The sequence below is a fragment of the Corynebacterium sp. HMSC14H10 genome, from assembly GCF_001807105.1.
GTDB classification, from domain to species: Bacteria; Actinomycetota; Actinomycetes; order Mycobacteriales; family Mycobacteriaceae; genus Corynebacterium; species Corynebacterium jeikeium_D.
In genome coordinates this window covers 1-57,671 of sequence record NZ_KV787441.1, presented here as the reverse complement: position 1 = coordinate 57,671, position 57,671 = coordinate 1, and the positions used below count along the sequence as shown (strand labels likewise).

General features: G+C 59.7%; 47 protein-coding genes and 1 tRNA gene (1 of these 48 running past the window's edge). 30 read left to right on the top strand and 18 right to left on the bottom strand.

Annotated features, from left to right (window positions below; all coding sequences use genetic code 11):
- Positions 1–602, top strand: the final stretch of a protein-coding gene (topA, locus tag HMPREF3135_RS08275; protein WP_070432004.1) for a type I DNA topoisomerase. It extends 2,359 nt beyond the left edge of the window; 602 of the gene's 2,961 nt are visible here — the last part of the coding sequence; the start codon falls outside the window, past its left edge; it ends in the stop codon at positions 600–602.
- 64 nt (positions 603–666) lie between these two features.
- Here the strand turns inward: topA and HMPREF3135_RS08270 are convergent, their stop codons facing one another.
- Entirely contained in the window at positions 667–1,989 is a 1,323-nt protein-coding gene (locus HMPREF3135_RS08270) for a DUF418 domain-containing protein (RefSeq protein ID WP_330914484.1), read from the bottom strand.
- Between the two features lie 215 nt (positions 1,990–2,204).
- Here HMPREF3135_RS08270 and HMPREF3135_RS08265 point away from each other — a divergent pair, with 215 nt between their 5' ends.
- Together HMPREF3135_RS08265 and HMPREF3135_RS08260 are read left to right on the top strand one after the other, a co-directional pair.
- Positions 2,205–2,795, top strand: a complete 591-nt coding sequence (locus HMPREF3135_RS08265; RefSeq protein WP_070432002.1) for a DUF2975 domain-containing protein — start codon at positions 2,205–2,207, stop codon at positions 2,793–2,795.
- Positions 2,796–2,999, top strand: a complete 204-nt coding sequence (locus HMPREF3135_RS08260) for a helix-turn-helix domain-containing protein (RefSeq protein ID WP_005511351.1) — start codon at positions 2,796–2,798, stop codon at positions 2,997–2,999.
- 91 nt (positions 3,000–3,090) lie between these two features.
- Here the strand turns inward: HMPREF3135_RS08260 and HMPREF3135_RS08255 are convergent, their stop codons facing one another.
- Entirely contained in the window at positions 3,091–4,617 is a 1,527-nt protein-coding gene (locus HMPREF3135_RS08255; protein WP_038627473.1) for an adenylate/guanylate cyclase domain-containing protein, read from the bottom strand.
- 82 nt (positions 4,618–4,699) lie between these two features.
- Between HMPREF3135_RS08255 and HMPREF3135_RS08250 the strand changes: the two genes are divergently transcribed.
- From HMPREF3135_RS08250 to HMPREF3135_RS08235, 4 genes are all read left to right on the top strand, one after another.
- The gene (locus tag HMPREF3135_RS08250; protein WP_038627475.1) at positions 4,700–6,073 is read left to right on the top strand and encodes a DNA polymerase III subunit delta'; all 1,374 of its coding nucleotides are present in this window, start codon (positions 4,700–4,702) and stop codon (positions 6,071–6,073) included.
- 134 nt (positions 6,074–6,207) lie between these two features.
- Positions 6,208–6,283: transfer RNA gene (locus tag HMPREF3135_RS08245), tRNA-Thr, on the top strand.
- Between the two features lie 341 nt (positions 6,284–6,624).
- Positions 6,625–7,500 (top strand): alpha/beta hydrolase, encoded by an 876-nt coding sequence (locus HMPREF3135_RS08240; RefSeq protein ID WP_070439117.1) that lies wholly within the window; start codon positions 6,625–6,627, stop codon positions 7,498–7,500.
- 385 nt (positions 7,501–7,885) lie between these two features.
- The gene (locus tag HMPREF3135_RS08235) at positions 7,886–8,857 is read left to right on the top strand and encodes an N-acetylmuramoyl-L-alanine amidase (RefSeq protein ID WP_052155573.1); all 972 of its coding nucleotides are present in this window, start codon (positions 7,886–7,888) and stop codon (positions 8,855–8,857) included.
- Positions 8,858–8,873: 16 nt separating this feature from the next.
- Here HMPREF3135_RS08235 and HMPREF3135_RS08230 read toward each other — a convergent pair whose 3' ends face one another.
- Positions 8,874–10,925 carry an acyl-CoA dehydrogenase family protein gene (locus tag HMPREF3135_RS08230; protein ID WP_070439114.1) on the bottom strand — a complete coding sequence of 684 codons (2,052 nt, stop codon included), beginning with the start codon at positions 10,923–10,925 and terminating at the stop codon, positions 8,874–8,876.
- A 214-nt stretch (positions 10,926–11,139) separates the two neighbouring features.
- Complete coding sequence (locus tag HMPREF3135_RS08225) at positions 11,140–12,483, bottom strand: MFS transporter (protein ID WP_038627490.1); 1,344 nt, start codon at positions 12,481–12,483, stop codon at positions 11,140–11,142.
- Positions 12,484–13,234: 751 nt separating this feature from the next.
- Here HMPREF3135_RS08225 and HMPREF3135_RS08220 point away from each other — a divergent pair.
- Both HMPREF3135_RS08220 and HMPREF3135_RS08215 read left to right on the top strand, forming a co-directional pair.
- Entirely contained in the window at positions 13,235–14,524 is a 1,290-nt protein-coding gene (locus HMPREF3135_RS08220; RefSeq protein ID WP_070431999.1) for an MFS transporter, read from the top strand.
- 129 nt (positions 14,525–14,653) lie between these two features.
- The gene (locus HMPREF3135_RS08215) at positions 14,654–15,619 is read left to right on the top strand and encodes a GDP-mannose 4,6-dehydratase (RefSeq protein ID WP_038629306.1); all 966 of its coding nucleotides are present in this window, start codon (positions 14,654–14,656) and stop codon (positions 15,617–15,619) included.
- A 61-nt stretch (positions 15,620–15,680) separates the two neighbouring features.
- Here the strand turns inward: HMPREF3135_RS08215 and HMPREF3135_RS08210 are convergent, their stop codons facing one another.
- The 7 genes from HMPREF3135_RS08210 to HMPREF3135_RS08180 form a co-directional block, all read right to left on the bottom strand.
- The gene (locus tag HMPREF3135_RS08210) at positions 15,681–16,676 is read right to left on the bottom strand and encodes a DsbA family protein (RefSeq protein WP_049180738.1); all 996 of its coding nucleotides are present in this window, start codon (positions 16,674–16,676) and stop codon (positions 15,681–15,683) included.
- A gap of 49 nt (positions 16,677–16,725) precedes the next feature.
- Positions 16,726–17,148 (bottom strand): DUF2304 domain-containing protein, encoded by a 423-nt coding sequence (locus HMPREF3135_RS08205; RefSeq protein ID WP_038627495.1) that lies wholly within the window; start codon positions 17,146–17,148, stop codon positions 16,726–16,728.
- Positions 17,145–17,837: a glycosyltransferase family 2 protein gene (locus HMPREF3135_RS08200; protein WP_038629309.1), complete on the bottom strand. Its 693-nt coding sequence runs from the start codon at positions 17,835–17,837 to the stop codon at positions 17,145–17,147. The genes HMPREF3135_RS08205 and HMPREF3135_RS08200 overlap by 4 nt, the downstream gene beginning before the upstream one ends.
- Positions 17,838–17,860: 23 nt before the next feature.
- The gene (locus HMPREF3135_RS08195) at positions 17,861–18,682 is read right to left on the bottom strand and encodes a glycosyltransferase (protein WP_070439111.1); all 822 of its coding nucleotides are present in this window, start codon (positions 18,680–18,682) and stop codon (positions 17,861–17,863) included.
- Between the two features lie 78 nt (positions 18,683–18,760).
- Complete coding sequence (locus HMPREF3135_RS08190) at positions 18,761–20,122, bottom strand: polysaccharide biosynthesis protein (protein WP_070439108.1); 1,362 nt, start codon at positions 20,120–20,122, stop codon at positions 18,761–18,763.
- 18 nt (positions 20,123–20,140) lie between these two features.
- Entirely contained in the window at positions 20,141–21,601 is a 1,461-nt protein-coding gene (locus HMPREF3135_RS08185) for a M1 family metallopeptidase (protein WP_070439105.1), read from the bottom strand.
- Positions 21,602–21,611: 10 nt separating this feature from the next.
- Positions 21,612–23,762, bottom strand: a complete 2,151-nt coding sequence (locus HMPREF3135_RS08180) for a prolyl oligopeptidase family serine peptidase (protein WP_083280641.1) — start codon at positions 23,760–23,762, stop codon at positions 21,612–21,614.
- Positions 23,763–23,844: 82 nt separating this feature from the next.
- On the opposite strand from HMPREF3135_RS08180, the gene lpdA reads away from it, so the two are divergent.
- Complete coding sequence (gene lpdA / locus HMPREF3135_RS08175; RefSeq protein WP_049189521.1) at positions 23,845–25,260, top strand: dihydrolipoyl dehydrogenase; 1,416 nt, start codon at positions 23,845–23,847, stop codon at positions 25,258–25,260.
- A 242-nt stretch (positions 25,261–25,502) separates the two neighbouring features.
- Here lpdA and ramB read toward each other — a convergent pair whose 3' ends face one another.
- Complete coding sequence (ramB, locus tag HMPREF3135_RS08170; protein ID WP_038629316.1) at positions 25,503–26,927, bottom strand: acetate metabolism transcriptional regulator RamB; 1,425 nt, start codon at positions 26,925–26,927, stop codon at positions 25,503–25,505.
- A gap of 214 nt (positions 26,928–27,141) precedes the next feature.
- Complete coding sequence (aceA, locus tag HMPREF3135_RS08165) at positions 27,142–28,434, bottom strand: isocitrate lyase (RefSeq protein WP_016421960.1); 1,293 nt, start codon at positions 28,432–28,434, stop codon at positions 27,142–27,144.
- A 1,015-nt stretch (positions 28,435–29,449) separates the two neighbouring features.
- On the opposite strand from aceA, the gene HMPREF3135_RS08160 reads away from it, so the two are divergent.
- The 9 genes from HMPREF3135_RS08160 (at position 29,450) to HMPREF3135_RS08120 (ending at position 41,682) form a co-directional block, all read left to right on the top strand.
- Positions 29,450–31,660 carry a malate synthase G gene (locus HMPREF3135_RS08160; RefSeq protein WP_049192971.1) on the top strand — a complete coding sequence of 737 codons (2,211 nt, stop codon included), beginning with the start codon at positions 29,450–29,452 and terminating at the stop codon, positions 31,658–31,660.
- A gap of 258 nt (positions 31,661–31,918) precedes the next feature.
- Entirely contained in the window at positions 31,919–32,692 is a 774-nt protein-coding gene (locus tag HMPREF3135_RS08155; RefSeq protein WP_193390808.1) for an HAD family hydrolase, read from the top strand.
- A gap of 15 nt (positions 32,693–32,707) precedes the next feature.
- Entirely contained in the window at positions 32,708–35,323 is a 2,616-nt protein-coding gene (locus HMPREF3135_RS08150) for a glycoside hydrolase family 65 protein (protein WP_070439102.1), read from the top strand.
- Between the two features lie 416 nt (positions 35,324–35,739).
- Entirely contained in the window at positions 35,740–36,480 is a 741-nt protein-coding gene (locus HMPREF3135_RS08145; RefSeq protein WP_049189509.1) for a succinate dehydrogenase cytochrome b subunit, read from the top strand.
- A gap of 19 nt (positions 36,481–36,499) precedes the next feature.
- Positions 36,500–38,518: a fumarate reductase/succinate dehydrogenase flavoprotein subunit gene (locus HMPREF3135_RS08140; RefSeq protein WP_070439099.1), complete on the top strand. Its 2,019-nt coding sequence runs from the start codon at positions 36,500–36,502 to the stop codon at positions 38,516–38,518.
- Positions 38,518–39,267 carry a succinate dehydrogenase/fumarate reductase iron-sulfur subunit gene (locus HMPREF3135_RS08135; protein ID WP_016421966.1) on the top strand — a complete coding sequence of 250 codons (750 nt, stop codon included), beginning with the start codon at positions 38,518–38,520 and terminating at the stop codon, positions 39,265–39,267. The genes HMPREF3135_RS08140 and HMPREF3135_RS08135 overlap by 1 nt, the downstream gene beginning before the upstream one ends.
- Before the next feature lie 40 nt (positions 39,268–39,307).
- Positions 39,308–39,706, top strand: coding sequence for a hypothetical protein (locus HMPREF3135_RS08130; RefSeq protein ID WP_070439096.1), 399 nt, complete (start codon positions 39,308–39,310; stop codon positions 39,704–39,706).
- Positions 39,707–39,896: 190 nt separating this feature from the next.
- Entirely contained in the window at positions 39,897–41,246 is a 1,350-nt protein-coding gene (locus HMPREF3135_RS08125; protein WP_070439094.1) for a DUF445 domain-containing protein, read from the top strand.
- A 130-nt stretch (positions 41,247–41,376) separates the two neighbouring features.
- Positions 41,377–41,682, top strand: a complete 306-nt coding sequence (locus tag HMPREF3135_RS08120) for a DUF2516 family protein (RefSeq protein WP_048732527.1) — start codon at positions 41,377–41,379, stop codon at positions 41,680–41,682.
- Positions 41,683–41,846: 164 nt separating this feature from the next.
- Here HMPREF3135_RS08120 and purU read toward each other — a convergent pair whose 3' ends face one another.
- The 3 genes from purU to HMPREF3135_RS08105 form a co-directional block, all read right to left on the bottom strand.
- Positions 41,847–42,752, bottom strand: a complete 906-nt coding sequence (purU, locus tag HMPREF3135_RS08115) for a formyltetrahydrofolate deformylase (RefSeq protein ID WP_016421970.1) — start codon at positions 42,750–42,752, stop codon at positions 41,847–41,849.
- A 17-nt stretch (positions 42,753–42,769) separates the two neighbouring features.
- The gene (locus HMPREF3135_RS08110; RefSeq protein WP_070439091.1) at positions 42,770–43,540 is read right to left on the bottom strand and encodes an LmeA family phospholipid-binding protein; all 771 of its coding nucleotides are present in this window, start codon (positions 43,538–43,540) and stop codon (positions 42,770–42,772) included.
- A 97-nt stretch (positions 43,541–43,637) separates the two neighbouring features.
- A complete protein-coding gene (locus HMPREF3135_RS08105; RefSeq protein ID WP_069359365.1) occupies positions 43,638–44,135 on the bottom strand; it encodes a DUF2505 domain-containing protein in 498 nt (165 codons plus the stop codon).
- 85 nt (positions 44,136–44,220) lie between these two features.
- Here HMPREF3135_RS08105 and HMPREF3135_RS08100 point away from each other — a divergent pair, with 85 nt between their 5' ends.
- Positions 44,221–45,396, top strand: a complete 1,176-nt coding sequence (locus HMPREF3135_RS08100) for a UDP-N-acetylmuramate dehydrogenase (protein ID WP_070439152.1) — start codon at positions 44,221–44,223, stop codon at positions 45,394–45,396.
- A 313-nt stretch (positions 45,397–45,709) separates the two neighbouring features.
- Here HMPREF3135_RS08100 and HMPREF3135_RS08095 read toward each other — a convergent pair whose 3' ends face one another.
- Positions 45,710–47,545: a long-chain-fatty-acid--CoA ligase gene (locus HMPREF3135_RS08095; protein ID WP_083280638.1), complete on the bottom strand. Its 1,836-nt coding sequence runs from the start codon at positions 47,543–47,545 to the stop codon at positions 45,710–45,712.
- A gap of 258 nt (positions 47,546–47,803) precedes the next feature.
- Between HMPREF3135_RS08095 and mshA the strand changes: the two genes are divergently transcribed.
- The 5 genes from mshA (at position 47,804) to HMPREF3135_RS08070 (ending at position 52,566) form a co-directional block, all read left to right on the top strand.
- Complete coding sequence (gene mshA / locus HMPREF3135_RS08090; RefSeq protein ID WP_172620248.1) at positions 47,804–49,066, top strand: D-inositol-3-phosphate glycosyltransferase; 1,263 nt, start codon at positions 47,804–47,806, stop codon at positions 49,064–49,066.
- A 59-nt stretch (positions 49,067–49,125) separates the two neighbouring features.
- Entirely contained in the window at positions 49,126–49,611 is a 486-nt protein-coding gene (locus HMPREF3135_RS08085) for a type III secretion system chaperone family protein (RefSeq protein WP_048732346.1), read from the top strand.
- 71 nt (positions 49,612–49,682) lie between these two features.
- Entirely contained in the window at positions 49,683–50,429 is a 747-nt protein-coding gene (locus HMPREF3135_RS08080) for a phosphoglyceromutase (RefSeq protein ID WP_016421977.1), read from the top strand.
- Between the two features lie 130 nt (positions 50,430–50,559).
- Entirely contained in the window at positions 50,560–51,867 is a 1,308-nt protein-coding gene (locus tag HMPREF3135_RS08075; protein WP_016421978.1) for a sensor histidine kinase, read from the top strand.
- 3 nt (positions 51,868–51,870) lie between these two features.
- Entirely contained in the window at positions 51,871–52,566 is a 696-nt protein-coding gene (locus HMPREF3135_RS08070) for a response regulator transcription factor (RefSeq protein WP_016421979.1), read from the top strand.
- Between the two features lie 51 nt (positions 52,567–52,617).
- Here the strand turns inward: HMPREF3135_RS08070 and HMPREF3135_RS08065 are convergent, their stop codons facing one another.
- Entirely contained in the window at positions 52,618–53,550 is a 933-nt protein-coding gene (locus HMPREF3135_RS08065; protein ID WP_070439088.1) for a DUF3109 family protein, read from the bottom strand.
- Between the two features lie 34 nt (positions 53,551–53,584).
- Here HMPREF3135_RS08065 and HMPREF3135_RS08060 point away from each other — a divergent pair, with 34 nt between their 5' ends.
- The 5 genes from HMPREF3135_RS08060 to HMPREF3135_RS11180 all read left to right on the top strand — a co-directional run bounded on the left by HMPREF3135_RS08060 (position 53,585) and on the right by HMPREF3135_RS11180 (position 57,557).
- Positions 53,585–54,523 (top strand): Ppx/GppA family phosphatase, encoded by a 939-nt coding sequence (locus HMPREF3135_RS08060; protein WP_161798518.1) that lies wholly within the window; start codon positions 53,585–53,587, stop codon positions 54,521–54,523.
- 1 nt (position 54,524) lies between these two features.
- Positions 54,525–55,847, top strand: a complete 1,323-nt coding sequence (locus HMPREF3135_RS08055) for a hypothetical protein (RefSeq protein WP_070439085.1) — start codon at positions 54,525–54,527, stop codon at positions 55,845–55,847.
- Between the two features lie 102 nt (positions 55,848–55,949).
- On the top strand, positions 55,950–56,759 hold the full coding sequence (gene proC, locus HMPREF3135_RS08050) for a pyrroline-5-carboxylate reductase (protein WP_070439082.1): 810 nt from the start codon (positions 55,950–55,952) through the stop codon (positions 56,757–56,759).
- A gap of 263 nt (positions 56,760–57,022) precedes the next feature.
- Positions 57,023–57,214 (top strand): helix-turn-helix domain-containing protein, encoded by a 192-nt coding sequence (locus HMPREF3135_RS08045; protein WP_005509751.1) that lies wholly within the window; start codon positions 57,023–57,025, stop codon positions 57,212–57,214.
- A gap of 241 nt (positions 57,215–57,455) precedes the next feature.
- Positions 57,456–57,557 carry a 30S ribosomal protein bS22 gene (locus HMPREF3135_RS11180; protein WP_003855542.1) on the top strand — a complete coding sequence of 34 codons (102 nt, stop codon included), beginning with the start codon at positions 57,456–57,458 and terminating at the stop codon, positions 57,555–57,557.
- Positions 57,558–57,671: the final 114 nt, after the last annotated feature.

The following is a 57,671-nucleotide window of genomic DNA, read 5'->3' as shown; positions in this document are numbered from 1 at the left end:
AAACTCTGAAGCCGAAGACGGCCTCGCTGTTTTCCTCCATGGAGCCGTCGACTGTCACGTTGGAAGAGGCTCTGAAGCTGATGAGCCTGCCGCGCGAGGTCGGTGTCGACCCGGTCGATAACGAGGTTATTACTGCTCAGAATGGCCGTTACGGTCCGTACCTGAAGAAGGGCACGGACTCGCGTTCACTGGCTAACGAAGAGCAGATTTTCACCGTGACATTGGACGAGGCTCGTCGTATCTACGCTGAGCCGAAGCGCCGCGGTCGTGCTGCTGCGAAGCTGCCACTGAAGCAGCTGGGCGACAACGATGTCTCCGGCCGCCCGATGTCGGTGAAGGATGGCCGCTTCGGTCCGTACGTCACCGATGGTGTCACCAATGCTTCGTTGCGCAAGGGTGATACGCCTGAGACGCTGACCGATGCCCGCGCCTGCGAGCTGCTGTCTGAGCGTCGTGCGAAGGAAGCTGCCGATGGTGGTACCAAGAAGGCCGCGAAAAAGTCGACTCGCAAGAGCACGAAGAAGGCTGCCAAGAAGACCACTAGGAAGGCGGTCAAGCGCACCACCAAGCGAGTGGTGAAGGCGACCCGCCGGGGCAAGTAACGCATTGACCGTTAGCTGCGGCAGGGGCTAAATGGGTGCAGAGCACTTAAGCTGCCGCCGCGCCTTAAGCGCCCGCCGCGCCCGCCACACCTGGCGTGCCCGCCGCACCCGGCGCCTCCTGCGGAGTTGGTTTGGGGCCACCGACCCCGGTCAGCTCCGCCCGCATCGTCGGCCCGTACGACAGCCGGCGATGCACCTTCTCAAACGGCCCCTGCATGCCGCGACGCTCCATCGCCCACGCGGCCAACAGTGTCACCAACCAGACACCCACAGCGATGAGTGTTTGCACGAACGCGCCCATGTTGCGCGGGATGTTCAGAGTAAACGGGTAAACCAGCACAAAGAAGATCACCGACTGCATCAGGTAGCCCGTCATCGAACGCTTGCCGAGCGCCACAATCGGTACCAGCCAACCAGGCACAGCGGTGCCCTCGTTCAGGCGTCGCTGGAGCGGCTGCAGCGCCAACGCCAGCCCGGCTAGGATGCCAGGACCGGCGAACACTCCGGCAAAGTTATTAATTACCAAGAAGGCCATGTGCTGTCCGGCTGGAAGAACTCCAATCGCTGCCAACCCCATAGGGATTCCGACACCGAAGGCGACAATCACGGCCACCACGAGCCACCGAATAAGCAGGGGGCGGTGCGCGTCAACGTCGTCAAGCACGCCCTTGCGAGCCCATACGAAGCCGATCATCATCACCGGCAGGTAGAGGAACAGCTGCAGCGGCAGGGTAGTGATGCTCATTGTCAGGACCTGGAGGTTCGCGGCGAGCATATCCAGGTAACTCGTTTCAATTGCACCGCCGTTGACGAACTCGCTCATGTCGGAGCCGACGAACTCGGCGTCGGGCATCGCAATTACGAATCCCAAAAACAGCAGGCTCAGTGCAGCGTTGATCGTCAGCGCAATCCACGCGAGAATCGTCAGCACCTTGTTGCTAAGTCCCATAAGCAGCCCCAGGATGATGCCGCAGATGCCGTAGAGAAACATGATGTCGCCAAAGAACAGAAGCAGCATGTGCGCGATGCCGAACAGCCCCAGGAACGCATATCGCTTTACGACGACCACCCGCGCCCGCGACCGTGGAAAGTTCCTCCTGGCCAAACTGCGGACAATGAGTCCGACACCGAAGCCGAGCAGCGTTGCGAACATCGGCAGCCCGCGGCTATGTGCGGTCACAGCGGTAAACAGCACGGTGGCCTTGTCGGCGATGCTGTCGTTTATGACGCCTCCGAAGAATGCTGCGGGCAGTTCGGGATCTGCCACCAGCCAGGCGGTGGCAATGTTCGCGATAGCGATGCCGAGGAGCGCGAACCCACGCGCAGCGTCGGGAACGAGCATGCGAGGTCTGGGGTTGGTGCTAGAACTGGGGCGGTTGTCAGTCATTCCTCCAACGTAAAGGCAACGTGGGGTGGCTCGCAGCCGGTGGATGGATATGTGCGAGTTTTCTTGGGGCGTGCGCGTTGCTGGCGGTTTCGCGAAACCGTTGCAGCATATCGATTGGCGATATAGTATCGAAAATCGATATATCGAATTACGATATATTCACAGCGACCATGCCAATCGCGCCTCGCTGAGGTGCAGTAAGGGAGTCAAACTTCATGACAACGCCGAATCCCAAGAAGCTCAACGACCCATATCTCGACCCAGCTAAAGAGCGTCGAGATGTCATTGCTGGTGCGTTCGTCGGCGTGATTGCGCTGGTGTTTATCCTCATCCAGCTGCGCAATCCAGTCCTTCACCAGCAATTTCCCAGTGACCTGACCTTGCTCCTGCCCGATGTTGTGGAAAGCAGCAGGGGCGTTCCCGCAGAGGTGATGAGCGGTGGTGCGCTCGCCTTCTTTATTGCGGCAACTGCCGTGCGTTGTGGCATCGTCGCAGCAATCGCCGTGCTGATCGTGATGTTTTCGCGGTCGTACTTGAAAGGCGACTTTTTCACGCTCCGCACAGCGCGACGTGTGACGGCCATCGGCTGGTTGGCGGTGGTCTACCCGGTGTCAGAGTTTCTGCAGCTCATGGGCGAAAACTGGGTGGCAAGTGATCTATATTTGACCGATTGGTTCCTGCGTGATCACTCCGGTTTCAACCAGCACGTGGGAATTTGGTTCGTTCTCGTGATGGTCATCTCCACTCTCGGAGTTATGTTGTTCCGAGCCGCGCGAATGCAGGAAGACCAGGAAGGGCTCATTTAAATGGCGAAGGTTGTGTGCCACTTGGATGAGCTACTGGAAAGCCGCGGTATGACGCTCGCAGCCCTTTCCGAACAGGTCGGGGTCACACCGGTCAACCTCTCAGTGCTCAAAAACAACAGGGCGAAAGCCGTGCGCTTCACGACGCTCACTATGTTGTGTGAAGCCCTGGACTGCCAGCCAGGGGATTTATTCTCGGTGGAGTAAGTGCGCTCGCCGTCTGAGAAGTCTAGGGATGCTAGGCGTCCAACGAGCACAGCATGAGCACAGCGAGACCAACGAGTCCGGCGTCCCCCCCCTAAGCCTCGTCGGCAAGCGTTGGACGCACCGGGCGCGCAAGCTGCGTCATGTGCGTGCGGCCGCGCAACTCCACGGACTTCAGGGTGGTCCAGCGAGCCTGCTCGTCCTCGTTGGCCAGGCGGATAGTGGAAGCCGTGGCGAGCACGCGGCCTGGGGTATCCTTAGCCAACTCAGTCAGACGGGCAGCCTGGTTAACCGCGTCACCAATAACCGTGTATTCAAAACGGTCGCGGGCACCGATGTGGCCGGCGACGACGTGGCCGGCGGAGACGCCGATTCCGGCAGTGAGTTGGAGGTCGAGCAGTTCCTCGCGCAGTTCACGGGCTGCGGTGAGGGCGTGACCGGCCGTGTCGTCGAGGGGTAGGGGAGCGCCGAAGACAGCAAGAGCCGCGTCACCCTGGAACTTGTTGATAATGCCCTTATTGCGGTGCACACAGTCAACAACGTGGTCGAAGAAGGCATTGAGTTCGCGGACAACGACCTCTGGCGAGTTCTTCTCCGCGAAGTTGGTCGAGCCAATTACATCCACAAACAGCACCGCGACCAGGCGATTCTCGCCGCCCAAAGTTGGCTTTTCTTCCAGAGCCTTGCGGGCGACCTCAGATCCGACGTAACGGCCAAAGAGGTCACGCACCCGCTGGCGCTCCTGCAAGCCACGCATCATTTCATTGAAGCCCGCTTGGAGGACACCCATCTCGGAGCCGTCGTAAATAGGCACGCGCGTATCCACCTGGCCCTGGCGGACCTTGTTAATTGCACCCGTGAGATCCCGAATCGGGTCAACGATGGACATGCTGGCCAGCATCGTGCCGAAATAGCCGGTGATCAGAGCCAAAACTGCCAACGCGGTAATCGTAGGCAGGAGGTCCGCCGCATCATCTGTAAACATGCCACGGCGCTGACCGAGCAGCACAAGTAAAATCGCTACCACGGGAACACCGCTGGTCAACACCCATGTCTGGCGCAGGCGGTGACCAATCGGTGGCTCCAGCGAGGAATCCGGAGCCCGACGCGCCAGCGCCTCCACGGCGACCGGACGCACCATGCGCTCTGCAATCAGATAGGTCAACAGTGCCACCATGGCGCCACCGAGTACCGAGGTGAGCAGCACCATCATGCCAATCTTGCTGTCATAGGCGAACGCGACTCCGCTGAAGACAATTACGCCCAAAGACCAGATGACGGTACCCAAAAGTGCCTGATAGACGGGCACACGCATGACCAGATAGCGCACCCGCCGCGGATCGTGCATATCCGGATGACGCTGCCATTTCACCAGCGGTTTGAACAGGATCCAGGTAGTGCCGATGCCCGCGATAATTGCCAGAACCAGGTACCCAGCCAGGGCATAAATGACACCATTAGCCAACCGTGGCAAGTGAGTTTCTTGGTTCAGTGGCAACAGCATGCCGAGGAACAAGCCGACAATCATGGCTCCGACAAGGTTGCAGACGAAGATAAATGAGGCATAAGCAGGCCACATTGTCCCACTTAGCCATTTCAGATTTCGCCAGAGCCGTTGCATGACTACTACCTTAGTGGCAACCCCGGTTTGCAGGGAGTAGTTACCTCACAAGAGTCTTGTGGGGCGCGCTAGAGTTGTGGCCATGACAGAGCCCATGACAGAGCGCAGCGTGTTTTCTCGTATGCCCGAAACCGGTGGGGTTCGCCAGCGGCTGCAGGCTGCTGTGCGCGCTGCGCATTATCGCTTTGCCAATGGTCAACCGCTGGCAGGCGATGGGGCGGAGGTTTCGCCGGAAGGTGGGGACGCGGGGTCGTCGTTAAGCGATGTGCCACGCGACTCGGACATGACGCACGCCTGGCTGTTCACTGGCCCTGCGGGGTCGGGGCGGTCGGTGACGGCGACGGCGTTTGCGGCGGCACTGCTGTGCACGCGACATGACAACCCCGGATGTGGCGAATGTGAGGGCTGTCGGACTGCGCTGGCGGGAACGCATGGCGATATCAAGATCGTGCGCCCGGAGGGCACCATCATTTCCGTGGCGACGGTGAGGGACGAGCTGCGGCCCTGGGCCTACAAGATGCCCACGACGGCGGATTGCCGCGTGCTGATCATCGAAGACGCCGACCGCCTCAACGAGTCCGCCTCAAATGCGCTGCTTAAGGTGGTGGAAGAGCCGCCGCTGCGCACCGTTATCATCATGTGCGCACCAACGACGAACGCGGAGGATTTCTCCGTTACGCTCCGTTCGCGCTGCCGCCATGTCTATGTGCCGACGCCGCATATCGACGATGTCACAAACCTCCTGCGCGCCGAGCGGCCAGAGCTTACCGACGAGCAAGCGGTCTGGGCCGCGACGGTGTCCAACGGCCACATTGGGCGTGCGCGTGGCTTTGTCTCCGATGAGGGCTCGCGTGCCTGGCGGGGCAAGGCTCTGGATTTCGTGGAGGCCGTGTTCGACCCGGCGAAGTCGTATTTGGCGGCGCGAGAGCTAGCCAACGAAGTGGCTGGCGAGGTGAAGCGGCGGATGGAGCCACTGGAGGCTGAGGAGCTGGAGAACCTCGAGCGTTCGCTGGGCGTCGGGGCGTCTGGAAAGGGTGCGCAGGCGGCACTGCGCGGCTCTAAAGGTGTGATTAAGGACCTGGAGGATAATCAGAAGCGTCGGCGTAGGCGTGCGGAGTCGGATCTGATTGACCTATCGTTGACCGACATTATGGGGCTTTACCGTGATGCTTTGGTGCTGGCGTTTGGGGCTGAACGTGCTGGTGGGACTGCTTCGGGGGATTTGAGCTCTGCCGCTGATTCCGAGTTTGGGGATGGTTCCGTCTACCTCATAAATCCAGACCGTCGTCGGACAGCCACGGAGCTAGCCCGACGCCTTCCGCCGGAGGCAATATTGGCCTCCATCGATGCCGTAACCGAGGTGCGCGGCATGCTCGTGACGGCAGTGAAGCTGGCGGTCTTGATGGATGAATTGATGGCTAAATTGCAGATCGCAGGGCAGGTTGGTCGCAGGTAATCCGGGAGAGACGCCTAATTCAGCGGACTGCAGACCCCATTTTGGTAGCGATGGGGGCAGTGCAGTAGTATTACCGCTTGTACATTTTGTGCAGGGTCATTTCTGCTTGCTTGAAAGCTCAGCGCAATGTGCGTGCCGCCTTAGCTCAGTCGGTAGAGCGTCTCACTCGTAATGAGAAGGTCGCGAGTTCGATTCTCGCAGGCGGCTCCATTAAGCCCCAGCTAGAACAGTGTTCCAGCTGGGGTATTTTCCTATCGTCACTGGTTAAGTCGTCCCAGATTATCCGTGCTATTCCGAGTGTAGACAGGGCACAGGCTGAGAACACCGAAGAGGTGAATCGGGAGCAGAAGTTAGAATGGTCCCTCGTGGATAAGGGGCAAGAAGAGATCATTGAGCGGCTCCTAGAGAAGAGTAAGGAAGCTTTTGCTCTTGCAGTGGAGCTGTACAACAGGCCAACGTTCTTATAGGTGGTGCCAGGTCATGCGCTGTGTACAGGAAAAGTAGTGCTAGCGCTAGTGACCTTCACTCTCGTGGGCAACACAATATAGAGCATGAAAAAGCTTGTGGTTGGCATGATTGCCGTGGCCGTGATCGTGGTGGCGTTAGTCGGGTTTGTGGGATTCATGCAGTGGGTCGATGCAGACAGCGTGACCGGTGATGATGGCGTGGCTGCCGGGTATAGCGCTGAAACGGGTGGCCCACTGGAAGCGTCGTTCGCGGGCAAGGGGCCGCACTCAGTCGACGTGAAGCGCGACGGCGACGTGACCATCGCGGCACCGACGGGCGCAGGACCGTTTCCGGCGGAGGTCATGGCTAATGGCACGAACACGCCGTTGAGCAGCTACCTGCCCGTGGCGGAACACCTGGCTAGTTGGGGTTTCGTGGTTGTCGGCGATGAGACTCTCCAAACTGGAACAGGGGAGAATGTCGTGAACTTGATCGAGCACTTGCCGGAACTGGATTCCCGTGTGGACCGATCACGGGTCGGCATTTTCGGACACTCACAGGGTGGTGCGGGTGCCATCAACGCTGCGGCCCACGCGGAGGTAGCAGCCGTGTATGCGGCGAGCCCGGCCTCCCACAAAGTGGCAAAGTCCAATGACTGGGACTACACCACCGCGAACGTAGAGGCACCTTTGTTCTTGATGACCAGCGATGGTCGTTCGGACCGCTGGCTTGTCAGCCCGTGGTCAGACCTAGAGGAGAGCTTTCAATCAGCTGGTGGTCCGGCGGTCATTGCACGCCGCCTGGGCGCGGATCACAAGGACGTCTTAGAGTTCGGGGACGGTTACGCCACCGCGTGGTTCCGCTGCATCCTTGCTGATGATGCTGAGGCACGAGACGCGTTCGTTGGTGCTTCACCAGCGGGCGTCGGTGAGCTGGCGAGCAACGCGCTCTGGGACCGAGTGGCCACCCGCGGCTGGTAACTCGCGGGGTCCTTCACCATCCCGTGCGGTGTACCGAACACCCTAAAAGTAACCTGTGCTCACACACTCCTTTCGGCGGAGGCGTGATTCACAAAAATCAGCAGCCCTGATAAATTTCAAGTGAATTGTCAACCGGGCTGCGCCACGCCAGCCTGTACAAGCAGAATCGAATGAGTCATTCAGACAGAGGCGAAAGGCCACGTCGAGGGCCTCTACATCGATACCCCTCGGTGATAACTCCTGAAAAAACCTGCATACGCCCCGACGTGCGGTGATTCCCCTGGACTCGAAGGGGGAAGATATTTCGGAGACAGAGAATCTCAATCGGGTGTTTGCTACTGTTACTCAGCACATGGCAGGTACGCGGATACTAGGAGAACGCACGATGCGGCAGCCCGGACACCAGCGACTAGCAGTTCAACAATCAGCAGGGCGACTGGCTGTGGCTTTGGTGGCTGCGGCAACTTTGCCAGCCGGTCTTGTGGCCTGCACCATCGACACGGAGGCTTCCGAGAGAGGAAGCGCTCAGCAAGCTGCGTCGACTGAAACGCAAACCTCCTTGGCAGCTGAAGAAGAGGCCATGCAGATGCCGAACCCCACTCCGCCGAATGAGGAGTCCGCAATGCCTGATTCTGCTAGCCCCGACGCAGTCGCTCCGGGCGATGCACAACAACAGCAAGCTAATCGCGCTACTTCGCGTGCCGACGGCTCTAGCGCTGTAGCCGGCAAGGTCATCTACCTCGATCCAGGCCACGCGGGCACCCCACCACCTGCCGACCTGATGGTCACAGACGGCCGCGGCGGTCAAAAGCCGTGTAATACCTCCGGCACCGCCTCTAACGACGGCTTCCCGGAGCACGAGTTCAATTGGCTGATGGCGCAGGAGATCAAGCAGCTGCTCGAACAGCGCGGTGCTCAGGTGCTACTTAGCCGCAAGGATGACACCGGTCGTGCAGATTGCATCGATGCCCGTGCGGAGAAGGAAAATGCCTCCAACGCCGATGCTGTGGTGAGCCTCCACGCAGATGGTGCTGGAGAGGGCAACCGCGGATTCCATGTGTCTGCGATCTCTCAGCCGCTCGCCAATAATGACGAGCAGGGATCTACCGCGCTGGCGACCGCCCTGCGCGATGCCTTTGTTGCCGCTGGTTTTGCTCCATCCAACTATCTCGGCAGCGAAGGGCTGAATCCGCGTGCAGATCTCACCGGACTCAACCTATCGACAAAGCCAAAGGCACTGGTCGAATACGGCAACATGCGCGATAGCAGCGACATTGCCCTCTTAACCTCCAGCGAAGGCCGTCAGCGCTTGGCAGAGGCCACTGTGGCTGGGCTGGAAGGTTTCTTGGCGCAGTAGCCAGCTCACCAACCCGCTAACTAGCAGGGTTGGCTTTAGCCTTCGGCGTCATCGCGTCGTAAGGCTCCATCATGGGGATATCCAGCATGGTGCTGGGGACTCCAAAGGCGTCGACAAGTACCTCAGACCAGGGGCCAAGGGAATCAACCAGATCGGCCAAGCCCGCCCGCGCGCCTTTGGTGCGAGTACCGGTGAGCAGTGACTGCTCCAAGAACCAGCCGGCGTTATCGCAGACGACCGACAGGAAGAACACATCGCGAACCTGCTCGAGCACTTCTTGAGAGCGCTCGTCTGTGAGTGTGGATTCGGCTTCGAAGAATGCTTCCAAGAGCATGCGATCTATATGCGCCCACGCGCAGGAAATCATGTGGTCCTGGACCTTGTCCACCAGCTTCGCGGCCTTTTCAACAGGCAGTTTCCGCGCTGGGCGCAGCCTGCGAGCAAGGGACTTGAGAAGTCGATTCTCGCGCTCGATGAGCAGTTGCATCTGGCTGGCGGGGTCAAAGAGCGAGGACTCATCAGCGTCAGTCAGCGCATCCAAGAGGTTCTGAACGACGGCGTCCGCACCGGTGCGACGGCGCAAAATGCCACTGAAATTGTCGAGGCCGAAGCGCACCATTTCCAGGTTGGAAAAACTCTGTACCTCCCGGGCAAAACCACCCAAGAGTTCCTTGGTGACCAGCTGCAACATCACCACGTTGTCGCCCTCAAAGGTAGTGAATACGTCGGAGTCCTCTTTGAGAATGGTCAACAGGTTCTCTGCCATGTAGCCAGCTCCACCGGTGGCCTCACGCATCTCCTGGATGGCATCGGTGGCATGCGCGGTGTTCGCGACCTTCAATGCAGCGGCATGCGCCTCCGCTTCACGCAGATCGCGAGCCTGCTCCAGGGTTAGATTCGCACGGTCCAGCCCTTCCGCTTCGAGATCGTGAATCCGCTTGATCAGCAGATTAGTGGCAAATTGCAGACCGTACGAACGCGCAATGCGGGGGAGTAGTCGGATTCGGTGCTGGCGGTGCTCAATGAGTTTCTTTTCCGGCAGCGAATCGTCGGGAGCAAATTGGCGCCGCAAGTGTGCGTACTTGGTGCCGATGGTCAGTGCGGTGCGGGTTGCCGCACCAGCGGCCGCACCGACTGTCACGCGGCCGCGCACGAGGGCACCGAGCATCGTGAAAAACCGTGCATTGGGGCTGTCAATATCGCTGCTGTACTCGCCAGCAGCTGACACATCTGCAAAACGGTTGAGCAGGTTCTCCCGCGGCACGCGGTAATGGTCGAACATGAGAGTGCCGTTGTCCACGCCCAAAAGGCCACCCTTGGTGCCGTGGTCGCCAATCGCAACTCCGTCGACAGGCGAACCGTCGTCATTGCGGATCCGGGCAACAATGCAGTGCACGCCATGGGATTCTTCCTGCCCTGGTGTGTAGAGCTGGCAAAAGACCGCAGCCCAGCGCCCATCGCGCGCGGCGTTGCCCAAAAACCATTTCTCAGAGGAAGCTGTCGGCGAATTGAGGATGAATTCTTCCGTCTCAGGGTCGTAGTGCGCCGTGGTTTCGAGTGATTGCACGTCCGAGCCGTGGCCGCGCTCGGTCATCGCAAAGCAGCCGAGAGCCCGCAGCTCAATGAGGTCACGCACCAACTCGCCATGGCGCTCAGTCCCCAGGTTGCTGACAGCGCCGCCGAAAAGGCCCCACTGCACTCCGGACTTCACCATCAACGACAAGTCGGTGTGGCCGAGCATTTCAATCCCGGAGAGGGTCCCACCGGTATCTCCTGTGCCGCCCTGGTCAGTGCGGAAAGCACCATAGGGCATGCCGGTCTTAAGCACCTTGGACAACGCCTCGGTGGTGTGCTGCCTGGCCTCATCCACGGTCAGCCCAGAGGTGGGCCGCAGGGAGGGGTCTTCTAAAAGGGCGCGGACATCAGCGCGCGCCTCGGGGAAATAGCCGTCCAGAACCTTTTGCAGTGCGCCTGCCACTTCTGGTTCAGGTTGGGAGGGGAGTGTCTTCGGAGCGTCGGTCGAGCGCCGGCGGGGGATTCGCGTGGAGCTGGAAGAAGTCTGTGCCATAACCCAACGTTAATGGGATATCTGGGGCTTGTCAGTCGCTTTCGACTGAGAAACTCATGAGGAAATCGGGACCGAGAAAAGAGAAAACAGGTTACCGGGAGAAAAAGAAGGTGGAAACGCAAGAGCCGTCGTCAAGCAAATGCTGTGTTGTGCAATGCTTGACGACGGCTTACGTAATCAACCCTCGGTGGGGCAGATCCCTTAGCTGTGGGAACTAGACGCGCGACTTAACTTCGTCGAGGTTAGTTTCCGGGTGCTCGATCAGGTCTCGGTCTTCGAGACCCTTCGGAAGCAGGAACAGGGCAATCAGTGCCGGGATAGCCATGGCCATCAGGTAGACGGAGATGTAGAACGGGTTGCCGGTGGCATCCATGATCATCTGGGCAATCATCGGAGCGAATGCGCCACCCAGGACCGCGCCGATGGCGTAAGCGATGGAAGCGCCGGAGTAGCGGACCTCAGCCGGGAACATCTCGGAGTACATGGCCGGCTGCGGACCGAAGGTCAGGGCCAGCGGCAGGGTGAGAACTGCGACGGTCATGATGTACAGGAACGGACCCTTATCCAGGAGGTTCCACATAACGGCCTCCCAAATCATAATCACGACGTAGCCGATGATGAAGGTCTTAGCGCGGCCGATGCGGTCGGACCAAGCGCCAGCAATGAACATGAAGATGGTCCAGCAGATACCTGCGACGAGAGTACCGGTCCATGCAACGGTTGCCGGGTAGCCCAGTGTCTTCTGTGCGTAAGCGCCGAAGAATGCAATCACGAGGTAACCGGTAGCCTGCTGGGCAGCGAAGATCAGGGCACCCTGGATGACCTTGCCCCAGTGGTTGCGGAAGAGCTCTGGCAGCGGAGCGGAGCGCTCGGCGGACTCAGCCTGCATAGCCTGGAAGACCGGGGACTCGTCGACGCTGCGGCGAATCATGTAACCAATCAGAACCAGGATGAAGGACAGCAGGAACGGCACACGCCAGCCCCACTCCATGTAGGCTTCCTCGCCGACGATTGCCATAACAATCAGCATGGTGCCGGTAGCCAGGGTCAGACCCAGCGGAACACCGGCCTGCGGGAATGCGCCGTAGAGACCGCGCTTTTCCTTCGGAGCGTACTCCACGGACATCAGGGCTGCGCCGCCCCATTCACCGCCGGCGGAAATACCCTGGAAGACTCGGAGCAGAACCAGCAGGATAGGTGCTGCGATGCCGATTGACTCATAGGTCGGCAGCAGGCCGATGCAGAAAGTAGCTGCACCCATACCGATGAGGGTGAAGACCAGAATCATCTTGCGGCCGTATCGGTCACCGATATGGCCGGCGACGATAGCGCCAAGCGGGCGGAAGAGGAAGGAAATACCCAGGGTTGCCCAAGCGAGGACCTGGGCCACCTGTGGATTCGACTGTGCAGCAGGCTCGATGAAGTGCGGAGCAAGCACGATAGCTGCGGCCTGAGCGTAAATCAGGAAGTCATAAAACTCGATGGTCGTACCCACGAGAGTTCCCGTGAGCACCTGACGGCGCTGCTTGGGATCATTCGCGATGATCGAAGTAGTCATAAAAAACAAGACTTTCTTTACATACCCGTCCGCACGGCCATCGAGGACCTTGGTGATCTCAGCGGTCGCGAAGAAATCGCCCCAGGTTTTTCTCAGCCAGCGCTTGGGGAAAGGACAGAATGTTTGACGGTGTCGAATTCTTACACAGCCAGACCGGTAGCGACCAGCGTTTGAACTTCAGCGAGCGGTGACAAAAAGTGAACAACGGGGGTAATGGGGGTCGGTGAATGGCGGTAGATTTCCTTTGTTTGTGACCGATTTATTTATACGCATGCCTGAAATAGGCGGATTCGGGGGTGTGCAAAGGGGGTGTGTTGGGCACTACTTAACGACGGGCTGTTTCTGGCTCAATTTGCGCGACCTAGTGGGCGTCTAGGCGTGAGGTTGTCTTAAATAGGGGAAATCTGCGTTTTATAGCTGTTCGACTACCCCCACATTGAACTAATTTGTAATTATATATTCAGAAGTTGTGTGAATGGTGTGGCAAAAGTGGCTCAAGGTACGGAAAAAGCAACAGAACAATAACGATGTAGTGTCGAAAAGGGCACTGCCCCCGGATGGGGCAGGGAAGCAAGGTCGGCAACATACCACCCCGAGACGGGGGTGTGAGCCCCAGGTTTCAGGGGCATTTTGGGGCGGTGGTAGTGCCAAGCGCTGAAGCTCCCTCGGCACACCTCTTGTGGTTAGTTCCGGTGGCTTAAATTTCCACCATTGTGCGTAAGGCGCTGGGGACCGTCGTAAAGTAAACGACATGTCTTCTCACGCAGGAACTAACGGCAATGAAAATGAGGTACCTCACGGCAGGGCAAAATCCAATAAGGGCACGCCGTTGTGGTTGCTCGCCGCAATTGCAGTTTTCGCCGTCGCGTGGGGTGGCAACGAATTCACGCCGCTGATGGTGATGTACCGCGAAAATGCCGACCTGGCGCCAGTATTCATCGACCTCCTATTGCTGGTCTACGCCCTCGGCATCGCGCCGGCACTGCTGATTTCTGGCCCAATCTCGGACCATATCGGCCGTAAGCCGGTGATGCTCGCCGCGCCGGTTCTCTCGATTCTGGGGTCGACTCTTATTGCGTTGGGCGAGACTACCGCCCCGCTTATCCTCACTGGTCGCTTTATCTCTGGCTTGGCAGTCGGCATTGTCATGGCCGTGGGCGGCTCGTGGGTAAAGGAGCTCTCCGATCCGCGCTTTGACCCCAAGGCCAAGTCAACCTCGGGCGCGAAGCGTCAGTCCATGGCTCTGACCTTGGGCTTTGGTCTGGGTGCGGGAATTGCCGGCACGCTAGCGCAGTTCGCACCGCTGCCGGGGCAGCTGGCTTATATCATCCACATCCTGATTTCTATCCCGACAATCTTCGGTCTATTGACTGTGCCGGAGACCCGCCAGTCGCCGCACCTGGGCGGCAGCAACGCTCCACGCGAGACGGTCTTGGAGTCCCTGCGTACCCCTTCGGTAACTAACCGTCGCTTCCTGCTCGTCGCCGCGATGGGAGCTCCGTGGGTCTTCGGTGCAGCCGGTGTTGCCTACGCAATCATTCCGTCGTTGCTGCAGGACCACGTCTCCCAGCCAGTGTTCTACTCCGCGATGGTCACACTGTTCGCGCTACTCTGCGGTTTTGGTATTCAGCAGATTGGTCCACGCTTTGTGACCGAGCACAACGCCCGCGGTTCGCTAATCGCAATTGGCATCGTGGTTATCGGCATGGGAATGGCCGCATGGATGTCCACCAACCCCACCGCAGTGACGGCGTTCATTGCAGCGCTGGTGTTGGGCGCCGGCTACGGTCTGTCCATGTTTACCGGCCTCAACGAGGTACAGCGCATCGCTGGCCCACGCGATATGGCTGGTCTGACCGGTATCTTCTACTGCCTGACCTACATTGGCTTCGCATTCCCGGCAATTCTGACCAAGCTCTCCGAGTCCATCTCCTGGATGACCTACCCGGTCATGCTCGGTGGCGGTATGGTCATCGCCATCCTGATGGGCTTGGTTATTTTCTTCAATTCCACTGTCAACCTGCCACAGCGCGCTGAGTAATCTCGCATTCCTCGGGAGACTAATCAACCCCGTCAATGTGAGGTTGGCACACGTATAAGCGGTTTTCCTTACTAAGCGCCTATAGTTCTTCCTATGGAGAAGCACAAGAACGAATCACCGGCCACCGCGATGACAGAATCGTCGGCAAGCGCGAAACCGCGCGCGCTGGTGACGGGTGGTGCGGGATTTATCGGTTCGACGCTGGTTGACCGGCTACTGGCTGAAGGGTACGCGGTCACGGCGCTGGACGATCTCTCCCACGGAAAGCTGGAAAACCTCCAGCAGGCATCGCTTAACGACGATTTTGAGTTCATAACCGCCGATGTGCTGGAGGTGGACTGGGACGAGCTGCTCGAGCAAAGCGGCCCGGAGGTTATTTTCCACCTCGCAGCGCAGATTGATGTGCGGATTTCCGTGGCCGACCCGGTGCGAGATGCGACGCTGAACATCATTGGCACAATCAAACTTGCCGATGCGGCCCGAAAGCACGGTGTCCGCAAGGTTGTGTTTACATCGTCGGGCGGTTCCATCTACGGCACGCCGGAGGAGCTTCCGGTGACGGAAAATGTGCCGGTCAATCCGATGAGCCCCTATGCCGCCTCAAAGGCAACGGGCGAACTGTACTTGAATATGTTCCGCAATCTTTACGGGCTCGAATGCTCGCACATCGCGCCGGCGAATGTGTACGGCCCGCGGCAGGATCCGCACGGCGAGGCCGGTGTGGTGGCTATTTTCGCTCAGCGACTGCTGGCGGGAGAGCCAACCAAGGTATTCGGTGACGGAGGAAATACCCGCGACTATGTCTATGTCGACGATGTGGTGGATGCTTTCTACCGCGCATCCGGCGAGGTCGGTGGTGGAATGCGCTTTAATATTGGCACCGGCGTAGAAACCTCGGATCGGCAGCTGCACTCGTTGGTGGCGCAGGCTGCGGATGCCGAGGATAATCCAGAGTTTGCACCGCCGCGCACTGGTGATGTGGCGCGGTCGGCGTTGGATCCCACGCGGGCGCGTGAGGTACTCGGCTGGGAGCCAGCTATGAGTATTCAGGAGGGCGTTGCCCGTACTGTGGAGTACTTCCGGAATCAGGGCTAGCGCAACTTGCGCGGGTGGCTTCGTGCACTCGCCCGCGTAAGTTAGCAGCGAGTCAGCCAGGTTACTTGCCAGCTTCCTCCGTGCGCTTGGCGTGGATGAGAGCCAGCTCGATATTGTCCTCGAACACATCGACAGGCTGTGCGCCCGAGACGAACTGAGTACCAACGAGGAAGCCTGGAGTACCGGAAATGCCCAGCATGGAACCGAACTGGGTGGCATTCTCGACCGCCTCGGTCCACTTGCCGTCCTTAAGCTCCTTTTCAAAGCGCTTCACGTCCGGCACACCGGCCTCACGAGCGACGGCAATCAGTTCCTTTTCAGTGAACTCCGGGTGGCCCTGGCCCTTCTCGCCGGCCTTCTTAAACAGCGCACGGGAGAATTCCCAGAACTTGCCCTGAGCTGCTGCGGCACGGCCGGCCTCAGCGTCCTTGATGGCCTTCTCGCCATTGATGGCCATGTCGTTCCACTCCAGGCGGACCAGTCCCTCATTGACGTACTTTTCCACGAGGGCAGGCTCGGTTTCGTTTGTGAACTTCGCGCAGAACGGGCATTCGAAGTCCGAGTAGATCGAGATTACGACCGGCGCATCCACTGCACCGAGAGCAAAAGGATCATTTTCATTGCGGCGGTGGACATTGTCCATATCCTCCGGGGACTTTAGCTGCGCTCCCGCCTTTGGGCCGTAGATGCTGGCGTCGAAAGAGCCATTCGGGCCAGGTACAGGCGCAATTTCCCCCTTGCCTGGTGCAACGCCCGCCATGTTGACGGTGCTCACGCCGTTGAAGCTAGCCGAACGCGAGCCAGCGAAGAAGCCCGCTGCGCCGACAACGATCAATGCTACGACAGCTAGCGCCCATGCGGCGTTCGGAATCGAGTACCACGACTTGGTTTTTCCATCACTGTCGGCAGACCAGGACTCCAAGTCCTGCTCAGTGGGTACCGGCTGAGAAGCCTGCTGGGGTTCCTGCTGTGTCCCCTGCGGCGCTGCGTCTGCCGAGGGCTGCTGCGAATCGCTGCTGTTGTCAGCGGCGATGTTGTCCTTATTTTCTTCGCTCATGGCTTCTATGGAACCACAGCCTCAGATTCACATGCGCTTAGCGTGCCGATTAGTCGGACGGAGCGTTGTTCTCGACGTTTGTCGCGCTGTCTTTTTGGCTGCTGTTCTGGCTGCCCGAAATCACAATTTCTTCTTCCGGACGCACAGCGGTCTTCAAGGCCACTGCACGAGCCAGTCGTGCGTAGCGCAGCTCCTGTTCGCGGAAGCGGATGTAGGACGACACCGTGGTAAACACGAACGCCAACACCAGTACGTAGAGCAGCAAATCGGTGCCTCGGTTCACACCAATCCAGTTGGCCACCACGGTCAGATCGTCGGGACGCACGATTGCCCACAGGCACGCGATGACGAAAACGACGAATCCCAGTTTCACGCCCGCCTTGGCGCGCGCTTTACGACGGTTAGCGACGAAGTAAGCCACCAGGCCCACCATCGCCAGCAGCAAAATAATTTGAACGATGGATGCGGTCATGGCAGCCTCTTCGAAATCAGGGAGTCGGCAAGGATATTGACACCGTTGAACAAGGATTGCCCTTTGGACATGGAGTATTCCGTGTAGAGGATATCCACCGGCTGCTCAGCGGTACGCCAGCCTCTGCTGTCCATGACCTCGACAAATTCGGAGGCATGGCTCATGCCGTTCATGCGCAGGTTCAGTTGCTCTGCCACCGTGCGGTTGAAGGCGCGCAGGCCGTTGTGGGCGTCGGTAAGCCCGAGTCGGCGCGTGCGTGGTGACAACATGACTACCGTCTTGAGGACAATTCGCTTAATCAGCGGCACCTGGTCATCCTCGGCGCGAGGGCGGCCGAAACGGGTTCCCACAATGATGTCGATTGGTTCGGTGCGTAGTCGCTGCACCATAGCGACGACGTCCTTGACCTGGTGCTGGCCATCGGCGTCGAAGGTGACAAAGTACTTCGATCCAGCCTGCGCGCGAGCGTATTCCACGCCGGTCTGGATAGCGGCACCTTGACCCAAATTGACAGGGTGGTTGACCAGGTGAGCGCCGGCCCTGTGGATCTCCAGGCTGGAGTTATCCGAAGAGCCGTCGTTGACCGCGACAATGTTGGGGAAGGTCTCGCGAGCGTGCTCGAGAACCTCACGAATAACCTGGCCCTCGTTGTAGCACGGCACAATCAGCCAGGTGTCCGAGAAATCCATGTTGTCAGTCATCGCTCCGAAGCCTACCGCACAAACAATCGTCGATATGCGCGTGACATGAGCTGAGTTGGCAAAAGTCGGAAAAGTGTCCGCACCGCCAAGTTAAACACCGCCCGCGGCCGGGAAATCAGTCCCTCAGCTACCAGCGTGCGCTGGAGCTGGCGTTCACCGCGGATGATGCCGCGCGAGGTCCGCCGCTCGAACATGCCGTCGGCGCGGAAGTACACCAGCGGCTCGGGCAGATTCTCAAACTTCGCGCCGGCGGCCATGAGGCGCACCCAGAGGTCATAGTCTTCCATCAGACGGATGTCGCGATACCCGCCGACCTCACGCACCTTCGCCGTGCGCAGCATCGAGGAGGGGTTATTTACAGGCGAATTGATCTTGATATAACGCGCAATTTCGGCGTGCGTCTGCGGCAGAGTCCGCACGCGCACCACATTGTTCGGCGTGCCCTCGAACTCCGCCATTGCACTGCCCAATACATCCAACTCCGGGTCAGCGGTCAGCGCGTCCCACTGCTTTTCAAATCGGTCCGCACGCGCAATATCGTCTGCATCCAGCCGCGCCACCCATGGTGTTTCCACCAGCTGAAGACCCGCCTGCGAAGCCACTCCCGAGCCACCATTTTCCGCACACCGCAGCACTGTCATCTCCGAATGCGCCTGTTCATGCTTGACGACGACCCGGTCGAGTTCCTGCCCAATCGGGCCATCGATGACCACAATGACGTGCGCGGCCGGACGCGTCTGGTTCCACAGCGACTGCAGCGCAGCATCGAGCTGGTCGGGGACGACGCGGTGGTAGACGGTCATGAGAACCGTGAGGTTAGTGATGGTGGACATGTGAGTCTCGAACCTTGGGAGTTGCAGGGGGATATGGACAGTTTTTTTTGGGGGGGGCGGTATTGGATGCGGGTGGTGTTATTCCACCGCAAAAGCCTCCGATACGGCTGACCTGGCAGCACGTGGGGAAAGTGTGCGCAGCGCAAGCAGGTGAATGACAACACCTACTGCAGAGCCTACGGCGATAGCCGCGACCGTGCGTACCGACAGGTGCCCAGGAAGGAAAAGAATAGCAACGGCGATTGTGGTCGCAGCCAACCAACCGATCAGATACATATGGTGCTTTTCCACTGCCAATGTGACCGAGCCGGTAATCATCAACATGGCGGTCAAGGTCGCGCCGAGCGTCAGCGCTGCGAGCACCGGCCCGGACACGTGATAGCTATCGTCCAGGATGAGAGTCATGATCCACGGGCCGATGAGCCATGCCAAGCCTGCCCCGAAGGTGCCGAAAGCAGCCAGCGCTCCCAACGGCTTGGCCAGCGCTGCCAGCACGCCCTCGGAGCGGTGCCGGACAAAGCTCACAATGATGGCGTTTTGGAACTTCTCCAAGGGCATGAGCAGCGGAGCGCGCGTCAGCGTTACGGCGTAGGCGATACCCGCAATGGTCACCGCTGCGGTGAAGTTGTTGGCATGCGGCGGGGTCAGCGACTCGGCTATCCCTGCGCCAGTGGTGACCGCTTCGCCGGCAATCTTGACGATTGTCGGAAAGCCTGTGACCAGCACAGCAGATGCGCCGGATGCGCCCATGGCCGTGACCATGAGAGTGATGAAGCGGCGCACCGGGACGTCGGCACGCGCGAACATGACCGAGCGGGTTGCTGGGGAAAACAGCGCGAGAATAAGCCAACTGACAGTGCCGAAGACCGTGATAATCAGCCACGCCAGCAGGCCCCAGCCGAAGTACCAGGCGATGAGTGCTAGAGCCACGCGCACGAGAATGTCAATCATGATTAGCGCGGCGTAGGGGCCCCACAGTTGGCGGCCGCTGAGCAGACCCGAGGTGGTGGCCTGCATGGAGTACAGCGCCAGACCAAAAGCCATGAGCAGAATTGCAGTGCCGGCGTCATCCTGCACGACCAGTGGGGCCCACAGCGGACCCGTCACTGCCATGGTGATGAAAGTAACTGCGGCGACGCCCAGGGAAACTGTGATGGGACGAGCACCGAGAGTTTGACCCGCTTCCGAGGCTTCCTGCTCCTGGCTCTGCCCCTGCTCTCGATCCCGCTCCCGCTCCCGCGATTCCGCAGCACCGATTGCGCGCGTGGTCTCCTGCATCAGCCCGCCGAGAACACCCGTGAGCGCGAAGAAAAGCCCCCAGAACGCCACGAACTGCAGGTTTACCGCATTGGGGAGTGCGCGGGCCGAGATAATCAGCACCGCGAAGCTGCCTATCGCCGCGACAATCGTGGCCAGCGACAACCATTTGAAACCGGACATTGACGTGCCTCTAGCTCTCTAGTCCTTGGCCTTCGAGTAGCCGAGCTTTTCAAACTGAGCGGCCAGTTCCTCGTCCACGATTGGAGCACCATTATCGTCGATGCCCTGGTCAGCAGGGGAACGCGTTGGGTCGGTGGGGAAGTCCGGCAAGGAGCTGCGTGACAGCCAGGAGTCAAAGATGACATCCAGGTGCGAGGTGGTGATGCCACGCTCACGGCATACGCGGTTGGCCAGTGCGCGGAAGTCCACTGCATCGACCACACTGTGGCGGTTGGTGGTGGTCCACTTGCGCACCAGGTCGAAGAACACCTCGTCGCCCAGCAGCAGACGCAGAGCGTGCACAGTCAGCGCGCCGCGCTTGTACAGACGGTCGTCGAACATCAGCTTGGGCCCTGGGTTGGCGATGACGATGTCCTGATTATCTTCAAGCAGGTCCAGGTAGTGCTTGCGGGCGTGCACATCCGCGCTGGCACCGCCGCTGACCTCGGACCACACCCACTCGGAATAGCAGGCAAAACCCTCGTTGAGCCAGATATCGCGCCACTGCGAAATGCCGACACTGTTGCCGAACCACTGGTGCGACAACTCGTGGGCAATCAGTCGATTCCACGTGTCCTTGCCGTCGGCGTGGTTGGCTCCGAAGATGGACAGACCCTGTGCCTCGATGGGGATCTCCAGGTCGTCTTCACAAATGACCACCTGGTAGGCACGGAAGGGGTAAGGGCCAAAGAGCTTGGCGAATTCATCGAGCATGCGTCCCTGGTCGCGGAAGTCGTGGCGGGCATTTGCCACCAACTCAGAGGGCACCCAGGCCACTACGGTCGAGGTCTGGCACGGCAGCTCGACTTTCTTAAACTGGCCGACATTGATGGTGGCCAGGTAGGAGGCCATGGGCTCCTCGGTGACAAACCGCCAGCGGCGGCGCGATCCGCCCACGTTCACCGGAGCGTCGGCAAGCCCTGGTGCGACGACCTCGTAGGGAGCGTCGGTGACCATTGTGAACTCGTAGAACGCCTTGACCTCGGGATCGTCATCGCAGGGGTACCACGACGCCGCGCCCACCGGCTGCGATGCCACGAGTGCGCCGTTTTCCAGTTCCTCCCAGCCAATTTCGCCCCACTTCGAGCGCACCGGACGTGGCGTGCCCGAGTAAGTGACAATCAGCCGCAGCGTCTCGTCTGGAGCCAACTCGCGGTCAAAGGTGACGCGCAGCTTGCGTCCCGAATGGCGCCAGCGCTTTACATCGATTGAGTGTGCCTGCGAATCGGAAATCGCATCCACCGAATCGGCCCCCAGCGCATCCGCAAAGTCGAGCGTGATGTGTGAGGTCCAAGCATTGATTTCGATATGCAGAGTCGCCGTCGCCTTCAGACGATTCGGCCCGACCCGATAATCGAGGTCCAGCTCGTATTTGTTCACCCGGAAACCCAGGTTGAACGCAATACCGGTATAAGGATTAGTGAAATCAGCGCTACTCACGGCTGTTACCTTACTTGAGCTTGTTCCACAGCCACGTAGATATGAGTGCCTCGACGAACGCGACCTGCGAATTATCCGCCGCACCGGCGTGCCCTCCTTCGGTATTTTCGTGATAATCCACCGGCTGTCCCGCTTCCTCCAGCAGCCACGCCAGGCTCCGCGCATGCGCCGGGTGGACACGGTCGTCCCTGGTAGACGTCGTAATCAACGCTGGTGGGTAGGCGCGCTGCTCTCGCTTGACGACGCGCTGGACCGGCGAATACTGCGCAATCGCAGCCCGCTCGGTGGGGTCGTCCGGGTTTCCATATTCGGCCATCCAGGAGGCTCCCGCGGACAGCCTGTGATAGCGCATCATGTCCGCCAGCGGCACCTGGGACACCACCGCTCCCACTAACTCCGGGTAGGAGGTGAGGCAGACAGCGGTCAGCAGCCCGCCGTTGGAACCACCGCGCACGCCCAGCTGCTCGCGCGTGCAGTAGCCACGTTCAACCAGGTCGCGCAGCACGGCCTGATGATCCTCATAGACCCTCATCCGCTCAGTCTTGACCACCGAGGAGTGCCAGGTCGGGCCAAATTCGCCACCGCCACGCAGGTTGGCCTCCACGAAGTATCCGCCCCGCTCGAGCCAGGTCAGGCCACGAATCGCCGAGTACTGCGGGACCAGTGAGACCTCGAAACCGCCGTAGGCGTGCACGAGGGTAGGGGCTGGGTTCGGAGTGGGTGTGGCTGTGGTTGTCTCTGCACTAGCGCCTGCGCCGAAGCGGCCGGTGATGCGATACGGAATCCGCGTGCCATCGGCCGAGGTCGCCCAGTGCTGCCGCGTCTCCATCCCCTCACTGTCGAAGAGCGCCGGAGCACGCCGCACTTCCGTGAGCTGGCTGCCGACTTGCCCGTACCAAAGGGTTGCCGGCTGCGTTGCCGAGGTCGACACCAACCAGATCTCATCGTCGCGTTCAGAGGCCGTATCAATCACGCTCACAGTGGCCTGCGCAGGCAACTCGCCGAAAGCCTCCACCGGCTCCCACGAGCCCTCCCGCAACACGACCAACTTCGTCGCGACATCCTCCAGCAGCGTCAACACCAGGAAGTTCTTCGTCCACGCCAGCTGCTGGAACGAGGTGTGCGCATCCGGGGTGAAAATCACCTCCACCTCACGCGAGCCCGCCAGCCACTTATCGAGCTCCACAACGGCCACGCCACCAGCCGGAATGCCATTGAACTCCGTGCGCGGCATCAGCACCAGCCACTGCCTATGGACACTCGTGCGACAGTCCTGCGGTACCTCCAGGATCTGCAGGGAAAAGTCCCCATTCTGCTGCGCCGCCAACTTGCCCGGACGCTCCGCTGCCACGAACCGCTGCGAATTATAAAAATCATGCGCACGCTCGACAAACAGCCGCTCGAAACCCTCCGTCGCGTCGAACCAGCCGCCCACGGCCACATCATCACTGTGGCCCGAGAAAACCACATCCGCGCTTGACGACGGCATGCCGCGCCGCCACCGACGCACCTGCCGCGGGTAGCCCGAATCCGTCAGTGACCCCGGACCAAAGTCACTGCCAACGAGAATTTCGTCACGACCCAACCAACAGACATCGGGCTTCGCCTCCGGGAGGTAGAACGACTCATCCTCGACAAAAGTGCAGTTGACGAGGTCAAACTCCCGCACCACAGTGGCATCGGCGCCGCCGCGAGAGAGCAGAATCAACGCGCGGTCATACTCCGGATAACGGCACACCGTGCCCTTCCAGACCCAGTTTTCTCCCTCGGCTTTCGCCAGCGCATCGAGGTCGATGAGAGTTTCCCACTCGGTTGCCTGCGGATCTTCCTGGCCAGCCAGATAGCTCTGCAACGAGGTGCGCCGCCACAGGCCCCGCGGATGCTCGGCATCCCGCCAGAAGTTATAGAGGTACTCGCCGCGCCGCACCGGGTATGCAATCCGGGCATCGGTGTTGAGCGCAGCCAGGATGCGTTGTTCCAGGTTGGTGCGGTCGCTGGTGTCGTCGGCAAGCGAATCGACACCTGCGACGGTGGCCTCCGACTGCGCGCGGGCCCACGCCAGCGCCTGGGAGCCGTCGATATCGTCCAGCCAATCGGGGACAAGATCAGTGGAGAGGAAGGAGAGATTGTTGCCCAAGTCGGTGTCCGTGTCGGTGCCCATGCCCACCACCGTAGCCGACCGCAGTAGGTAAAACCGGGACTCGCGCGTGAAGTAAAGACAAGTCGTGCGTAGACTTGTGCACGTGGCTGAACATTTTGATCTTGTAGTACTCGGCGGCGGTCCTGGCGGATACGTCGCAGCAATCCGTGCATCCCAGCTGGGCCTGAAGACTGCCGTGGTGGAGAAGCAATACTGGGGCGGTGTCTGCCTCAACGTTGGCTGTATTCCATCCAAGTCTCTGTTGAAGAACGCCGAGGTGGCGCACATTTTCAACCATGAGGCTAAGACCTTCGGTATCTCCGGCGATGTCTCCTTTGACTTCGGTGCCGCACACGCGCGTTCGCGCAAGGTGTCCGCGGGCATCGTCAAGGGTGTTCATTTCCTGATGAAGAAGAACAAGATCACCGAAATCAACGGTTTCGGTGAATTCACTGGCCCGACCTCCATGGCCATCACTGATGGCGATGACAAGGGCAAGGAAATTACCTTCGACAAGGCGATTATTGCGACCGGTTCTGTCGTCCGTTCCCTGCCGGGCGTTGAGGTCGGCGGCAACATCGTTTCCTACGAAGAGCAGATTCTCTCCGACGAGCTGCCGGACTCCATGGTTATCGTCGGTGCTGGCGCCATCGGTATGGAGTTCGCATACGTCTTGGCTAACTACGGCGTGGATGTCACCATCGTCGAGTTCATGGACAACGTTCTGCCGAACGAGGACGCAGACGTCTCCAAGGTTATTGCCAAGGAATACAAGAAGCTGGGCGTCAAGCTCATGACCGGGCACAAGACCACCTCCATCGTGGACAATGGTGACTCGGTTGAGGTCAAGGTCGAGGCCAAGGATGGTGGCGACGAGCAGACTCTGACCGTCGACCGCGTTATGGTCTCCATCGGCTTCGCACCGCGCACCGAGGGCATCGGCCTGGACAAGGCCGGTGTTGAGCTGGGCGAGCGCGGCGAGATTGTCATCGACGAGTACATGCGCACCAACGTCGACAACATCTACGCCATCGGTGACGTCACCATGAAGCTGCAGCTGGCACACGTCGCTGAGGCACAGGGCGTTATCGCAGCTGAGCACATGGCGGGTCACGAGACCGAGACCATCCCGGACTACAACATGATGCCGCGCGCAACCTTCTGTAACCCGCAGGTTGGTTCCTTCGGTAAGACCGAGGCGCAGGCCAAGAAGTGGGCAGAGGAGAACGGTCGCGAGATTAAGGTCTCCACCTTCCCGTTCTCTGCAAACGGTAAGGCCCAGGGGCTGGCGGAGCCGGCTGGTTTCGTGAAGCTCATTGCAGATGCCGAATACGGCGAGCTGCTGGGTGGCCATATGGTGGGTGCCAACGTTTCCGAGCTCATGCCGCAGCTGGTTCTGGCTGAGAAGTACGAGCTGACCACTGAGGAAATCGGCCGCGCCGTCCACATTCACCCGACCATGTCCGAGGCTATGAAGGAAGCAGCTGAGGGCGTTATGGGCAAGATGATCAACCTGTAAGAGGTTGTGGCTTTGGCCTGGGGCCAGTTTTCGCTGGTCCTGGCTCTCACTGGGCTGGTCCCGGTTCAGGCAAATACGAGTTAGTGCTTAAGTTTATGACAGTTTGACCGTGAAAATCGGTGCGAAAGTGTCATAAACTTAAGCACTTTCTTTTTGGGTCTTCCTTTTTTTTGGGGGGGGGAGCATCCTGCGCGAACCAAGCCCCCGCAAACAGGCCGGCTCCGCGCCCGTCGTAAAGCGAACTAGTACGGCGAGACGGTGGAGCGGTGCATGTTGATGTCGATATCGCGATGGATCGGCGGGAACGCGCGCTGCGGACATGCCTCGCGGGAGCAGACCCTGCAGCCGGCACCGATTGGAGTGGCGGCGTCGAGGTCCGCGAGATCGAGACCATCGGCGTACACGGTGCGCTCAGCGTGACGGGCCTCGCAGCCCAAACCGATGGCAAAAACCTTACCTGGCTTGCCGAAACGTGCCGCGTGATGCTCCACGGTCCGCGAGATCCACATGTACGGCCGACCATCCGGCATGAGCGCGACCTGCCGCATGACCTTGCCGGGGTAGGAGAAAGTCTCGTAGACGTTCCACAGCGGGCAGGTACCGCCCGAATGCGTGAAGTGGAAGCCCGTGGCGGATTGACGTTTGGACATGTTGCCCGCGCGGTCGACGCGCACGAATGTCCACGGGATGCCGCGCAAGCTGGGGCGTTGCATCGTGGACAATCGGTGGCAGATGGTCTCGTAGCCGACACCGTAAGTGCGCGACAACAGCTCGATGTCGTAGCGCTTCGACTCAGCCATCGCATGGAACGACTCATACGGCAGAATCAGCGCCGCCGCGTAATACGTCGCGACTCCGCGCTGCGCCAGCTTCCGCGACTCCTCCGACATGAAATGCCCGGACGCGACGGCCTCGGAAATGGTCTCGCCCTGCTCCAAAAACCCCAGCTCCGTGGCCATGCGGAAGGCCCGCTGTCCCGGCGAGAGGTGCCGCGCGAGGTAGAGCGTCTTCGTCCGCCGATCAAGGCTGTGCTGCACATCGCCTAACGACGATTCCAGCGCAATCCGAATCCCATGGTCGTTGGACAGCCTGTCGGCCAGCACAGAGACCACATCGGTGGTCTCGTCGGTGATGCGCAGCTCGCGGGCCAGCTCCTCAGCGGCGGTGTCGACCGAAGCGATGTAGTTCTGGCGGGCGTAGAAGTAGTCGCGGACCTCCTCATGAGGCATGGTCAGCGCCTGTGAACCGGAGGCGGTGTCGGTGCTGTTGCCGAAGTTGCGCTCCTCGGTGGCCAGAGAGAGTTTGTCCGTGACGTTGCGGTAGCGGCGGTGAATGTCCACCATGATGCGGGCGATATCAGGGTGGTCGCGAACCATTTCCGAGATCTCCTGCAGATCCATGGGAGACTTAGCGATCTCCTTGTCCATTACCACGTCCTGGACCTCAGCGAGGAGGCGGGAGTCGTCATCTCGGGAGAAGAAAGTCGCGTCAACGCCGAATGTGTCCGTGATGCGGAGCAGCACGGGCACAGTCAGCGGGCGGACGTCGTGCTCAATCTGGTTGACGTAACTAGCCGAGAGGCCCAACGCCTGTGCGAGCGCAGCCTGGCTGAGGTCGCGCTCGCGGCGTAGCTGGCGGAGGCGGGATCCGACATAGGTTTTCGACATACTGCCCAGCATATCGCGGGCTTTGCTGAACTTGTGTAGAAAACCGTTGCAACCTTTGCTTACGTGTGTAGGTGCTGAGGTTCTCAGGCACGCTTCACGACGGCCCGGAGTCGACATGTCGATGAACACACAAAAACACCCAGCGAGGGCTGCAAGTGCAACCCTCGCTGGGTGTTGAAGTTAGGTCCTTGACCTAAGCCCTAAGCCGAGTGACTTAGAACTGACCCTCCTCGGTGGAGCCCTTCAGGGCGGTGGTGGAGGAGTTCGGGTCGACGGTGGTGGCGATGCGGTCGAAGTAGCCAGCGCCAACCTCGCGCTGGTGCTTGACAGCGGTGAAGCCGCGCTTCTCGGCAGCCTCGAACTCGCGGTTCTGCAGGTCGACGAATGCGGACATCTGCTCGCGAGCGTAGCCGTAAGCCAGGTCGAACATGCCGTAGTTCAGGGCGTGGAAGCCAGCCAGGGTGATGAACTGGAACTTGAAGCCCATCTTGCCCAGCTCGTTCTGGAACTTGGCGATTTCGTCCTTCTCGAGGTGAGCGGACCAGTTGAAGGACGGGGAGCAGTTGTAAGCCAGGAGCTGGTCCGGGTACTCAGCCTTGACGCCCTCAGCGAACTTCTTAGCCAGCTCGAGGTCCGGAGTACCGGTCTCCATCCAGATCATGTCAGCGTACGGAGCGTAGGACTTTGCACGCTCGATGCACGGCTCCAGGCCGTTCTGGACGTGGTAGAAGCCCTCGGAGGTGCGGTCACCGGTGATGAACTTCTGGTCGCGCTCATCAACATCGGAGGTGATGAGGGTAGCGGCCTCAGCGTCGGTGCGGGCGATGATGACGGTCGGGGTGTTGGAGACGTCAGCAGCCAGGCGAGCAGAGGTCAGGGTGCGGATGTGCTGCTGGGTCGGGATCAGGACCTTGCCGCCCAGGTGGCCACACTTCTTCTCAGAAGCGAGCTGGTCCTCCCAGTGGGTACCAGCGGCACCAGCGTTGATCATAGCCTTCTGCAGCTCGTAGACGTTCAGAGCGCCACCGAAGCCAGCCTCACCGTCAGCGACGATCGGCAGCAGCCAGTTGTCGACGGAGTCGTCGCCCTCGATGCGAGCGATCTCGTCTGCGCGGAGCAGAGCGTTGTTGATGCGACGAACGACGTTCGGCACGGAGTTAGCCGGGTACAGGGACTGGTCCGGGTAGGTGTGGCCGGAGAGGTTAGCGTCACCAGCAACCTGCCAACCGGAGAGGTAGACAGCCTTCAGGCCAGCGCGAGCCTGCTGAACGGCCATGTTACCGGTCAGTGCGCCCAGAGCGTTGATGTAGGAGTCGTCCTTAACGTTGACGCCTTCCCACAGGATCTCAGCGCCGCGGCGAGCGAGGGTGTTCTCCTCGACGACGGAGCCCTGGAGCTCAGCAACCTGCTCAGCGGTGTAGTCGCGGGTGATACCTTCCCAGCGCGGGTTCTCGTCCCAATCCTTCTGGATTTCGGCGGCGGTACGTGCCTTACCAACGTTAGACATAAACGGAGTCACTTCCTTTTGCTTGCTTTTTGAACTCCGGGTGCTGACTTAAGAACAATTCCGACAGAACCGATCTACAGGCTGACCCGATAGTGACCGCGGTGTCACGTGAATGCAGGGGCGCTAGCAAAATGCTGTACCCCTGCACGCAAACACGCGAACAAAAACAATGTCCGCTTCCGCGTGCCATGTCTCACATTTTGGGGCATAGCGCTACGTTCGTCAAGCAGCTTCCGATGTGAATTCAAGTATGTAATACGGATAACACTTGTGAAGATTGCAAACATTGTGATGTGTAGCTTGGCTTTAACAATTTTCGCCTGTGACCGGCCGGTACATTTGTACTGTTATTTCCCTATGGCTGGCTCGCTAATAATGTTCCCCCCGCTTTGGGGTGATTTATATTTTGGTAATTATCAAAGCTGGCCGTTAACAGTGTTTGGGGTTTAGGGGGTGTTTCGCTACCCCCGAAATTACGGCCGCAAAGGTAGAAACGGGCTTCTAAATACACTGCCGTTACACCGTCAGTACCCCGCCGGAGCATCCCTGGGTAGTGGCCAGGGTCTCGGTTGTCATCTCGCTTTTATGGTCTGGTTTGAAGGCGGAGACTGTAGCGACGTGATTGGTCGCTGGCCGTTGATGTGCAGGTCGTAATAGTAAATGCCTGTGAGGCACGACACTTTCCCATTGCGTGTGGTGTTCCGTGGCTGGAGGAAAGAGCGCCGGGGATGCTGCGGTCAATGCGGGTGGGGGAGGGCTGGTTGTGGCGTCAGGATTGAATGCCCGAATGGTCATCGGGGAGGGGTGGGGCCTGTTCGCGGGGTGCTCGTCGTAAAGCGAATGAAATGGCAAATGTGAGCGGCGCTATACCGGGCTGGCGGTTGGCGGTTATGGAAAAAGACGGTTCATAAGTGCGCCGAATCACATACAGTAGGGGAACAACGCATCCAGTGTGAGCCGCTGACGTGGCCATGGCTGGATGGGCAAATTGCAATCAATAGTTTTGAGGAGAGCAATGGCACAGCGTATTTCGGCAGGTGGAATGCAGGTCGCGAAGGTTCTTTACGACTTCGTTAATGACACCGCACTCCCCGCCGCCGGCATTGAGGACAAGGACGCGTTCTGGAACGGCTTCGGTGACATTGTCGCTAAGTACACTCCGCGCAACCGCGAGCTGCTGGTCAAGCGCGATGAGCTGCAGGAAAAGCTCGACGCTTGGTACAAGGAACACCCGGGCGAGCAGAATCAGGATGAGTACGTCGCATTCCTGAAGGAAATTGGCTACCTCGTTGACAACCCGGGTGACTTCCAGGTCACCACCGCTAACGTCGACACCGAGATCACTTCCACCGCTGGCCCGCAGCTGGTTGTGCCGGTCCTCAACGCCCGTTTCGCCATCAACGCTGCGAACGCACGCTGGGGCTCGCTTTATGACGCGCTGTACGGCACCAACGCTATTCCTGAAGATGGCGGTGCGGAGAAGGACACCCCGGGCTACAACAAGGTCCGCGGTGACCGCGTTATCGCATGGGGTCGTAACTTCCTGGACAAGGCTCTGCCGCTGGTCGACGGTTCCCACGCGGACGTCACCTCTTACGACATCGTCGACGGTCACCTGCAGGCAACCCTGGAAGGTGGCGCTACCTCCGGTCTGCGCGAGCCGGAGACCCTGGTCGGCTACACCGGCGACAAGGACGCACCGGAGTCCATTTACTTCAAGCACAACGGTCTGCACATCCAGCTGCTGATTGACCCGGAGTCCCCGGTTGGCAAGACCGACAAGGCTGGCGTCAAGGACATCATCCTGGAAGCCGCTGTCACCAACATCATGGATCTCGAGGACTCTGTCGCCGCAGTTGACGCTGCAGACAAGACCCTGGGTTACACCAACTGGTTGGGCCTGAACGTCGGTGACCTCGCAGTCGAGTTCACCCGTGGCGGCAAGAAGCTGTCCCGTACCATCAACGACGACCGCACCTACACCGCTCTTGACGGTTCCGAGGTCACCCTGCACGGTCGTTCCCTGAACCTGGTCCGTAACGTCGGCCACCTGATGCAGAACCCGGCCATCCTCGACCGCGACGGCGAGGAGATTTTCGAGGGCATCATGGATGCCGTCGTCACCGCTGTGTGTGCAATCCCGGGCCTGGACCAGGACAACGCACGTAAGAACTCCCGTACCGGTTCGATCTACATCGTGAAGCCGAAGCAGCACGGCCCGGATGAGGCTGCATTCACCAACGAGCTGTTCGCAGACGTTGAGAAGCTGCTGGGTCTTCCGCACAACACCCTGAAGGTCGGCCTGATGGACGAGGAGCGTCGTACCTCCGTCAACCTGGACGCCGCCATCAAGGCTGTTTCCGAGCGTGTCGTCTTCATTAACACCGGCTTCATGGACCGCACTGGTGATGAGATCCACACCTCCATCCAGGCTGGTCCGATGTTCCGCAAGGCTGTCCAGAAGACCGCTCCATGGATGCTGGCTTACGAGGACAACAACGTCGACTCCGGTCTGGCACACGGCCTGCAGGGCAAGGCTCAGATTGGTAAGGGCATGTGGGCCATGACCGAGCAGATGGCCGAGCTGCTGGAGCAGAAGATCGGTCAGCCGAAGCAGGGTGCTTCCACCGCGTGGGTTCCGTCCCCGACCGGTGGTGTCCTGCACGCTACCCACTACCACGAGGTTGACGTCTTCGGCGTTCAGGACAAGCTGCTTACCGACGGTCGCCGCGACACCTTCGGTGATCTGCTCACCATCCCGGTAGCGGCAGCTAAGGCTGGCGAGCCGGGCGCTGACTGGTCCGATGAGGACAAGGCCAACGAGCTGGATAACAACTGCCAGTCCATCCTGGGCTACGTTATCCGCTGGGTTGAGCAGGGTGTTGGCTGCTCCAAGGTGCCGGACATCAACGATGTTGACCTGATGGAGGACCGCGCTACCCTGCGTATTTCCTCCCAGACTCTGGCTAACTGGCTGCTGCACGGTGTTGTCACCGAGGAGCAGATCATCGATTCGCTGGAGCGCATGGCCGAGGTCGTTGACCGCCAGAACGAGGGCGATGAGGCATACCTGCCGATGGCTCCGGACTTCGACAAGTCCATTGGTTTCCAGGCCGCCAAGGAGCTCATCCTCGATGGTGTGAACCAGCCGTCCGGTTACACCGAGCCGATCCTGCACCGCCGTCGCCTGGAGTTCAAGAAGCGCGAGGGTATCGACCAGGATTAATTCTTGGTCGGGCTGCGGCTGCCGAGCCTGAAATAACAAAATAGATATCCAAACTGCCGGTGTGTAGGTGGTATTGGCTAACCTCTGATGCCAATTCCGCATGCGCGCCGGCAGTTTTGTTTTTGGGGGAAGCGCACCATGATTCTCGGATTCGAGATACCCGGGTTCGCAAGCGGGGTAGGGGCAACGTTGCTAGCGTTGATTGGGAAGTTAATTGAGAATATGCAGTCTGCAACGTCCAAGGAGCTGCGACCCCCCATGACTAATTCCACGACCGACAGTGCTACCAACCTCGCCAAGGCCAAAGAATTCCTCCATAGCGCGGGCGCAATCCTCTTTGACCTCGACGGAGTGATTACCCCTACCGCCGATGTGCACGAGCAGGCGTGGGCGGACATGTTTAGCGACTACTTCGAGCACAAGGGCGTCTCGGCCTACACAGAGGAGGACTACTTCACCTACCTCGATGGCCGCCGCCGCGATGAGGGCATCGCAGCAATCCTGGAATCTCGCGGCATTTCGCTGCCGCACGGTAGCGATGAGGACACAGCGAAAGACGAGACGATTGTCGGGCTCGGGAAGCGCAAAAATGATGACTTCTTGGCGCGAGTCGAGAGGGGAATTGAGGCCTACCCGGGGTCGGTTGCGCTGCTCGACGAGTTAGAGGGCGCGAGGGACTCGTCGGCAAGCGAAAAACCGCAGTTGGCGGTGGTTAGCTCGTCGAAGAACGCGGTGCCGGTGCTGACGGCCGCTGGGCTGCGTGAGCGGTTCGTGGAGATTGTTGACGGCGTGGTGGCGCATGAGAACAACCTGCCGGGTAAGCCAGCCGCCGATACTTTCGTGTACGCGGCGAAGAATCTGGGGGTGGCGCCGCGCGATGCTGTGGTGGTCGAGGATGCCATCAGTGGTGTGCAAGCGGGTGCAGCCGGCGCATTTGGTCTGGTCATTGGTGTTGACCGCGGTGCTGGTGCGGAAGCGCTGCGCCGAGCGGGCGCCGACGTTGTGGTCAGTGACTTGGCGGCACTCGTCTAGGCTGGCTCGTGACAAATGGCTGAGACAAAACCGGAAGGCATCATGGCCAACGATTCGACCACGGCAGCAGTCGACGAGACTGAGCGTGTGATTCCGCAGGGGCAGGGTCACGACGCGGAGACCGCAGAGGCTGAAAAACAGGAGGAGACGGTGTCCCCAGTTCGTCGTAAGCAGCGTCGTAACTTCCCGGCGGATCGTGCGGATAAGCACCACCACCTTGTAAATGCCGAGGGACTCATGGACCGAGACATCACTCCGGTCGATGAGTGGCCTCTGATTGAGACGAAGCCGAACGGCCTCCCGCTCGGTTTGGGCGAGACGCTGTTTGCGCTGTCGAACGGGTACATCGGCATGCGTGGCAACCCGCCGGAGGGCCGTGACTCCAGTGAGCACGGCACTTATATCAACGGTCTGCATGAGACCTGGCCGATTAGGCACGCCGAGGACGCCTACGGCCTAGCCCGCCAGGGGCAGACGATTGTCAATGCTCCGGACGCTAAGGCAATGCGTCTCTACATTGACGATGAGCCCCTGCGTCTCGGCAATGCTGAGGTCAGCGACTACGAACGTAGCCTGGATTTCCGCGAGGGCGTGCTGCGTCGTCGGTTCATTTGGCGCACCCCGGGTGGCAAGCGCGTTCGCGTCACCTCTGAGCGCATGGTGTCTTTCCAGGAAAAGCATGTCGCCGCGATGAGTCTGGAAGTCGAGCTGCTGGATGCGGATGCTGCGGTGATGATTAACTCGCAGATCCTCAACCGCCAGGACGGCGAGGACGAATACCACGATGCCGCTAAGGCGCAGGGCACCGAACTGGATCCCCGTCGCGCCGAGGCGCTGGAAGACCGCGTTCTCATTCCGGCATTTCAGTCGGAATCGGCGCACGGGCAGCGCTCGACGCTGGGCTACCGCTGCGCGAACTCCGGTATGACCGTGGCTACCTCCATGGACCACACCTTTACTGTCCGCACTCCCGACGGCACGGAGCCGTTCGTAGAGATTTCGCAGTCGACCGAGCCGGATGTGGCCAGCTCCCTGTTCAACCTGGATGCGCCGGTCGGCACTGTCATACGCCTGGAGAAGCTGGTCGCGTACCACTCCTCCCGTAAGGTGCGTGCCGAAGAGCTGGCATTCCGCTGTGAGCGCACCCTGAACCGCGTCGGCCGCATCGGCATGCTGGGGCTGATGGAGAACCAGGAGGAGTGGCTCGAACGCTTCTGGGAGCGCTCTGACGTGGTCATTTACAATCAGCCGGAGATTCAGCAGGCAGTGCGCTGGAACATTTGGCAGATTATCCAGGCCGCCGCCCGCGCCGAATTCCAAGGCGTCCCGGCCAAGGGAATGACCGGCACCGGCTACGGCGGCCACTACTTCTGGGACACGGAAATCTACGTGACCCCATTCCTTACCTATACGTCGCCGCAATTCTCGCGCAATGCCATGCGTTTCCGCTGGGACATGCTCGAAGCCGCGTGGGCGCGTGCCGACGAACTGGCGCACGACGGTGCCCTCTTCCCGTGGCGCACTATCAATGGTCAGGAGTCCTCGGCCTACTTTGAGGCCGGCACGGCGCAGTACCACATCGATGCGGACATCGTGTACGCGATGATGAAGTACGTCTATGCCTCCGGCGATGAGGAGTTCCTGCTCAAGGAGGGCACGGATCTGTTGCTCGGCACGGCCAGGTTTTGGATGTCGTTGGGATTCTTTGATGCCGAGCAGCGAGAGTTCCAAATTCACAGCGTCACCGGTCCAGATGAGTACAACACGGTGGTGAACAACAACCTGTACACCAACGTGATGGCGCAGTATAACCTGCGGGTTGCTGCGGACGTCGTCAAGCAGATGAAGCGTGATCGCCCTGCTGCCTATCGCGAACTGACCAACCGCTTCGACCTCACTGAGCGCGAGGTTGAAGAGTGGGAGCAGGCCGCTGAGGCGATGTACATCCCGTTCGATGAGAAGCTCGGCATTCACCCTCAGGATGACCAGTTCCTGCTGCGTAAGCGCTGGAATCTCGACGATCCCGAAGTTGGCCCGCTGCGCCCGCTGCTGCTGCATTACCACCCGCTGACGATTTACCGTCACCAGGTCATTAAGCAGGCGGACGTCGTCCTCGCACTGTTCCTCATGGGCAATCGCTTTACGACGGAACAAAAGCGCGCAGACTACATGTATTACGATCCGCTCACCACCGGTGATTCCTCGCTGTCCGCCGTTGTGCAGTCCATTGTTGCGGCCGAGTTGGGCTTGCAGGAGCAGGCAATGGACTTCTTCCTACGCGGACTCTATGTGGACCTGGCGAACTTGCATGGCAACGCTGCCGATGGTGTCCACGTCGCATCTGCCGGTGGTGTGTGGCAGTCCCTGGTCTATGGTTTCGGTGGTTTCCGCGATCATGACGGCCGCTACAGTATTGACCCGCGTCTGCCGGAGGACTGGAGTGGTCTGACGTACCGAGTCACTATTCGTGGTTGTCGTATCCGAGTGACGGTGCGCGGCCGCACGGTGGAAGTCGTCCTGGAGGAGGGAGACCACCAGGTTGGGCCGATTATGGTCGCAGGACATGAGGTGATCATTGGTCCGGAGCCGTTGACCGTGGTGATGGCGAACTCGGATCAGAGCGAGGATTAGTCGGACGGCTTCGGCCGTACACGGTGCCAATAGGGGGGGGGATTGCCTGTTGGGGGTGGCTGTTTGGGCCTTTGGGGAATTCGGCAGGGGTAAAAATAAAGAATTTCGCAACATAATTATTGAGTATTAAATCCGTCCACCTGAGAAAAGTGGGCGGTTTTTTATTTTCGTGCTATTTATGTTGCGTTATTAGCTAGTTTGGGCGGGGGAAAAATCGGCAAAAGTCGGGGTAGGGGCGTTTTTATGGTGGGGGAGAGGGTTTATGCAGCGACGACGTCAGAAGTGGCTAAAATGCGATAACCTGAGAAAAGGCGGAGAAAAGACCTAGGTAACCTGTGAAAATCCCCACCCAAAAGGGGGAAAAATGTTTACCAGGCGCTGTGTGACTTTAGAGTGAATATGACACTGGAGGTGCCATGACTGTTAAAAGTTCAAACCGTGACGCAATCGCGCACGGCAAAATTAATGTAGAACCGCTGCGCGAGCAGCCTAAATACCCTTCATGGGCTCTGAAGCTGACCATGGCCGTCACTGGCGTGCTGTTTGGCCTCTTCGTTATTGTCCACATGCTGGGTAACCTGAAGATTTTCGCTGGCGAGGAAGACTTCAACGCATACGCGACCTTCCTGCGCACTGTCGGTGCTCCGGCAGTTCCGAACGAGGGCATTCTGTGGATTTTCCGCATTGTCCTGCTGGTAGCTATTGTCCTGCACATTTTCGGTGGCCTCACCCTGGCTGCACGTGCTAAGCAGTCCCGCGGCAAGTTCCGCCGTCAGGGCATGGTGTCCAGCTGGAACACCTTTACTGCACGTTCGATGGTGATCACCGGCATTGTGCTGCTGGCCTTCATCATCTTCCACCTGCTGGACCTGACCATCGGTGCTGGCGTTGCTCCGTCTTCTTTCGAGCACGGTGAGGCATACCAGAACGTGGTTGCGTCCTTCTCGCGTCCGGGTGTTGTTGTTTGGTACATCATTGCGCAGCTCGCTCTGCTGCTGCACCTGTCCCACGGTCTGTGGACTGCTACTTCCGACCTCGGTATCACCGGTAAGCGCTGGCGCAAGGTTCTGCTGTTCCTGTCCGGCCTGCTGCCGCTGCTGGTTGTTGTCGGCAACATCTTCATCCCAGTCGCCGTCCTGACCGGTCTGGTCTCGTAGGTCGAGGAGGAAATTTACTATGACTAACACTGAAGCAACCGTCGCTGCGGACTTCCGCGCGCCGGAAAGCGTTGTCGACGGGGTCAAGATCGGCAAGGTTCTGTCCGATAACTCCCCGGGTGACAAGGTCTCTATGAAGGACCACTGGCAGTACCAGAAGGATCACGCCAACCTGGTTTCGCCGCTGAACCGTCGTAAGTTCCGCGTCATGGTCGTCGGTACCGGCCTGGCTGGTGGCGCTGCCGCTGCTGCCCTCGGCGAGCTCGGTTACGACGTGCAGGTTTTCACCTACCACGACGCTCCGCGCCGTGCGCACTCCATTGCTGCACAGGGTGGTGTCAACTCCGCTCGCGGTAAGAAGGTCGACAACGACGGCGCTTACCGCCACGTCAAGGACACCGTTAAGGGCGGCGACTACCGCTGCCGCGAGAACGACTGCTGGCGTCTGGCTGTAGAGTCCGTCCGCGTCATCGACCACCTGAATGCAATTGGTGCTCCGTTCGCTCGCGAGTACGGCGGTACCCTGGCAACCCGTTCCTTCGGTGGTGTGCAGGTCTCCCGTACGTACTACACCCGTGGTCAGACGGGTCAGCAGCTGCAGCTGTCGACTACCTCGGCTCTGCAGCGTCAGATTGGTCTCGGCAACGTCGAGATCTTCACCCACAACGAGCTGGTTGACATCATCGTCGCCGACGGCCGTTGCCAGGGTGCCATCATGCGTAACCTCATCAATGGTGAGCTGACCGTTCACACTGCTCACGCAGTTATTCTGGCTACCGGCGGTTACGGCAACGTCTACCACATGTCCACGCTGGCCAAGAACTCCAACGCTTCGGCCATCATGCGTGCATACGACCAGGGTGCTTACTTCGCATCCCCGTCCTTCATCCAGTTCCACCCGACCGGTCTTCCGGTCAACGCGCACTGGCAGTCGAAGACCATTCTGATGTCCGAGTCCCTGCGTAACGACGCACGTATTTGGACCCCGAAGAAGAAGGGCGACGAGCGCCCGGCCAACGACATCCCGGAGGACGAGCGCGACTACTTCCTGGAGCGTCGCTACCCGGCATTCGGTAACCTCGTCCCGCGTGACGTCGCTTCCCGCGCCAACTCTCAGCAGATTAACGCCGGCTACGGTGTTGGCCCGCTGAAGAACTCCGTCTACCTGGATCTGCGTGACGCAATTGAGCGCCTGGGCCAGCCGGTCATCAAGGAACGCTACTCGAACCTGATTCAGATGTACGAAGAGGCAATCGGTGAGGACCCGTACAAGGTTCCGATGCGTATTGCTCCGACCTGCCACTTCACCATGGGTGGTCTGTGGTCTGACTTCAACCAGATGACCTCCATCCCGGGTCTGTTCACCGGTGGCGAGGCATCCTGGACCTACCACGGTGCAAACCGCCTGGGTGCGAACTCCCTGCTGTCCGGTTCGGTCGACGGTTGGTTCACCCTGCCGTTCACCATTCCGAACTACCTTGGCCCACTGCTCGGTACCGACCGCCTGGCTGAGGATGCCCCGGAGGCCAAGGAAGCACTGGACCGCGCTCAGGCTCGCCTGGACAAGCTGATGAGCATCCAGGGTAAGCACGGCGCTGAGTACTTCCACCGCCAGCTCGGTGAGATTCTCTACCGCGACTGTGGTGTGGCCCGTAACAAGGAAGACTTGGCTCGCGGTATCGAGGAGATCCGCGAACTGCGTAAGGCATTCTGGTCTGACCTGTTCATTCCGGGTGAGCCGAACGAGATGAACCAGCAGCTCGAGTACGCTAACCGTGTTGCTGACTACATCGACCTCGGTGAGCTCATGTGTGTCGACGCCCTCGACCGCGATGAGTCCTGCGGTGCTCACTACCGCGATGACCACATCTCCGAAGATGGCGAGGCAGAGCGCGATGACGCTAACTGGTGCTTCGTTTCCGCATGGGAGCGAGGCAACAATGGTCCTGCATGGGATCTGTCCGGTCACGAATTCATTCGCCACGCCGAGCCGCTCACCTTCGAAGCCGTCCCGCTCATGACAAGGAACTACAAGTAATGAAACTGCACCTTGAAATCTGGCGCCAAGCAGGTCCGAACGTCGAGGGACACTTTGAATCCGTTGACGTTGACGACGCCGTCGCAGAGATGTCGATCCTGGAGCTGCTTGACCACGTCAACTCCAAGTACGTCGAGTCCGGCAAGGAGCCGTTCGCGTTCGCATCTGACTGCCGTGAGGGTATCTGTGGTACCTGTGGTCTGAACGTCAACGGTCGTCCGCACGGCCCGGGCCAGAACACCCCGACCTGTCAGCAGCGTCTGCACCAGTTCAGCGATGGTGACACCCTGAAGATCGAGCCGATGCGCTCCGCCGCATACCCGGTCATCAAGGACATGGTCGTTGACCGCTCCGCTCTGGACCGTGTCCTCGAGCAGGGTGGCTACGTCTCCATCAACGCTGGTACCGCTCCGGATGCAGATACTCTGCACCTGAACCACGAGACGGCTGAGTTCGCACTTGACCACGCAGCCTGCATCGGCTGTGGTGCTTGTGTCGCAGCTTGCCCGAACGGTGCTGCACACCTGTTCACCGGCGCAAAGCTGGTTCACCTCTCCCTGGTCCCGCTGGGTAAGGAAGAGCGTGGCAAGCGTGCTCGCAAGATGGTTGACGAGGTCGAAGGCACCTTCGGTCCGTGCTCCCTCTATGGTGAATGTGCTGACGTCTGCCCGGCAGGTATCCCGCTGACTGCGGTTGCCGCCGTTACCAAGGAACGAGCTCGTTCGTTCTTCCGCGGTAAGGACGACTAAACTCTTTCTCGATTAGAGTTTTCCAGAAGGGACATAGATTATGGCGAATGCAGTCAATCGTTACCAGGGCGAAGAGCACTTCGTCGACGGTTACGTGCCTCAGAGCATGAATGCCGAATACTCCTCGCTTCACAAGAGCATTACCTGGATTGGCATGGGACTCATGCTCGCCTCTCTGGCGGCTTGGGGCACCTTCATTTTCGGTCTCGCAACGACCGTTTTTGCCGACCAGACTGCTGCCTCTCACAGCAATGGTTTCCTGGCTAAGGATGCCGCCAACTACACCGACTACACCGGTGGTTGGAACTTCGACGGCAGCGTGTTCATGTGGGCTGGCCTGGTAGTCGCACTGGTTATGGTTATTGCGGGTGTGGCCTGCATCTCCATCGGTCGTCGTGACTACAAGGCTTACCGAAAGGAATTCGGCACTCACCACTAAAGGCTCGCCCCAGTTTAAAGGGGCTCGCCTCTAGTCGGATGCAACGCTAGCCTTTTGAACTAGCACCTCCACAGTTGATGCCACCGTGCACAGTGTGCTGAGGTAGGGAAGTACTGAGAAGTACTTCTCTCACCAACAGCGGACTGCGGCGCGGTGGCATTTTCGCGTTTTCGGCGCCTAATCTATACACATGGATAACAACCCCGCTAAGCTCCCGGCAGCTGTCGATTCGGTCTCGGACCGTCTCGAAGTTCCCGGGCCATCACCTGAGGTTGAATCGGAAAAACGTGCGCAACTGCGTAAGGCCAAGGCCTTCGCTACGATGCTGCTGGTCATCGCAACCGCTGTGTATTTCACATGCCGCGGTATTGAGTCTTCACACCTATCCGCAGGCGAAGTTGTGCCCGCGTGGGTGGGCTACGTTCGCGCTGCTTCTGAGGCCGGCATGGTCGGTGCCCTCGCCGACTGGTTCGCTGTCGTAGCTCTGTTCCGCCACCCGCTCGGCATTCCTATCCCACACACCGCTATCGTCCGCCGCAAGAAGGACCAGGTCGGTGAGTCCCTGGCGCAGTTCGTCGGTGACAACTTCCTGAACCCCGCTTTGATTGTAGACAAGGTGCGCAAAGCCGAGATTCCTGAACGGATCGGTGAATGGCTGGTAGCGCCGGGAAACGCCGACAAAGTGTCAGCAGAGGTCGGTAAGTTCACCGGAAATGTGCTGGAGGCGATTAATCCCGACGATGCCGCCGCAGTGCTGAAGTCAGCAGTCATCGACGAAGTTGCAGCTCCGGAGTGGGGACCACCAGCGGGTAAGGTTCTCGAGCAGCTGATTGAAGAGGGGCGCACCGAGCCCATCGTCCAGCAGATGGCTGAGTGGCTGCACCGGAAGTCGCTGGGCTCCCAGAATCTTATCGACCGCCTCGTCGGAGAGCGCGCCCCATCCTGGGCGCCGAGCTTTGTCAACGATCTCATCGGCGACAAGGTCTATCGCGAGCTGGTTGATTGGACCTGGCAGGTGCAGCATGACCCTAAGCACGACGCGCGCCTGGCGCTCCACCGCTTCCTCACGCAGCTCGCCATAGATTTGCAGAACGACGAGAAGACCATCGCCAAAGTCGAAGAAATTAAGACTGACATTCTTTCGTCCGCCGCCGTCACACAGGCGCCGGCAAAGATTTGGGCATCAACATCCGCAAAGCTTGTCGACGCTGCCCGCGACCCGGACTCCCTGCTCCGTCGGAAGGTCTCGGAAACGGCCGCCCGCTACGGCGAGCGGATCCAATCCGATCCTGAGTTGCGCAAACGAATGGACCGCCGTCTGGAAGCGGCTGTCGTCTTCATCGCTGAGAACTACGCGGGCGAGATTACCTCGATCATTTCCGAGACCGTCGAGCGTTGGGACGCCGATGAGGCTTCCGACAAGATTGAACTGATGGTCGGTCGCGATCTGCAGTTCATTCGCGTTAACGGCACGGTTGTCGGATCACTGGCCGGTTTGGCTATTTACACCCTGTCGACCTTGGTGTTTGGGGCTATTTAGCAGCACAACCCAGCACATCAGACGGTGTGCGTTAGCATGTAAAAAGCAATGCATCCCTGTTAAAGGAGTTGTTCCCCCGGTGCGCCTGTTACCATCTTTGCCCAGTCTTGCGGACTCGCCGCTAGTGGCGATTTCCGTCTATGTGGACGTCCTGTTTCAGTTCGCCATTCCGTTTGTCATCGGCATCTTGGCGCTAATCGGTGCGGTGCTTGTCATCACCACCCGCGCGGATGCCTTTGACGCTGCAGACCGCAAGAGCCGCAACGTCTGGGCCGGTATGCTGGTCGGTTCGGCGATTTTCCTGCTCCTGCCGTGGCTGGGCTGGGCAATGCTGGGCATCCCGCTGATTGCCGGACTAGTCATCACGGGGATTTACTGGTTGGATGTTCGCCCACAGATCAAGGACATTTTGTCGAACGCACAGGGCGGTTATTAGTCCCGGGCGGGTGTTAGTCCAGGGCGGGTGTTAGCCCGCACAACTGAGAAAGTGTCTGGGTTTATGACAGTTTCTGGGTGAAAAACCCGGTGATTTTGTCATAAACCCAGACACTTTCTTTTTTTTGGGGGGGGAATAGGGGAAAGATCTGGTTCCCCGAAAACCTACTGGAACACCACGGTGCGGTTGCCGTAGACCTGCACACGATCCTCCAGGTGCCAGCGCAAACCGCGGGCGAGGACCTGCTTCTCCGCATCGCGACCCTCACGCTGCATGTCCGCAGCGGTGTACTTGTGGGAGACACGCATGACGTCCTGCTCAATAATCGGGCCGTCGTCGAGGTCCTCAGTGGCGTAGTGGCAGGTGGCACCGATAAGCTTCACACCACGTCGATAAGCCTGCAGGTACGGGCGCGCGCCCATGAACGACGGCAGGAAGCTGTGGTGGATATTGATCGCGCGGCCTTCCCACTTTTCGCACAGATCCGGCGGCAGAATCTGCATGAAACGTGCGAGCACGATGGCATCCGGGTTTTCGGCGTCGACAATCTCGGCGACCTCATCGAATGCCTTACGCTTGCCGACGGCATCCTTGGGGAAGGGCACGTGGTGGAAGGGAATGTCATACGCTGCGACCAGTGGCTCCAGATCGCGGTGGTTACCAATTACTGCAGCGATTTCCATCGGATAGTCGGACTGTGCGACGCGGCCGAGCAGATCCTGCAGGCAGTGGCCTTCCTTGGTCACCAGGATGACAGCGCGCTTCGGGACAGCGTTGTCGGTGACCTTCCAGCGGACCTCAGGGCCCCAATCACCGACGAGCTCAGCGAACTTCTCGCGCAGCTCTTCTACCGTCAGGTCGAGAGCGTCGGCGCGGACCGCCTGGCGAGTGAAAAACCATCCGGTCTCCGGGTCGGAGAAGAAGTCCGCCTCGGTAATCCACGCACCAATGTCGGACAGGAAGGTCGACAGGGTGGAAACGATACCGGTACGGTCTGGACAGCCGAGCGAGAAGATGTACTGGCGCTCGGTGGGAGTACCGCTATTTGCGGTGATGAGAGAGCGAGTCATTCTCGGTATCTTACCTGCTAGCTAAAGGTAAGTTCGCTCACGGTCGACAAAGGCAGATTTGCGCCCGTCAGCGTCAACGCCAGGCCCTCCCCGGTGACGTGCGCTTCCTCCACCTGCATACCGTGGCCGATATCGTAGCTCAACAGCGTACCGCTCGCTTCTCCCAGCCAGCCGGCCAGGCCATCGAGGTTTAAGCCGAGGATTGAGCCGCCCTCCAAGTTGATTTCGATATGACCGCCGTTGGCAATCGGGCGGAACTTGGAGGTCGCAAATCCGGAGGCGAATTCAATGTTGAACAGGCCTTCGTCCGGCAATGGCGTGATCGTGGAAGCGCGTACACCGCTTTCCCGGTTAATCAGCGCCTGCAGCAGTTGAGGTGGGATTGTGACATCTACTCGCAGCGACTCTGCGGTCGGATCCGCACGATTGCTCAGATCCACGTTTTCCAGGTGCACTTGCGCTGCCGGGTCACCGTTGATCTCCGGTGCGCCACCCAGCGCCTCCGGGTTCTTGACCTCCAGCGTGTTCGGAGTGGACAGGTCCATCGAGGGCACGGACTTCGTGGCCAAGGCGAGCAGCATCGGGCGGGTGCCGAAAGAAACCTTGGGGTCTTCAGTGACCGTCGCACCACGCTCTTCGGCGGAGGTGCGGTAGCCGTCGGAAATCTCCTTGCTCACGAACATCCGGACGCCGATTTCGCCGGCGATCGCAATGAGTGCCACCACGATGATGACACCGAGGACGGTGGGCAGGACTTTGACGCTCGATGAGCGTTTAGCAGAACTCATGGTTCCCAGTCTTGCTTAACGACGGCTCCGTCGCTACCACCTTTCTTCGCCCGGGTGTCCGCCCCCGGTGCCGCCTCGGTGTGCCCCGCTGCGCAACCTACTTAGTGACGTAGTCCGCCAGCACAGCGGTCTCAGCGTTGAGGACGCGCTCCAGGTACGGAGCTGCCTTCTCCTCGAGCTTGCCACCGAGCAGCGGCACGTTGATGGCGAACTCGGAGTTGGTGGTCAGCACGGAACCTTCACCCTGGGCGGTGAGCTTCTGGGACGCACTGAAGGACGCCGGTACGCCCGAAGCTTCTGTGGTCACGGTGGAGGTCGCGCCGTCGTCGTTAAGCGGGCTGATGACGAACGTGCGCGTCATGCCGACCCCGGACTTAACGAACTTCTGTGCCTGCGCCGGAATCTTGTCAGCAGAGACGGTCTGGCGAATCACGACGGTGGTGCCAGCGTCGGTGGTCTCGAACTTTTCCACCTTGCCGTCAGCTGCCGAGAAACGGTTTGCGACCTTCTCCCAGAAACCGGCGTCGGTGAGGGCCTCGTAAACCTTCTCAATCGGCTGGTCGAAGTTGACGGTGTGCGTGTTAGTCGTAGTCATGCGCTTGATGATACGTAATTTGCACTACGCTAGGGGCGTGGAAAATCTCGACCAATCGCCGAACCCAATTCACCTGACCTCCGACATGGAAGAAGCCATCGATGGGCTTGCGGGGCTAGAGGGGGTGGAGCTCAGCACGCATACCGCTTTCGCGGATTTGACGACGCTCCGCCTCGGCGGGGTGCCGCGTGCCGTCGTCCGGTGTAGCACGACGGACGCTGTGGTCGATGTTGTACGCGCGCTTGACGACGCTAACGTGCCCCTCCTCATCGTGGGAGGCGGATCCAACCTGGTGGTAGCCGATGAACTCGAGCCGCTGGTGGCCGTGGTGATCGAGGCCGACAACGTGACCATGAGCACTCGCGGACACGGGCTGGAGTCCGTGTCGGCAATCGTGGAGGCCGAGGCCGGTGCGGTCTGGGACGAGGTCGTGGAGATGAGTGTCGACGCAGGTTTTGGCGGCCTTGAATGCCTGTCGGGTATTCCGGGATCGGCCGGAGCCACTCCGGTGCAGAACGTTGGCGCCTACGGTGCTGAGGTGTCGCAGGTCCTGGACTCGGTGCAGCTTTACGATCGCGCAACCGGCTCGGTCGAGTGGGTGGAACCGGAGGCTCTCGACCTTTCCTACCGCTACTCGAACCTGAAGTTCACCGCACGGGCAGTGGTGCTGGCCGTGCGGTTCGAGCTCAGTGTGGATGGCATGTCCGCGCCACTTCGCTATGGCGAACTGGCGCGGCGCCTGGGCGTCGACGAGGCCGAGGCTGCGGCTGGCGAGATTCGCAGGCCGGCTGAGTTGGTGCGCGAAAAGGTGCTTGAGCTGCGCCGGGGCAAGGGCATGGTGCTCGAAGATGCTGACCGCGATACCTGGTCGGCGGGTTCTTTCTTTACCAACCCGATCATTCCGGAGAACTCGGTGGAGGCCGTGCGTGCAAAGGTTGCCGCGCTGCGTGGGGCCGATGAGGCCGCGAATATGCCCGCATTCCCCGCTGGCCCCGGCCACGAGGGAGCCGTGAAGCTCTCGGCGGCGTGGCTTATCGAGCGCGCCGGGTTCCCGAAGGGCTACCCCGGTGACGGTGCGCCCGCACGACTGTCGACTAAGCACACCCTGGCACTGACCAACCGCGGGATGTCCGGCGATGGTGCGCCGACGACCGCTGCCGACTTGGTGGCTTTGGCACGCGATGTGCGCGCTGGTGTGGAAAAGGCCTTCGGTGTGAATCTGGTGCCCGAGCCGGTGTGGGTCGGCGTGAGCATCGATTAGGCCCGCGGCGGGTGGCTGATGGCCAGTGGGGGCGGACTGGAGAGGCTGGCGTGCCTGATGGGGCTGGCGGGCTTGATGGGGGGGCGCTGGAGTCGCTGGAGCCGCTGAGTAGTCCTCAGCTTGCGCTCCCGGGCCTTCTCTCAGGGTCGGGGATAGAGAAAGTGACTAGGTTTATGACATGTGAATATTATTCACCCTCAGTTTTTTGTCATAAACCTAGTCACTAAGTCTGGGGGGGGAGCCGGGGTCCGCCTTAAAGGGATAGGAGCCCGCTCTACCCAGGCCCCTATCCCAACTACAAAACCACCGTGAACTAATGGTGCTTGCGGTGGGAAAGCGAATCGACGCTCTGGCCCTTCTGCTCCAGCTGCGTGAGCAGCACGTCGCGGACATCGCGGCGGCGGACCTTGCCCATCTGGTCGCGAGGAAGTTCCTCCAGGTGGAAGAATGCGCGCGGCACCTTGTACCGGGTCAGGTTGTCGTAGCAGTGGTCGCGGTAGGCGTCGGAATCCAGTCGGGCGTAGTCAGCAAGGGTGATCGCGGCCACGACCATCTCGGAGCCGTCACTCTTCGGCAGGCCGACGACCGTGGCATCGGTGATGTCCGGGTGAGAGAGCAGTACTTCCTCGACCTCGGCCGGGTAGACATTGAAGCCACCGGTGATGATGACCTCCTTGATGCGGGCAACCAGCTTGATGAAGCCGTCCGACTCCATGACTCCGACATCGCCGGTGCGGTACCAACGGTCGCCAGCGGGAAGCTCAGCAGGCCCATCGGTGAAGGACTTCTCCGTTGCCTCCGGGAGGTTGAGATAACCGGCGAAAACCTGTGGGCCTCGGACGATGACCTCGCCCTCCTCGCCGTCAGCGCGGAGCTTGGTGGGATCTTCGGGGTCAACGATGGCGACCTCGGTGTCCGGGAATGGCAGGCCAACGTAGCCGGGGCGGCGGTTACCGTCCATCGGGTTGCCGACGATAATCGGAGAGGTTTCGGTGAGGCCGTAGCCTTCGACAAGGCGACCACCAGTGAGCTTCTCCCACTTCTGCACGAGGGAAACCGGCAGGGTAGCGGCGCCACAGAAGGCGAACTTCACGCCGGAGAGGTCGACATTATCCAGCTCGGCCGCTTCGACAATTTTCTCGTAGAGGGTCGGCACACCAGGAACCCATGTTGGGCGATTGTTCTTCATCACCTTCATGATCAGCGGAATCTCCGGTGACGGCACCAGCACCAGTTCAGCGCCAATCAGCATGGACAAGTTAGTGACAATGGTCAGGCCGTAGGCGTGGAACATCGGCAGGATGCCAAGGGAGATTTCCCGCTCCTTGCCAAGGCCCGGTACCCAGGCCTTACCCTGCAGAATGTTGGCGACCAGCCCGCGGTGGCTCAGCTGCGCGCCCTTCGGCGAGCCCGTGGTGCCAGAGGTGTACATCATCACTGCAGTGTCATCGGCAGTGATGGACTCATCGGCCTGGAGGTCGTGGCCGTCTCCGCCGACGGCGTCGTGAAGCAAAGCATCAAAACCCATGACCTGCGGTGCGGAAGAGTGCAGCTTAGCGCGGGCGGCGCGGAGTTTCGGCAGCGGGATTGACAGGGCGGTGCGCATGACAAACGGCAGATCCTGCAGCATGTTGACCGCAATGATGGTCTCGAGCGGGGTGTTGCTGCGAAGGTCTTCAAGTACGGGGACGATCTTGTCCCAGCAGATGGCAAAGCGGGCACCGTGGTCGTTGAACGGATGGCGCAGCTCGTGGGCGGTGTAGAGGGGGTTGTGCTCTACGGCAACAGCGCCGAGATGCAGAACTGCCCAGTAGGCGATGACGTGCTGCGGGCAGTTCGGCATGAGCAGTGCCACGCGATCGCCTTTGCGTACACCGAGTGCGCGCAGGCCGGCGGCAACGCTGCGAACCTTGGCATCCAGTTCGGCATAGGAGGTAGAGCGACCGAAGAAGGTCAGTGCCTTGCGGCGCGGGTGGTTGCTCAGAGTGTGGCGGTAGACATCTAGGAGGGTGTCGAAGTTGTAGTCAATGTGAGGCGGGGTCCACTCCGGATACAGGTTCAGCCAGGCCTTGGAAATAGCAGCGTTGGGTGTCGAACCGTTAGCTGGGGCAGAGTTTTTTTCAGCGCGCGAGCTGGATGTATCGGCCATGGGGTCCTCCTAGTTTTTGTTTAGCACCTGAATATGTCGTGAGGTGATAATAACCTACGACGTAGTAGGTATCGACCTCTATTGTGCCGTACGTCGCACTGCGATGCCGGAATTCCGATACACGTATTTGAGGTACTCATTTGCGGGGTTGCCCCTGGCGTAGGCACTCTGGGCAGTATGAGCGAAACATTTCCGGCGGCAACGGCGGGCGCAGACGCAGCCACCTCTAACACCCCGGCGTGGCCGAACCGCATCGCGATGATCTCCATGCACACCTCTCCGCTGGAGCAACCGGGCATCGGTGACGCTGGTGGCATGAATGTCTACGTGCTGCGCACCTGCGAGGAGCTGGCACGACGCGGTGTGAAGGTGGATGTTTTCACCCGCGCCACGCGTTCCAGCGATGGGCCGGTGATTCAGGTCAGTGAGAATTTCCGTGTCATCAACATAGTGGCTGGCCCATATGAGGGGCTGGAGAAGTCAGACCTGGCTACGCAGATGCCGGCTTTTGCTGGCGGGGTTATTGAGTTCGCCCGCAAACAGGGGATTGAATACGACCTGATTCATTCGCACTACTGGCTCTCTGGCCAGGTGGGGTGGTTGCTGTCGGATTTGCTTGATATTCCGTTTGTGCACACGGCGCACACGCTGGCGGCGGTGAAGAACCTCCATCTGGCGGAGGGGGATACGCCAGAGCCTGAGTCGCGTCGTATTTGTGAGCAGCAGATTGTGGACAATGCGTGCCGGCTCATCGTCAATACAGATGCCGAAGCTAAGCAGCTCGCGGATCTCCACGATGCCGACCCGTGGCGCATCAATGTCGTGCCGCCCGGGGTGGACGTGGAGCTCTTTTCGCCGGGCAGTGATCGTGCCACCGAGCGGTCCCGTCGTGAGCTGGGCATCCCGTTGCACACTAAGGTCATTTTGTTCGTCGGTAGGCTGCAGCGGCTGAAAGGCCCGCAGGTATTGCTGCGGGGTGTCGGTGAGCTCATGCGTCGCCATCCCGCCACTAATGTCCGAGTGATTATCTGCGGTGGACTTTCCGGTTCTGGGCTGCATGCGCCCGACGAATTCACCAATCTCGCCGCGGAAGAGGGGATCGACCACCTGGTCCGTTTCATGCCCCCGCGCCCGCCGCAGGACCTGGCGAAGCTCTACCAGGCCGCAGATATTGTCGCCGTGCCCAGTTACAACGAAACTTTCGGGTTGGTGGCGATGGAGGCTCAGGCCACTGGCACTCCCGTTGTCGCGGCGAATGTCGGCGGGCTCTCCATCGCTGTCGACGATGGGGTCAGCGGTTTGCTTGTCGACGGTCACGAGCCCGCAGCCTGGGCCGATGCCCTCGGTCGCCTGGTGGAGGACGACGAGCTGCGCATTAAGTTGGCCACCCAGGCGCGTGAGCACTCCTTGGAGTTTTCCTGGCAAAAGACCGTGGATCGGTTGGCCGATGTCTATCATCGAACCGAACTCCAAAAGGAAAATTGTCCCGGCTCTATCCGGGATGCGGGCGGCTCCCGGTAAGTTTCGTTAGCTTCAGTATCGCCAGGGCCGTAACCACAAAAACAGGGAGATGATTCACGATGAGCACGGACATCCAAGTACAGCTGAAATCCCTCGGTGAGCAGCTGGAACGCCTCGGTGTCGAGCATGGTATTGCAGACAATGCCGCCGTGGTGGTCCTGCCTGGTAAGAAGAAGCTCAAGACTATCGTCGGCCTCATCCCGGCGCCGGACTCCCTGCGTGTTGAAGCCTTCGTCTGTCGCGCGGTCGAAGAAAACCACGAGGCCGTTTACAAGTGGTTGCTACAGCGCAACCGTCGTCTGTTCGGCATCGGTTACACCATCGATGCCGCCGGCGACATCTACCTGGTCGGTCAACTGCCCGCTGAGCTTTCCGACGATGACCTCGACCGTCTCCTCGGTCAGCTGCTGGAGACGGCCGATGGGGACTTCAACCAGATCCTCGAACGCGGCTTTGCATCGGCAATTAAGCGTGAGTGGGAGTGGCGGGTTGACCGTGGGGAAAACCTGGCCAATCTGGAGCAGTTCCGCCACATGGTTGAGTAGCCGGGGGGTAGCAACCCACATAGCGGGGCAACGAACGGCGGGCTTTCCCGTTTTGGGGCACAATTAGGGGTATGAGCAATGGAAAACTGATTCTTGTCCGTCATGGCCAGAGTGAGTGGAACGCATCCAACCAGTTCACGGGCTGGGTCGACGTTGCACTGACCGACAAGGGCCGCGCTGAGGCAGTACGTGCCGGTGAGATGCTCGTAGAGGCAGGCCTGAAGCCGCAGGTTCTCTACACGTCGCTGCTGCGTCGCGCAATTAACACCGCACACATTGCCCTGGATACCGCTGACCTGTTGTGGATTCCGGTTATCCGTGACTGGCGTCTGAACGAGCGCCACTATGGTGCTCTGCAGGGTCTGAACAAGGCAGAGACCAAGGAGAAGTACGGCGAGGACCAGTTCATGTCCTGGCGTCGCTCCTACGACACTCCGCCGCCGGAGCTGTCGGATGACAGCGAGTTCTCGCAGGCTAATGACCCGCGTTACGCCAACCTGGATGAGGTTCCGCGCACGGAGTGCCTCCTGGACGTCGTGAAGCGTTTCATTCCTTACTTTGAAGAGGAAATCCTGCCGCGTCTGAAGGCCGGTGAGACTGTCATGGTGGCAGCTCACGGTAACTCCCTGCGTGCACTGGTCAAGCACCTGGACAACATCTCGGACGAGGACATTGCCGCTCTGAACATCCCGACCGGTATCCCGCTGGTTTACGACTTTGATGCTGAGGGCAAGGTTTTGAACCCGGGTGGCACCTACCTGGACCCGGAAGCTGCAGCTGCAGGTGCTGCTGCTGTTGCTGCTCAGGGCAACAAGTAAAAATGTAGGTGTTTGATAGGCCGATAAGGGGCGCAGCCAAGTGGGGCTGTGCTCCTTGGTCTATTTAGAGCTAGCTAGCGCACTGATTTTCAGCGCGCGCGGATTGTGAAAAGAGCTTAGGGTAAGACCCGTGTCAAAAATCATTATCGCCGCTCTATTAGGTGCTGCGGTTATGGCAGCTGTGCTGATTCTTGGTGGAGTTGTCTCGGGTGCCTATAACGCCGCTCGGCGTCAGAAGAGCGACGAGGAAAGTTCAATAACCACCATGGCGCAGGTCATGCACCTGGCCATTCAGAAGTCTCCGACGGGTGTGGTGGTCGTTGACATCTCACGTGATTTGATTTTGTCGAACTCCATGGCGCACAAGTTAGGGCTGGTCTATGAGCGCCGCCTCAATGACGTGGGCTGGGAAGCTGCGCTCAAGGTCTTTGACTCGCAGGAGGACCAGGAGCTAACGCTGGTGCTGCCGTCGCGCCGGGCGGGGGCGCCGGACACAATTGTCCGCTGTCAGCTAACTCCGTTGTCGCTGGTGGACGACCGTTTTGTGGTGATTTATGCGGCGGATGTCTCCGAACAGGCCCGTATGGAGGCCGCGCGACGTGACTTTGTGGCTAACGTTTCCCACGAGCTCAAGACTCCGGTGGGGGCCATCAGCCTCTTGGTCGAGGCGCTGAATGAAGCTACCGACGACCCGGTTGCCGTGCGTCACTTTAGTGAGAGCCTGACGCAGGAGTCCAAGCGGATGTCGACCATGATTACGGAACTCATCTCGCTGTCGAAGCTGCAGGGGGCAGAGCCGCTGCCGGACATGTCTCCCGTGAAGGTTGAAGAGATTGTCCAAGGAGCTGTGCGTCGTAACCAGATGCTCTCGGAGCAGGCGGGTATTGAAATCACCGTTGACTGTGAGCCGGATTTGGTGGTTGAAGGTGAACGCAGCCTGCTGATCACCGCGGTGTCCAACCTGATTTCAAATGCGATCAACTACTCGCCAGAGGCCACGCCTGTATCTGTGACTGCGGTCAAGGAGGATAACGACACCGTCGCTATCCGCGTCACTGACCGCGGTATCGGCATTTCCCAGGCGAATCAGAAGCGTATCTTCGAGCGCTTCTTCCGTGCGGATAAGGCACGCTCGCGGGCGACAGGCGGTACCGGTCTGGGCTTGGCAATTGTTAAGCACGTCGCAGCGAATCACAAGGGAACCGTGAAGCTGTGGAGTCGGCTGGGCACAGGATCGACCTTCACCATTGAGCTCCCGCTGATGGAAAAGAACGGTTCCGCGTCGAATGATGGCGATGTATCTGCACGTTTGCCAATCGGCCACACCCAGCCTGCGGGTAAAATTGCGGCTAAGAAAAACGCGCAGCGCGGTACGGGCAAAACCCGTGGCAAGGATAAGGATTCCCAGAACAAGGATTCCAAGGAAGGAATGAAGTAATCCGTGACTGAGGTACTTATTGTCGAAGACGAGACGGCTTTGGCGGAGCCGCTTGCGTTTCTGCTGCAGCGCGAAGGATTCGAGGTGCGGATGGCCGCTGACGGCCAGGAAGCACTTGCAGAATTCTCCAAGGCAGAACCGGACATTGTGCTGCTGGACCTCATGCTGCCAGGTATGAGTGGCACCGAGGTCTGCAAAAACATCCGCTTAAAGTCCTCTGTCCCAGTGATTATGGTCACCGCCCGTGACACTGAGATTGACAAGGTCGTCGGCCTCGAAATTGGTGCGGATGACTATGTGACCAAGCCGTATTCCTCCCGGGAGCTTATTGCCCGTATCCGGGCTGTGCTGCGCCGCGGTCGCCACGACGACTCCGACGATGTCGAGGATATCTACGAGGAGGTCTTGCGCGGCGGTCCGGTCGTGCTGGATGTCGAGCGCCACGTGGTCACCGTTGACGGTGATGATGTCGCAATGCCGCTCAAGGAATTCGACCTGCTGGAGTACTTGCTGCGCAACCGTGGTCGTGTGCTAACCCGTGGCCAGCTCATCGACCGCGTCTGGGGCTCCGACTACGTCGGCGACACCAAGACGCTGGACGTACACATCAAGCGCCTGCGCTCCAAGATCGAGCGCAATCCTTCCTCGCCGGAGTTCCTGGTCACCGTTCGCGGCTTGGGTTACAAGTTCGAGGACTAGCTCAGCAGACTGCTGCCGACGATCTCCGCCGGCGGTCTGAGAAACCTCGACTTAAACCTCGTCCGGTGCCAGCCCCTCGGCCGCTGCGCGTGTGGCCGGGTGAATCGCCAGCAGTGGGTAGCCACTCGGCCCGAAAACCTTGGCCGCGCCCGCTGCTTCTCGGGCACGGCAGTGCTCCGCGAGAATTTCGTAGCACTCTTCGCCGATGAGCTCTATTAGTTCGGACTTGTGCGTGCGCCACACCGGCTCGCCACCGGTATGTGTGGCCGGCGCGCCCGTGCAGAACCACTCAAAGTCCTCGCCGCCATCGCCCCAGGCACGACGATCATATTCAGTAATGGTCGTGCGCAGAATCTCCTGGCCGTCTGGGCGTTCCTCCCAGTCCTCCAGTCGGCGCAGCGGCACCTGCCAGCACACATCCGGCTTGACCTTCACGGGGTCAATGTCGTTGGCCATTGCCCACTGGTGGATGGCACAGCCCGCACCATTGCGCCACCCGTCACGGTTGGCAAAAATGCAGGCATTCTTCACGACCTTCGTTTTCAGAGCAGGCTCAGGCTCTCCGTTTTCGTCGTCAAGCTCGTCCCACACTAACCACGGTTCCAACGGTTCGGAGGGGTCGGTTTCGTAGGTTTCGAGCCACTTCAGGGTTTGTTTGGGGCGGTTCTGCCACCACTGGGGCTCTGCGGAGTCGCCTTCCATTCGCTTTACGACGTCAATAACCCTCTCGCGGTCTTCTTCGTCGGTGATAAAGGCGCCATGGCCGCAGCATCCGACATCCGCGTTCGCGGAGTCGATGCCCTGGCAAGCGGAGGTGCCGAAAGCGCATTGATAGGAGCTCATCAACCAGGTTAGGTCGCAGGTGATGATATGTTCTGGGTCCTCCGGGTGGGCGAACTCGAACCACTCGCGGGGAAAGTCATAGGCGACTTCAGCGGGAGACGGTTGCGGTCCGCGACCGGGGCGGGGGTGGGGTTGATTCACACCAATACACCGTAGACCGTCTAACCTACTAAGAGTGAGATTAGGTGTATTAGATGTAGGTAGTAATACCGTCCACTTGGTGATGGTGGACGCCCGCCGGGGCGGACATCCGACTCCGATGAGCGATTCCAAGTCGACGATGAAGCTGGTCGAGTACCTGGATAAGGACAACAACCTGTCCAAGAAGGGCATTGACAAGCTGACGGGCTACGTCGCTGAATCCAAGGAATTGGTTGAGCAGATGAAGTGCGAAGAGATGATTAGCTTCGCCACTTCAGCTGTTCGCGATGCCACGAATGCGGACGAGGTTCTCGCCCACGTTGAGAAAGAAACTGGCATTAAGCTGCAGATTCTCTCCGGTGAGGATGAGGCTCGTCTGACCTTTTTGGCAGTACGGCGCTGGTACGGCTGGTCTGCTGGTCGTCTAATCAACCTGGATATCGGTGGCGGTTCTCTTGAGCTGACGTCGGGTACTGATGAAGATCCGGAGGCGGCGTACTCACTGCTGCTCGGTGCGGGACGGTTGACCCACGAGTGGTTCGAGACCGATCCGCCGGAGCGCAAGAAGATTGACCTGCTGCGCGATTACATTGATGCTGAGCTCGCTGAGCCAGCTCGTCATCTGCGTACGCTTGGTGAGCCGGACTTGGCTGTCGCCACCTCGAAGACTTTCCGCACTCTCGCCCGCCTGACCGGTGCGGCGCCTTCCGCTGCTGGTCCCCGGGTTAAGCGCACTCTGACTGCCGCTGGTTTGCGCCAGTTGATTGCGTTTATTTCCCGCATGACGGCGGCTGACCGTGCTGAACTTGAGGGTGTTAGTGCGAATCGTTCTCACCAAATTGTCGCAGGTGCTCTCGTTGCAGAGGCTAGTATGCGAGCATTGGGATTAGAGAAGGTCGAGATTTGTCCTTGGGCGCTGCGCGAGGGCATCATCTTCCGACGACTGGACAGTGACCTATACGGAAAGGGTTGAGATGAGCGAGGAAAAGCTCACCGTTGCCGAACTGCTGGCGCGGCGGCAGAAGGAGGGAGCCCCCTCTGAACCACCGCGGCGCCGCCGTCGACGCAGCCTTGAAGAAGGCGGTGTGTCCGTTCAGGAACTCACCGGCTCAATCCCTCGTGTAAAGGCCGACGAACCGCGACGTGGTGCTCACGCTCTTTCCAACGCAGACGACGATCAGACGACTACGAGTGATTTGCTTGCCGACGAAGCTGCGGCCAACGCCGCCGAAGAAGCGCAGGCAACCGAACCGGAGGTAGAAGCTCCGGAGCACTCGGAGGCTGTCGCTGAGTCAGTGGTAGTTGCTGAAGGGGCGGATTCTTCGGAGCATGAGGTTCAAGCTGAGGCCGAGGCCGAAGCTGACGAGGTTGCCGGAGTTGCTGAAGAACCGGCTGCACCGGTTGCACCGGCAGCTCCGCAGCAGGAGCAAGCCGCGCAGAGCACACCAACTGCGCAGCCAGCAGCCCCTGCGGTGCCATTGGCAATTCCGATGGAACCCCGTCCGGTCATGGTCAACTCCGAGCGTTCGGAGATTACCTATACCTTCACCGAGCTGCGTGACATGGCAGACGAGTCGCAGCAGCTTGGGGAGCCGGGGCCAGTCGCTCGTGCAGTACTCACCGGTTCCAACGCTTACGACGACCGTCCGACTGCCTCCATTCCGGTTGTCCAGGACAATGTCGACGAATCGTCTGAGGCATCCGCTGAATCGGATGACGTTGACGGTGAACAGCTTGCTGAGGCTGAAGCCACTCAGGAAACCGCTACCTTCGAGGCTGCCGACGCTGACGCCGATACCGGTGCCGCTTCCAAGGCGGCAGTGGCAGCCGCTGTCGCTCCTGAAGTTGCACAGGCAGAAGGCGCACAGGCCGATATCGAGCAGACCGAGGACGCCCCCGCTGAGGCTGCACAGGTCGAGACCACACCGACCCAGGCCGCAGCTGACGAGAAGCAGGCGGAGCCCCGGGACGTCGTTAAGCGTGAAGAATCCAAGAGCTCCAAGGGCAAGGCCGTCGCGCGCGATGGCTACGCCGAGGACAATTCCCTCTCGGTGCCGTTGCTGCTAATCCAGGTCTTCGTGGGTCTGATTGCTGGTGCATTGGTGTTCCTGGGCTTCACCATGGCCTGGTCGTCGCTGCCAAAGATTGTGGTTGTCATCATGGCTCTCGTAGTTGCTGGTGGCTTCGCGGGAATGGCAAACTACCTGCGCCGTGAGAAGGACAAACTGACACCGATTCTCGCGGGACTTGTCGGTTTGGCGCTGACATTTGGCCCCTGGATCCTCTTCCAGTTGTAGTGGGGTCAACAGAATAATCATCACCTGATGCAGGGGTCGGAAGCGTAGTTTTCCGGTCCCTGCATTCGCATGTGTGGGCCAGTTTTGGCACACTTAGCGTCCATGACAAGAATTGCTGTAATTGGTGGCGGAAAGATTGGTAGCGCACTCGTCGGTGGTCTCATCGACGGTGGTGTCTCGCCCTCCTCGATTTATGTGGTGGGGCGCACCAAGGAGAGCCTGGCCGGTCTGAAGGAGACCTACGGCATTGTCGATGCCGACGACCCAGTAGGGGCCGTCGACGGTGCCGACGTGGTGTTCTTGTGCGTAAAACCGTACTTGATTATCGACATGCTCGAGCAGATTGCCGACGTGCTCGATGACTCTGAGGTCGACACCATCGTGGTGTCGATGGCGGCTGGCATCACGCTGGACAAGATGGAAAGCGTCTGTGCTGTCGGTACTCCGGTGATCCGCGTCATGCCGAATACCCCGATGCTGGTGGGCAAGGGTGTCTGTGCAGTCGCGCCGGGCCGCTTTGTCACGGAGAGCCAGACCGACGAGGTTGTCGAACTGTTGGAGAAGGTCGGCAGCGTTGAGGTTGTCGATGAGTCGCTGATGTCTGCAGTCACTGCAGTCTCGGGCTCTGGTCCGGCTTACTTCTTCCAGTTCGTCGAGGCGATGACCGATGCGGGTGTGAACCTGGGCCTCAAGCGTGATCAGGCTAAGCGTCTGGCGTCGGCTACGGCTGCTGGTGCGGCCGAGATGATGATGCAGGAAGGCGCGGACCCGACTGCGTTGCGTGCCGATGTCACTTCGCCGGGCGGTACAACCGCTGCGGCCACCCGAGTTTTCGAGGAAGAGGGCATTCGTCGTGCGGTGCATCGTGCGCTGCAGGCTTGCTATGACAAGGCCAACGAGATGGGTAAATAAGTATTTCGCCGCGTGGAAGCGGGTGTACAAGTAACCCCAATATTTGGGGCATTGGAAATGGTCAGGGGCAGTAGCTAATCCGATACGCAGGGACGATGGGTTAGTCACAACTGTCACACCATTCGCCAATGCCCCTATTTTTTATCAAAAATCGCACCGGCACCTTGCCTACCGGTAGGATATGAAAAGCACGTGCGTGTCACGATTTTCTGCAGGAGGGGAAGCCTGCAGCGCGTCGCGTGCGCTGAAGGGAATATTTACTAATGCAGAATGCAGATAAAGGCACCTTTCTGACCGTTGCGGAAGTTGCTGACATCATGCGCGTATCTAAGATGACCGTCTACCGCCTGGTTCACGCTGGCGAGCTGCCGGCAGTGCGCGTTGGCCGTTCTTTCCGCGTCCATGAGTCCGCAGTCAAGGAATACCTGGACTCCTCCTTCTACAACGCGGGTTAATTTTTCTGCCTTTAAGCGGGGCTGTTTGACCTGAACGCATATGTCCCCGCTATGATTAATCCGATTAGTACATGGTGCTGTGCTGCGCCCCTGTTTCCTATCGTCTTCAAGTCATGAAGTATCTAGCTGTGAAGGCGGAAGGAAAAAGGGCGTGACATCTCGGCGGTTGTAAGGCCGCATTGAGTACGCCGCCATTGTGCAAGAAAAGAAATTTCCGTCAACGAATAGCGAGGTCGAGCCGATGGGTTCCGTCATTAAGAAGCGTCGCAAGCGCATGTCGAAGAAGAAGCACCGCAAGATGCTTCGCCGTACCCGCGTGCAGCGTCGTAAGCTCGGCAAGTAAGCCAGCATTCCTGCCGTTATCGCAGGAGCGCGCGTGCTGCGTCGCGTACACGTTTTAAACGCAAAACCCGCCCGGTCTCGTTGAGATAGGGCGGGTTTTGTCGTTGGGGGGGGG

What these genes read in the sequence shown, in the direction of transcription:
- aceA (WP_016421960.1), bottom strand. Translation starts at nt 28,434, where the DNA reads ATGTCTAACGTTGGTAAGGCACGTACCGCCGCCGAAATCCAGAAGGAT.
- HMPREF3135_RS08215 (WP_038629306.1), top strand. Translation starts at nt 14,654, where the DNA reads ATGACAGAATCGTCGGCAAGCGCGAAACCGCGCGCGCTGGTGACGGGT.
- HMPREF3135_RS08225 (WP_038627490.1), bottom strand. Translation starts at nt 12,483, where the DNA reads ATGACTACTTCGATCATCGCGAATGATCCCAAGCAGCGCCGTCAGGTG.
- HMPREF3135_RS08230 (WP_070439114.1), bottom strand. Translation starts at nt 10,925, where the DNA reads ATGGCACAGACTTCTTCCAGCTCCACGCGAATCCCCCGCCGGCGCTCG.
- HMPREF3135_RS08100 (WP_070439152.1), top strand. Translation starts at nt 44,221, where the DNA reads ATGGAAGAAGCCATCGATGGGCTTGCGGGGCTAGAGGGGGTGGAGCTC.
- purU (WP_016421970.1), bottom strand. Translation starts at nt 42,752, where the DNA reads ATGACTCGCTCTCTCATCACCGCAAATAGCGGTACTCCCACCGAGCGC.
- HMPREF3135_RS08110 (WP_070439091.1), bottom strand. Translation starts at nt 43,540, where the DNA reads ATGAGTTCTGCTAAACGCTCATCGAGCGTCAAAGTCCTGCCCACCGTC.
- HMPREF3135_RS08265 (WP_070432002.1), top strand. Translation starts at nt 2,205, where the DNA reads ATGACAACGCCGAATCCCAAGAAGCTCAACGACCCATATCTCGACCCA.
- HMPREF3135_RS08145 (WP_049189509.1), top strand. Translation starts at nt 35,740, where the DNA reads ATGACTGTTAAAAGTTCAAACCGTGACGCAATCGCGCACGGCAAAATT.
- HMPREF3135_RS08260 (WP_005511351.1), top strand. Translation starts at nt 2,796, where the DNA reads ATGGCGAAGGTTGTGTGCCACTTGGATGAGCTACTGGAAAGCCGCGGT.
- HMPREF3135_RS08200 (WP_038629309.1), bottom strand. Translation starts at nt 17,837, where the DNA reads ATGGATTTCTCGGACACCTGGCTGATTGTGCCGTGCTACAACGAGGGC.
- HMPREF3135_RS08250 (WP_038627475.1), top strand. Translation starts at nt 4,700, where the DNA reads ATGACAGAGCCCATGACAGAGCGCAGCGTGTTTTCTCGTATGCCCGAA.
- HMPREF3135_RS11180 (WP_003855542.1), top strand. Translation starts at nt 57,456, where the DNA reads ATGGGTTCCGTCATTAAGAAGCGTCGCAAGCGCATGTCGAAGAAGAAG.
- HMPREF3135_RS08190 (WP_070439108.1), bottom strand. Translation starts at nt 20,122, where the DNA reads ATGTCCGGTTTCAAATGGTTGTCGCTGGCCACGATTGTCGCGGCGATA.
- HMPREF3135_RS08085 (WP_048732346.1), top strand. Translation starts at nt 49,126, where the DNA reads ATGAGCACGGACATCCAAGTACAGCTGAAATCCCTCGGTGAGCAGCTG.
- proC (WP_070439082.1), top strand. Translation starts at nt 55,950, where the DNA reads ATGACAAGAATTGCTGTAATTGGTGGCGGAAAGATTGGTAGCGCACTC.
- HMPREF3135_RS08205 (WP_038627495.1), bottom strand. Translation starts at nt 17,148, where the DNA reads ATGACCGCATCCATCGTTCAAATTATTTTGCTGCTGGCGATGGTGGGC.
- HMPREF3135_RS08160 (WP_049192971.1), top strand. Translation starts at nt 29,450, where the DNA reads ATGGCACAGCGTATTTCGGCAGGTGGAATGCAGGTCGCGAAGGTTCTT.
- HMPREF3135_RS08125 (WP_070439094.1), top strand. Translation starts at nt 39,897, where the DNA reads ATGGATAACAACCCCGCTAAGCTCCCGGCAGCTGTCGATTCGGTCTCG.
- HMPREF3135_RS08210 (WP_049180738.1), bottom strand. Translation starts at nt 16,676, where the DNA reads ATGAGCGAAGAAAATAAGGACAACATCGCCGCTGACAACAGCAGCGAT.
- ramB (WP_038629316.1), bottom strand. Translation starts at nt 26,927, where the DNA reads ATGTCGAAAACCTATGTCGGATCCCGCCTCCGCCAGCTACGCCGCGAG.
- HMPREF3135_RS08055 (WP_070439085.1), top strand. Translation starts at nt 54,525, where the DNA reads ATGAGCGAGGAAAAGCTCACCGTTGCCGAACTGCTGGCGCGGCGGCAG.
- HMPREF3135_RS08255 (WP_038627473.1), bottom strand. Translation starts at nt 4,617, where the DNA reads ATGCAACGGCTCTGGCGAAATCTGAAATGGCTAAGTGGGACAATGTGG.
- HMPREF3135_RS08080 (WP_016421977.1), top strand. Translation starts at nt 49,683, where the DNA reads ATGAGCAATGGAAAACTGATTCTTGTCCGTCATGGCCAGAGTGAGTGG.
- HMPREF3135_RS08220 (WP_070431999.1), top strand. Translation starts at nt 13,235, where the DNA reads ATGTCTTCTCACGCAGGAACTAACGGCAATGAAAATGAGGTACCTCAC.
- HMPREF3135_RS08180 (WP_083280641.1), bottom strand. Translation starts at nt 23,762, where the DNA reads ATGGGCACCGACACGGACACCGACTTGGGCAACAATCTCTCCTTCCTC.
- HMPREF3135_RS08155 (WP_193390808.1), top strand. Translation starts at nt 31,919, where the DNA reads ATGACTAATTCCACGACCGACAGTGCTACCAACCTCGCCAAGGCCAAA.
- HMPREF3135_RS08240 (WP_070439117.1), top strand. Translation starts at nt 6,625, where the DNA reads ATGAAAAAGCTTGTGGTTGGCATGATTGCCGTGGCCGTGATCGTGGTG.
- HMPREF3135_RS08195 (WP_070439111.1), bottom strand. Translation starts at nt 18,682, where the DNA reads ATGTCCACCATCACTAACCTCACGGTTCTCATGACCGTCTACCACCGC.
- HMPREF3135_RS08105 (WP_069359365.1), bottom strand. Translation starts at nt 44,135, where the DNA reads ATGACTACGACTAACACGCACACCGTCAACTTCGACCAGCCGATTGAG.
- HMPREF3135_RS08235 (WP_052155573.1), top strand. Translation starts at nt 7,886, where the DNA reads ATGCGGCAGCCCGGACACCAGCGACTAGCAGTTCAACAATCAGCAGGG.
- HMPREF3135_RS08140 (WP_070439099.1), top strand. Translation starts at nt 36,500, where the DNA reads ATGACTAACACTGAAGCAACCGTCGCTGCGGACTTCCGCGCGCCGGAA.
- mshA (WP_172620248.1), top strand. Translation starts at nt 47,804, where the DNA reads ATGATCTCCATGCACACCTCTCCGCTGGAGCAACCGGGCATCGGTGAC.
- HMPREF3135_RS08270 (WP_330914484.1), bottom strand. Translation starts at nt 1,989, where the DNA reads ATGACTGACAACCGCCCCAGTTCTAGCACCAACCCCAGACCTCGCATG.
- HMPREF3135_RS08095 (WP_083280638.1), bottom strand. Translation starts at nt 47,545, where the DNA reads ATGGCCGATACATCCAGCTCGCGCGCTGAAAAAAACTCTGCCCCAGCT.
- HMPREF3135_RS08150 (WP_070439102.1), top strand. Translation starts at nt 32,708, where the DNA reads ATGGCTGAGACAAAACCGGAAGGCATCATGGCCAACGATTCGACCACG.
- HMPREF3135_RS08135 (WP_016421966.1), top strand. Translation starts at nt 38,518, where the DNA reads ATGAAACTGCACCTTGAAATCTGGCGCCAAGCAGGTCCGAACGTCGAG.
- HMPREF3135_RS08045 (WP_005509751.1), top strand. Translation starts at nt 57,023, where the DNA reads ATGCAGAATGCAGATAAAGGCACCTTTCTGACCGTTGCGGAAGTTGCT.
- HMPREF3135_RS08130 (WP_070439096.1), top strand. Translation starts at nt 39,308, where the DNA reads ATGGCGAATGCAGTCAATCGTTACCAGGGCGAAGAGCACTTCGTCGAC.